Source organism: Duganella sp. GW821-FHT01E12, assembly GCF_059422325.1.
Genome location: NZ_JBWKWR010000008.1, coordinates 57,672 through 112,635, shown reverse-complemented (window position 1 = coordinate 112,635; position 54,964 = coordinate 57,672). Strand labels below are relative to the sequence as shown.

59 protein-coding genes (2 of these 59 only partly in view) are annotated in these 54,964 nt (G+C 64.8%); 36 read left to right on the top strand and 23 right to left on the bottom strand.

Features of this window, described 5'->3' with window-relative positions; translation table 11 throughout:
• The 6 genes in view from hyfB to AC07WS_RS21470 are tightly spaced (at most 3 nt apart) and all read left to right on the top strand, a layout consistent with a single transcriptional unit that may run on beyond the window.
• A protein-coding gene (hyfB, locus tag AC07WS_RS21495; RefSeq protein ID WP_494731050.1) for a hydrogenase 4 subunit B crosses the window boundary here: on the top strand, positions 1–513 show its final stretch. It extends 1,497 nt beyond the left edge of the window; 513 of the gene's 2,010 nt are visible here — the last part of the coding sequence; the start codon falls outside the window, past its left edge; it ends in the stop codon at positions 511–513.
• Positions 513–1,463, top strand: a complete 951-nt coding sequence (locus tag AC07WS_RS21490) for a respiratory chain complex I subunit 1 family protein (RefSeq protein WP_494731049.1) — start codon at positions 513–515, stop codon at positions 1,461–1,463. Before hyfB ends, AC07WS_RS21490 begins: the two co-directional genes overlap by 1 nt.
• A gap of 1 nt (position 1,464) precedes the next feature.
• Complete coding sequence (locus tag AC07WS_RS21485; protein WP_494731048.1) at positions 1,465–2,124, top strand: formate hydrogenlyase; 660 nt, start codon at positions 1,465–1,467, stop codon at positions 2,122–2,124.
• Position 2,125: 1 nt separating this feature from the next.
• Positions 2,126–3,580, top strand: coding sequence for a hydrogenase 4 subunit F (locus AC07WS_RS21480; RefSeq protein ID WP_494731047.1), 1,455 nt, complete (start codon positions 2,126–2,128; stop codon positions 3,578–3,580).
• 3 nt (positions 3,581–3,583) lie between these two features.
• Entirely contained in the window at positions 3,584–5,128 is a 1,545-nt protein-coding gene (locus tag AC07WS_RS21475; protein WP_494731046.1) for a hydrogenase large subunit, read from the top strand.
• The gene (locus AC07WS_RS21470) at positions 5,128–5,649 is read left to right on the top strand and encodes an NADH-quinone oxidoreductase subunit B family protein (protein WP_494731045.1); all 522 of its coding nucleotides are present in this window, start codon (positions 5,128–5,130) and stop codon (positions 5,647–5,649) included. Before AC07WS_RS21475 ends, AC07WS_RS21470 begins: the two co-directional genes overlap by 1 nt.
• Before the next feature lie 11 nt (positions 5,650–5,660).
• Here AC07WS_RS21470 and AC07WS_RS21465 read toward each other — a convergent pair whose 3' ends face one another.
• Complete coding sequence (locus tag AC07WS_RS21465; protein ID WP_494731044.1) at positions 5,661–6,560, bottom strand: fused MFS/spermidine synthase; 900 nt, start codon at positions 6,558–6,560, stop codon at positions 5,661–5,663.
• Between the two features lie 545 nt (positions 6,561–7,105).
• Between AC07WS_RS21465 and AC07WS_RS21460 the strand changes: the two genes are divergently transcribed.
• Both AC07WS_RS21460 and AC07WS_RS21455 read left to right on the top strand, forming a co-directional pair.
• Positions 7,106–8,008 (top strand): fused MFS/spermidine synthase, encoded by a 903-nt coding sequence (locus AC07WS_RS21460; protein WP_494731196.1) that lies wholly within the window; start codon positions 7,106–7,108, stop codon positions 8,006–8,008.
• The gene (locus AC07WS_RS21455) at positions 8,005–8,787 is read left to right on the top strand and encodes a fused MFS/spermidine synthase (RefSeq protein ID WP_494731043.1); all 783 of its coding nucleotides are present in this window, start codon (positions 8,005–8,007) and stop codon (positions 8,785–8,787) included. Before AC07WS_RS21460 ends, AC07WS_RS21455 begins: the two co-directional genes overlap by 4 nt.
• Before the next feature lie 5 nt (positions 8,788–8,792).
• On the opposite strand, the gene AC07WS_RS21450 is transcribed toward AC07WS_RS21455, so the two are convergent.
• A complete protein-coding gene (locus tag AC07WS_RS21450; protein WP_494731042.1) occupies positions 8,793–9,554 on the bottom strand; it encodes a DUF1223 domain-containing protein in 762 nt (253 codons plus the stop codon).
• A gap of 119 nt (positions 9,555–9,673) precedes the next feature.
• Between AC07WS_RS21450 and AC07WS_RS21445 the strand changes: the two genes are divergently transcribed.
• On the top strand, positions 9,674–10,327 hold the full coding sequence (locus AC07WS_RS21445; protein WP_494731041.1) for a hypothetical protein: 654 nt from the start codon (positions 9,674–9,676) through the stop codon (positions 10,325–10,327).
• Here the strand turns inward: AC07WS_RS21445 and AC07WS_RS21440 are convergent, their stop codons facing one another.
• Positions 10,328–11,578: an MFS transporter gene (locus AC07WS_RS21440; protein WP_494731040.1), complete on the bottom strand. Its 1,251-nt coding sequence runs from the start codon at positions 11,576–11,578 to the stop codon at positions 10,328–10,330. It lies immediately after the preceding gene.
• Positions 11,579–11,676: 98 nt separating this feature from the next.
• Between AC07WS_RS21440 and AC07WS_RS21435 the strand changes: the two genes are divergently transcribed.
• Positions 11,677–12,570 carry a LysR family transcriptional regulator gene (locus AC07WS_RS21435; protein ID WP_494731039.1) on the top strand — a complete coding sequence of 298 codons (894 nt, stop codon included), beginning with the start codon at positions 11,677–11,679 and terminating at the stop codon, positions 12,568–12,570.
• On the opposite strand, the gene AC07WS_RS21430 is transcribed toward AC07WS_RS21435, so the two are convergent.
• From AC07WS_RS21430 to AC07WS_RS21415, 4 genes are read right to left on the bottom strand one after another with little or no spacing between them, the layout of a single operon-like run.
• A complete protein-coding gene (locus AC07WS_RS21430; RefSeq protein ID WP_494731038.1) occupies positions 12,567–13,439 on the bottom strand; it encodes a hypothetical protein in 873 nt (290 codons plus the stop codon). The genes AC07WS_RS21435 and AC07WS_RS21430 overlap by 4 nt on opposite strands.
• Before the next feature lie 14 nt (positions 13,440–13,453).
• Positions 13,454–14,230 (bottom strand): hypothetical protein, encoded by a 777-nt coding sequence (locus AC07WS_RS21425; protein WP_494731037.1) that lies wholly within the window; start codon positions 14,228–14,230, stop codon positions 13,454–13,456.
• A 2-nt stretch (positions 14,231–14,232) separates the two neighbouring features.
• Complete coding sequence (locus tag AC07WS_RS21420; protein ID WP_117015447.1) at positions 14,233–14,736, bottom strand: hypothetical protein; 504 nt, start codon at positions 14,734–14,736, stop codon at positions 14,233–14,235.
• Positions 14,737–14,768: 32 nt separating this feature from the next.
• Entirely contained in the window at positions 14,769–15,062 is a 294-nt protein-coding gene (locus AC07WS_RS21415; RefSeq protein WP_494731036.1) for a DnaJ domain-containing protein, read from the bottom strand.
• A gap of 167 nt (positions 15,063–15,229) precedes the next feature.
• Between AC07WS_RS21415 and AC07WS_RS21410 the strand changes: the two genes are divergently transcribed.
• From AC07WS_RS21410 to AC07WS_RS21395, 4 genes are all read left to right on the top strand, one after another.
• Positions 15,230–16,996: a glutamine--tRNA ligase/YqeY domain fusion protein gene (locus tag AC07WS_RS21410; RefSeq protein WP_494731035.1), complete on the top strand. Its 1,767-nt coding sequence runs from the start codon at positions 15,230–15,232 to the stop codon at positions 16,994–16,996.
• 193 nt (positions 16,997–17,189) lie between these two features.
• Positions 17,190–19,025, top strand: coding sequence for a CHASE domain-containing protein (locus tag AC07WS_RS21405; RefSeq protein ID WP_494731034.1), 1,836 nt, complete (start codon positions 17,190–17,192; stop codon positions 19,023–19,025).
• A 136-nt stretch (positions 19,026–19,161) separates the two neighbouring features.
• Positions 19,162–20,019: a glycine-rich domain-containing protein gene (locus AC07WS_RS21400; protein WP_494731033.1), complete on the top strand. Its 858-nt coding sequence runs from the start codon at positions 19,162–19,164 to the stop codon at positions 20,017–20,019.
• A 96-nt stretch (positions 20,020–20,115) separates the two neighbouring features.
• Positions 20,116–20,307 carry a hypothetical protein gene (locus AC07WS_RS21395; protein WP_217940862.1) on the top strand — a complete coding sequence of 64 codons (192 nt, stop codon included), beginning with the start codon at positions 20,116–20,118 and terminating at the stop codon, positions 20,305–20,307.
• Positions 20,308–20,379: 72 nt separating this feature from the next.
• On the opposite strand, the gene AC07WS_RS21390 is transcribed toward AC07WS_RS21395, so the two are convergent.
• Complete coding sequence (locus AC07WS_RS21390; protein ID WP_008445950.1) at positions 20,380–20,619, bottom strand: hypothetical protein; 240 nt, start codon at positions 20,617–20,619, stop codon at positions 20,380–20,382.
• Positions 20,620–20,877: 258 nt separating this feature from the next.
• A complete protein-coding gene (locus AC07WS_RS21385) occupies positions 20,878–21,123 on the bottom strand; it encodes a hypothetical protein (RefSeq protein ID WP_494731032.1) in 246 nt (81 codons plus the stop codon).
• Positions 21,124–21,284: 161 nt separating this feature from the next.
• On the opposite strand from AC07WS_RS21385, the gene AC07WS_RS21380 reads away from it, so the two are divergent.
• Positions 21,285–21,548 (top strand): hypothetical protein, encoded by a 264-nt coding sequence (locus AC07WS_RS21380; RefSeq protein WP_161092006.1) that lies wholly within the window; start codon positions 21,285–21,287, stop codon positions 21,546–21,548.
• Here AC07WS_RS21380 and AC07WS_RS21375 read toward each other — a convergent pair whose 3' ends face one another.
• On the bottom strand, positions 21,549–22,427 hold the full coding sequence (locus tag AC07WS_RS21375; RefSeq protein ID WP_494731031.1) for an SDR family oxidoreductase: 879 nt from the start codon (positions 22,425–22,427) through the stop codon (positions 21,549–21,551).
• Between the two features lie 12 nt (positions 22,428–22,439).
• Between AC07WS_RS21375 and AC07WS_RS21370 the strand changes: the two genes are divergently transcribed.
• The 4 genes from AC07WS_RS21370 to AC07WS_RS21355 all read left to right on the top strand — a co-directional run bounded on the left by AC07WS_RS21370 (position 22,440) and on the right by AC07WS_RS21355 (position 25,879).
• A complete protein-coding gene (locus tag AC07WS_RS21370; RefSeq protein WP_494731030.1) occupies positions 22,440–23,468 on the top strand; it encodes a CDP-6-deoxy-delta-3,4-glucoseen reductase in 1,029 nt (342 codons plus the stop codon).
• A 63-nt stretch (positions 23,469–23,531) separates the two neighbouring features.
• Positions 23,532–24,776, top strand: a complete 1,245-nt coding sequence (locus tag AC07WS_RS21365) for an MFS transporter (RefSeq protein WP_494731029.1) — start codon at positions 23,532–23,534, stop codon at positions 24,774–24,776.
• The gene (locus AC07WS_RS21360) at positions 24,773–25,438 is read left to right on the top strand and encodes a DUF1345 domain-containing protein (RefSeq protein ID WP_494731028.1); all 666 of its coding nucleotides are present in this window, start codon (positions 24,773–24,775) and stop codon (positions 25,436–25,438) included. The genes AC07WS_RS21365 and AC07WS_RS21360 overlap by 4 nt, the downstream gene beginning before the upstream one ends.
• A gap of 69 nt (positions 25,439–25,507) precedes the next feature.
• Positions 25,508–25,879 (top strand): HPF/RaiA family ribosome-associated protein, encoded by a 372-nt coding sequence (locus AC07WS_RS21355; protein WP_494731027.1) that lies wholly within the window; start codon positions 25,508–25,510, stop codon positions 25,877–25,879.
• An 18-nt stretch (positions 25,880–25,897) separates the two neighbouring features.
• Here the strand turns inward: AC07WS_RS21355 and AC07WS_RS21350 are convergent, their stop codons facing one another.
• Positions 25,898–26,677 carry a helical backbone metal receptor gene (locus AC07WS_RS21350; protein WP_494731026.1) on the bottom strand — a complete coding sequence of 260 codons (780 nt, stop codon included), beginning with the start codon at positions 26,675–26,677 and terminating at the stop codon, positions 25,898–25,900.
• 142 nt (positions 26,678–26,819) lie between these two features.
• Between AC07WS_RS21350 and AC07WS_RS21345 the strand changes: the two genes are divergently transcribed.
• Positions 26,820–27,803: a GGDEF domain-containing protein gene (locus AC07WS_RS21345; RefSeq protein WP_494731025.1), complete on the top strand. Its 984-nt coding sequence runs from the start codon at positions 26,820–26,822 to the stop codon at positions 27,801–27,803.
• Here AC07WS_RS21345 and AC07WS_RS21340 read toward each other — a convergent pair.
• Positions 27,800–28,372, bottom strand: coding sequence for a DUF5610 domain-containing protein (locus AC07WS_RS21340; RefSeq protein ID WP_494731024.1), 573 nt, complete (start codon positions 28,370–28,372; stop codon positions 27,800–27,802). The two genes, AC07WS_RS21345 and AC07WS_RS21340, sit on opposite strands and share 4 nt — an antisense overlap.
• A 67-nt stretch (positions 28,373–28,439) precedes the next feature.
• Between AC07WS_RS21340 and sbcB the strand changes: the two genes are divergently transcribed.
• Positions 28,440–29,882, top strand: coding sequence for an exodeoxyribonuclease I (gene sbcB / locus AC07WS_RS21335; protein WP_494731023.1), 1,443 nt, complete (start codon positions 28,440–28,442; stop codon positions 29,880–29,882).
• 6 nt (positions 29,883–29,888) lie between these two features.
• Here the strand turns inward: sbcB and pyrF are convergent, their stop codons facing one another.
• Positions 29,889–30,710 carry an orotidine-5'-phosphate decarboxylase gene (pyrF, locus tag AC07WS_RS21330; protein ID WP_494731022.1) on the bottom strand — a complete coding sequence of 274 codons (822 nt, stop codon included), beginning with the start codon at positions 30,708–30,710 and terminating at the stop codon, positions 29,889–29,891.
• 95 nt (positions 30,711–30,805) lie between these two features.
• Here pyrF and AC07WS_RS21325 point away from each other — a divergent pair, with 95 nt between their 5' ends.
• The 3 genes from AC07WS_RS21325 (at position 30,806) to AC07WS_RS21315 (ending at position 33,101) form a co-directional block, all read left to right on the top strand.
• Complete coding sequence (locus tag AC07WS_RS21325; RefSeq protein ID WP_494731021.1) at positions 30,806–31,567, top strand: SDR family NAD(P)-dependent oxidoreductase; 762 nt, start codon at positions 30,806–30,808, stop codon at positions 31,565–31,567.
• 288 nt (positions 31,568–31,855) lie between these two features.
• Entirely contained in the window at positions 31,856–32,248 is a 393-nt protein-coding gene (locus AC07WS_RS21320) for a VanZ family protein (protein WP_494731020.1), read from the top strand.
• 361 nt (positions 32,249–32,609) lie between these two features.
• Positions 32,610–33,101, top strand: coding sequence for a hypothetical protein (locus AC07WS_RS21315; protein ID WP_494731019.1), 492 nt, complete (start codon positions 32,610–32,612; stop codon positions 33,099–33,101).
• Here AC07WS_RS21315 and AC07WS_RS21310 read toward each other — a convergent pair.
• Entirely contained in the window at positions 33,098–34,009 is a 912-nt protein-coding gene (locus AC07WS_RS21310; protein ID WP_494731018.1) for a TraB/GumN family protein, read from the bottom strand. The two genes, AC07WS_RS21315 and AC07WS_RS21310, sit on opposite strands and share 4 nt — an antisense overlap.
• Before the next feature lie 376 nt (positions 34,010–34,385).
• On the opposite strand from AC07WS_RS21310, the gene AC07WS_RS21305 reads away from it, so the two are divergent.
• Complete coding sequence (locus AC07WS_RS21305; protein ID WP_494731017.1) at positions 34,386–35,384, top strand: LLM class flavin-dependent oxidoreductase; 999 nt, start codon at positions 34,386–34,388, stop codon at positions 35,382–35,384.
• 112 nt (positions 35,385–35,496) lie between these two features.
• Entirely contained in the window at positions 35,497–36,636 is a 1,140-nt protein-coding gene (locus AC07WS_RS21300) for an MFS transporter (RefSeq protein ID WP_494731195.1), read from the top strand.
• Between the two features lie 93 nt (positions 36,637–36,729).
• Here AC07WS_RS21300 and AC07WS_RS21295 read toward each other — a convergent pair whose 3' ends face one another.
• The 5 genes from AC07WS_RS21295 to AC07WS_RS21275 all read right to left on the bottom strand — a co-directional run bounded on the left by AC07WS_RS21295 (position 36,730) and on the right by AC07WS_RS21275 (position 40,071).
• The gene (locus AC07WS_RS21295; protein WP_494731016.1) at positions 36,730–37,194 is read right to left on the bottom strand and encodes a DUF6160 family protein; all 465 of its coding nucleotides are present in this window, start codon (positions 37,192–37,194) and stop codon (positions 36,730–36,732) included.
• Positions 37,194–38,057 (bottom strand): DUF6160 family protein, encoded by an 864-nt coding sequence (locus tag AC07WS_RS21290; protein ID WP_494731015.1) that lies wholly within the window; start codon positions 38,055–38,057, stop codon positions 37,194–37,196. The genes AC07WS_RS21295 and AC07WS_RS21290 overlap by 1 nt, the downstream gene beginning before the upstream one ends.
• Positions 38,057–38,851 carry a hypothetical protein gene (locus tag AC07WS_RS21285; protein ID WP_494731014.1) on the bottom strand — a complete coding sequence of 265 codons (795 nt, stop codon included), beginning with the start codon at positions 38,849–38,851 and terminating at the stop codon, positions 38,057–38,059. Before AC07WS_RS21285 ends, AC07WS_RS21290 begins: the two co-directional genes overlap by 1 nt.
• Before the next feature lie 46 nt (positions 38,852–38,897).
• A complete protein-coding gene (locus tag AC07WS_RS21280; protein ID WP_117015911.1) occupies positions 38,898–39,407 on the bottom strand; it encodes a DUF6160 family protein in 510 nt (169 codons plus the stop codon).
• Positions 39,408–39,561: 154 nt separating this feature from the next.
• Positions 39,562–40,071 carry a DUF6160 family protein gene (locus tag AC07WS_RS21275; protein WP_494731013.1) on the bottom strand — a complete coding sequence of 170 codons (510 nt, stop codon included), beginning with the start codon at positions 40,069–40,071 and terminating at the stop codon, positions 39,562–39,564.
• A gap of 559 nt (positions 40,072–40,630) precedes the next feature.
• Here AC07WS_RS21275 and AC07WS_RS21270 point away from each other — a divergent pair.
• The 7 genes from AC07WS_RS21270 to AC07WS_RS21240 all read left to right on the top strand — a co-directional run bounded on the left by AC07WS_RS21270 (position 40,631) and on the right by AC07WS_RS21240 (position 47,566).
• Positions 40,631–41,398 carry a C39 family peptidase gene (locus tag AC07WS_RS21270; protein WP_494731012.1) on the top strand — a complete coding sequence of 256 codons (768 nt, stop codon included), beginning with the start codon at positions 40,631–40,633 and terminating at the stop codon, positions 41,396–41,398.
• 38 nt (positions 41,399–41,436) lie between these two features.
• A complete protein-coding gene (locus AC07WS_RS21265) occupies positions 41,437–42,453 on the top strand; it encodes a transporter (protein WP_494731011.1) in 1,017 nt (338 codons plus the stop codon).
• A 15-nt stretch (positions 42,454–42,468) separates the two neighbouring features.
• Positions 42,469–44,100, top strand: coding sequence for an OmpP1/FadL family transporter (locus AC07WS_RS21260; RefSeq protein ID WP_494731010.1), 1,632 nt, complete (start codon positions 42,469–42,471; stop codon positions 44,098–44,100).
• Positions 44,101–44,118: 18 nt separating this feature from the next.
• Positions 44,119–44,670 (top strand): DUF2059 domain-containing protein, encoded by a 552-nt coding sequence (locus AC07WS_RS21255; RefSeq protein WP_494731009.1) that lies wholly within the window; start codon positions 44,119–44,121, stop codon positions 44,668–44,670.
• A complete protein-coding gene (locus AC07WS_RS21250) occupies positions 44,667–45,668 on the top strand; it encodes an AraC family transcriptional regulator (RefSeq protein ID WP_494731008.1) in 1,002 nt (333 codons plus the stop codon). The genes AC07WS_RS21255 and AC07WS_RS21250 overlap by 4 nt, the downstream gene beginning before the upstream one ends.
• A gap of 18 nt (positions 45,669–45,686) precedes the next feature.
• Positions 45,687–46,400 (top strand): cyclic di-GMP-binding domain-containing protein, MshE-related, encoded by a 714-nt coding sequence (locus AC07WS_RS21245; protein ID WP_494731007.1) that lies wholly within the window; start codon positions 45,687–45,689, stop codon positions 46,398–46,400.
• A 170-nt stretch (positions 46,401–46,570) separates the two neighbouring features.
• A complete protein-coding gene (locus AC07WS_RS21240) occupies positions 46,571–47,566 on the top strand; it encodes a hypothetical protein (RefSeq protein ID WP_494731006.1) in 996 nt (331 codons plus the stop codon).
• Positions 47,567–47,634: 68 nt separating this feature from the next.
• Here AC07WS_RS21240 and AC07WS_RS21235 read toward each other — a convergent pair whose 3' ends face one another.
• Positions 47,635–49,278, bottom strand: coding sequence for a M28 family peptidase (locus tag AC07WS_RS21235; protein WP_494731005.1), 1,644 nt, complete (start codon positions 49,276–49,278; stop codon positions 47,635–47,637).
• A gap of 280 nt (positions 49,279–49,558) precedes the next feature.
• Here AC07WS_RS21235 and AC07WS_RS21230 point away from each other — a divergent pair, with 280 nt between their 5' ends.
• The 3 genes from AC07WS_RS21230 (at position 49,559) to AC07WS_RS21220 (ending at position 53,753) form a co-directional block, all read left to right on the top strand.
• Positions 49,559–51,214, top strand: coding sequence for an NBR1-Ig-like domain-containing protein (locus AC07WS_RS21230; RefSeq protein WP_494731004.1), 1,656 nt, complete (start codon positions 49,559–49,561; stop codon positions 51,212–51,214).
• Positions 51,215–51,282: 68 nt separating this feature from the next.
• Positions 51,283–52,194, top strand: a complete 912-nt coding sequence (gene gluQRS / locus AC07WS_RS21225; RefSeq protein ID WP_494731003.1) for a tRNA glutamyl-Q(34) synthetase GluQRS — start codon at positions 51,283–51,285, stop codon at positions 52,192–52,194.
• Positions 52,195–52,262: 68 nt separating this feature from the next.
• Positions 52,263–53,753 carry a CYTH and CHAD domain-containing protein gene (locus AC07WS_RS21220; protein ID WP_494731002.1) on the top strand — a complete coding sequence of 497 codons (1,491 nt, stop codon included), beginning with the start codon at positions 52,263–52,265 and terminating at the stop codon, positions 53,751–53,753.
• A 9-nt stretch (positions 53,754–53,762) separates the two neighbouring features.
• On the opposite strand, the gene AC07WS_RS21215 is transcribed toward AC07WS_RS21220, so the two are convergent.
• The 3 genes from AC07WS_RS21215 to AC07WS_RS21205 form a co-directional block, all read right to left on the bottom strand.
• Complete coding sequence (locus tag AC07WS_RS21215) at positions 53,763–54,152, bottom strand: hypothetical protein (RefSeq protein WP_494731001.1); 390 nt, start codon at positions 54,150–54,152, stop codon at positions 53,763–53,765.
• Positions 54,153–54,179: 27 nt separating this feature from the next.
• Positions 54,180–54,779 (bottom strand): LysE family translocator, encoded by a 600-nt coding sequence (locus tag AC07WS_RS21210; protein ID WP_494731000.1) that lies wholly within the window; start codon positions 54,777–54,779, stop codon positions 54,180–54,182.
• 131 nt (positions 54,780–54,910) lie between these two features.
• Positions 54,911–54,964 carry the 3' end of a hypothetical protein gene (locus AC07WS_RS21205; RefSeq protein WP_494730999.1) on the bottom strand. The gene runs 591 nt beyond the window's last position, so 54 of the gene's 645 nt are visible here — the last part of the coding sequence; its start codon lies off the right edge, out of view — the gene reads right to left on this strand; its stop codon occupies positions 54,911–54,913.

Genomic DNA, 54,964 nt, shown 5'->3' with positions numbered 1-54,964 from the left:
ATCGAGCGCGTCACGCAAGCGTTGTTGGGCCGGGACGGGGCCGGCTCGCTGGCCGGCCACGGCGCGCTGCTGCTGGCGCCGTCGTCGATGGAGCGCGCCAGTTATGCGCCGCTGGTGTTTGTCGCGGTGTTGCTGACCTGTCTGCTGCTTGCCTATCTGCTGGTGCGGCGCCTTTACCACGGCCGCATCCGGCGCGCGCCGGCATGGGGCTGCGGCTACCCGTTCCAGTCCGCGCGGATGCAAGACACGGCCGAAGGCTTTGGTCAGCCCATCCGGGAAATATTTGGCGCCTTTTTCCGGATAACACGTGAACTGCCGTCCGCCTTCGACCCGGCGCCGCGCTACAAGGTCACGGTGGAAGACCCATTCTGGGATCGGCTCTACCGCCCGATCGCCGCGCTCTCGGATCGCATGGCCAGCCTGGCGGGCTTGCTGCAGCAAGGCCGCATCGCCATCTATCTGCTCTACAGTTTTTGCACCTTGCTGTTCCTGTTGCTGCTGGTGGTGATCTGATGACCCACTTCACCGGATGGTTGGCGCAGTTGTTGGAGATGCTGGTCGCGCTGGCGGCGGCGCCGCTGCTGGGCGGCTGGGTCGGGCAATGCCGGGCATGGCTGCAGAACAAATCGGCGCCCAGCTTGTGGCAGCCATACCGCATGCTGCACAAGCTGTTTCACAAAGACTGCGTGCTGGCCCCGCAGGCGAGTCCTCTGTTGCGGGCCGCCCCCTACATCGTGTTCAGCTGCGTGGCGCTGGCCTGCGGCATCATCCCCACCCTGTCGATCGACCTGCCGCTGGCGCCGGCGGCGGACGCGATCGCGCTGGTCGGCCTGTTCGCGTTGGCGCGCGTCTTCATCTCCCTGGCGGCGATGGATGTGGGCACGGCGTTCGGCAGCATGGGCGCGCGCCGCGAAATGCTGGTCGGTTTTCTGGCCGAGCCGGCATTGCTGATGGTGCTGTTCTGCGCCTCGCTGATCACCGATTCCACCCTGCTCGCCAGCATGGTCGGCAAGCTGGTGCACCGGGAGCTGGCCATCTATCCCAGCCTGGCCTTTGCCGGCGTGGCGTTCGTCATGGTCTCGCTGGCCGAAAACGCCCGCATTCCGGTGGACAATCCTGCCACCCACCTTGAACTGACGATGATACACGAGGCGCTGCTGCTGGAATATTCCGGCCGGCATCTGGCCTTGATGGAATGGGCGGCCGCCCTCAAGCTGTACGCCTACTCGTGCATCGGCATCGCCCTGTTCTTCCCGTGGGGAATCGACGAGGCGGGCACGGCGGCGGGACTGCTGATGGCCGCGCCCATCCTGATGATCAAGCTGCTCATCGGCGGGGCCCTGCTGGCCCTGATCGAAACGTGCAGCGCAAAAATGCGCATTTTCCGGGTTCCGGAATTCCTGATGACGGCCTTCCTGCTGGCGGTCATCGGCATGCTGGTCCACTTTCTACTGGGGACCTGAGATGACCGCGTTCGCCATGCAGCTCCTTAATTTTCTCGCCGCGATGTTGCTGCTGCTAAGCTTTGCCATGCTCGGCCAGCGGCGCATCCTCACGCTGATACACCTGTTCACCCTGCACGGCGCGACGCTGGTCGCTGCCGCCCTGGTCGTCGCTTACGTGACGCATGACGAGCATCTGTATTTTTCCGCCGCCCTGACCTTCGTCCTGAAGGTGGTGCTGATTCCATGGATACTGCACAAGCTGATTCTTCGCCTCAATGTCAAATGGGACGTGGAGCCATTGGTCAACGTACCCACCACCATGCTGATCGGCATCGGCCTGGTCATCATCGCCTTCAATCTTGCCCTGCCCATCGCCCGGCTTTCGGCCGCGGTCGCCCACGGCACGCTGGGCATCGCGCTGGCTGTCATCCTGTTGTCCCTGATGATGATGATCACCCGCTCCAAGGCGGTCCCCCAGGTGATCGGTTTTTTATCGATGGAAAACGGACTGTTTTTCGCGGCAACCGCGGCGACCAGCGGCATGCCCATGATCGTCGAGTTGGGCGTCGCCCTCGCCGTGCTGGGGGGCATTCTGATACTGGGGGTATTCCTGTTCCAGATCCGCGAACAGTTTGAAAACATGGACATCCACAATCTGGAAAATCTGAAAGAGGACTGATGTGACTCCCGCACTGGCCGTGTTGCTCTTCCCCCTGACAGGCAGTGTCACGCTGAGCCTGGTCGGGCAGCGCGCCACGGCGCCGCAGATCAACGCCGGCTTCAGTCTCGCCACGTTCGTGGCCGCCGCGCTGCTGACCGCCCAGACCATGGCCGACGGCCCAAGCTATGCGATGGGCCGATGGTTGTTCGTGGATCCGCTGAATGTCTTCCTGGTGGCCCTGACGGCCTTTGTCGGCCTGACGACCGCGCTCTTCTCCGATCCGTATATGCGCACCGAGTGCGAGCACGGCAAGATGACACCCAACCGCATGCGCTTGTTTCACGCCATGTTCCAACTTTTCCAGTTCGGTATGCTGTTGGCGCTGCTGACCAATAACCTGGGGATCTTGTGGGTCGCCCTGGAAGGGGCGACGCTGTCGACCGTCGTGCTGGTCAGCGTGTACCGGACAGCGAGCAGCCTGGAAGCGGCCTGGAAATATTTTATCCTGTGCGGAGTCGGCATCGCGCTGGCGCTGTTCGGCACCATACTGCTGTACCTGGCCGCCAATCGCCAGCTGGGCGCGCAGGCCGAAGCCCTGCTGTGGACCAATCTCAACGCTGTCAAGACCAGCCTGGAACCCCGCATCATGGCGTTGGCGCTGGTCTTCCTGCTGGTCGGCTACGGCACGAAGATGGGGCTGGCGCCGCTGCACAACTGGTTGCCGGACGCGCATGCGGAAGGGCCGACGCCGATTTCCGCAGTACTGTCGGGTCTGCTGCTCAACGTTGCCCTATACGCCGTGCTGCGGGTAAAGGTACTGGCGGACGGCGCCCTGCACAACGGTCTGCCGGGCCGCTTGTTGATCGGCTTCGGCCTGGTATCGGTGCTGGTGGCGACGTTTTCCCTTTCCCGGCAAAAAGACGTCAAGCGCATGTTTTCATATTCCTCGATCGAACATATCGGCTTGGCGACCTTCGCATTCGGCATCGGCGGCCCGATCGCCACCTATGCCGGCCTGTTGCATATGACGGTCCATTCCCTGGTGAAGTCGGCGATATTCTTTGCGGTGGGCCACGCCTGCCAGAAGGCGGGCACCCAGGTCATGGCCGACATCCGAGGCTTGATCACCGTCAGTCCGACGGTCGGTTGCGGCCTGCTGATCGGCACCCTGGCGATACTTGGCATGCCGCCCTTCGCGGTATTCGCCAGCGAATTCCTGATTGTGACCACGGCCATGCGCGAACTGCCCTGGGCCGCCCCCATCCTGTTGTTGGCCCTGGCGGTGGCCTTCGCGTCCATCTTTGCGCGTGTGCAATCGATGGTGTTCGGCGACCCCACCGCAAGGCCCCTGACGCACCCGCCCGCCCTGACGCCGGTATTTCTGCATCTGGGCCTGGCCCTGCTGCTGGGCCTGTATATTCCGACCTACCTGGACCTGTGGTTTCGCCAGGCCGTGCATATGATATTGGGATAAGCGATGGATATAGCGCAGCTGTGCGAACGATATGGCGTCCCGCTCGCCCGCCTGGACGGCGCGGCGCCGCTGTGCGTGGCCGAGGTCGACGCGGCGGACTGGTCGCGGGTCGCGCAGCTGGTGCGCGCCGAGGGCGGCCGCTTCGTCGCGCTGTGGGGGACCCCGACGCCGGCGCGGGACATCGTGTCGGCCGTCTATAGCGCGCCCGGCGGCCTGCTGTGGCTGCGCCTGCCCATCGAACCAGCGGCCGCCTATCCCGCCCTGTCCGCGCTGTTTCCGGCGGCCGATAGAATGCAACGGGCCTTGTTCGAGTTGCTGGGCGCGCGCGCCGATGGCGCCGGCGATACGCGCCCGTGGTTGAACCATGGCCTGTGGCCGCGCGACTATTTCCCCTTGCGCGGGGCCGGCGCCGGCCGGCAGCCGGTGGCGACCGAACCGTTGCCCTACCCGTTTGTAGAAGTCGGGGGCGATGGCGTGCATGAGATAGCGGTGGGGCCCATCCACGCCGGCATCATCGAACCCGGCCATTTCCGTTTCTCCGTCGTGGGCGAAAAAGTACTGCGCCTGGAGCAACGACTGGGCTATGCCCACAAGGGCGTGGAGCAGCTGATGGCTGGACGCACGCTGGCCGAGGGCGCCCGATTGGCCGGGCGCGTCAGCGGCGATACGACAGTCGCGTTTGCCTGGGCCTTTTGCATGGCCGCCGAGGCGGCCTGCGCCTGGCCGGTCGCCGAACGCGCCAACTGGCTGCGGGTGTTGTTACTGGAGAGGGAAAGAATCGCCAACCATTTGGGCGATCTGGGCGCCCTGGGCAACGACGCCGGCCTGGCCGTCGGCCTCAGCCAGTTCAGCCGCTTAAAGGAGGATTGGGTACGCTTGAACGCCCGCCTCTTCGGACATCGGTTCATGATGGATTGCGTGGTTCCCGGCGGCGTGACGATCGACCTCCCGCCGCCGTCGCAACGTGACTTGCTCGCCCAATGCGATAGCGTCGCGCGGGAAGTGGCGGCGTTGCGCGCGCTCTACGACGGACATTCCGGCCTGCAGGACCGCTTCCTCTCCACTGGCCGGGTCGCCCCCAAACTGGCCGCGGAGCTCGGCCTGTGCGGCCTGGCCGGCCGCGCCAGCGCGCAATCCTGGGATGCCAGGGCCGACCAGGCGATCGGCCCATACGCGCAGCTGGGCGTGCGCATGGCCACCCAGCGCAACGGCGACGTGGCGGCGCGCGTACAAGTCCGCTTCGACGAGATTTTCGAATCGTTACGGCTGTTGCGGGAAACCGTGCGCCAGCTGCCGCCCGCGGCCGCGGCGGCGGCGGCGCCACCGCCGCGGGCGGGACTGGGGGGAGGATGGATTGAAGGGTGGCGCGGCGCAGTCTTCGTCGGACTGGAAACGAATGCCGATGGCACGATTCTACGCTGCCATTGCCACGATCCGTCCTGGCAGAACTGGCCCGTTCTTCAGCACGCAATAATGGGCAATATCGTTCCAGACTTCCCTCTCATTAATAAATCGTTCAATCTGAGTTATTCGGGGCACGATCTGTGATGTATCACCTGCTCAAACAAATTGTCCGCAATGGCTTGATGACGGAGCCCGCGCCCGTGCCGGACGCCACATGGCGCACCGAACGGGAGCAGATTTCCGCCGAGCTGCTGGCCATCCTCGGGCGCGCCCTGTGCATCCGGCAGGTCGATGCGGGCTCCTGCAACGCTTGCGAACTCGAAATCCAAGCCCTGAACAATCCTTATTACAATATCGAAGCGCTGGGGATCAAATTCGTCGCCAGCCCACGCCATGCCGACCTGCTCCTGGTGACCGGGCCGGTCAGCAAGAACATGGCGGACGCGCTCAGGCTGGCCTATGAGGCCATGCCGGACCCGAAACTGGTGGTCGCCACCGGCGCATGTGCCTGCGACGGCGGGCTGTTTTCCGGCAGCTATGCCTGCTGCGGCCGGGTGGCCAATATTATCCCGGTCGATGTGGAAATACCAGGCTGTCCGCCGCCGCCCGTCGATATCCTGCGCGGGCTGCTGCTGGCGGTAACAGAAGGCATCAAACGGCGATAAAACGCTGCCGGTCAATAGGGCATGAAGGCAGCTGCCGGGTCATAGTTCGCGATCGCCTCGTATTCCATGCGGCTCTTGCCGTGCGCGGTTTTGAGACGGTCGACAAATTCACCCAGCGCCAGCCCATGACACAGGTCAAGTTGCGTGGCACGTTGCTCCAGCAGCGCGCGCGGCGCCATCAGTCCGGCCTCCTTGGTTGCCAGCACGATGCGGTTAATGCAGCCGGCCGGATCGCCCCACCACAAGCCCGAACCAAACACCTCGCGCAATCGCGTCATCACCGGCAATAGATCATCCGCTGTGCCAAAGACGTTCGACACCAGAACGCCATCCGGGTCCAGCACCTCGCTGCAACGCCGATAGAACGATACGGTACACAATTCGGGCGCCAGGCCGTCGGCCACGAAACCATCATGCAAGATGACGTCGACGGTGTGCCGCATGGCGGTCAGATACTCCACGGCATCGGCATGAATAATCTGGAAACGCGCGTCGTCGTCGGGCAGCACGAATTCTCGCCTGAGCGCAATCACGTCGCGATCCAACTCCAGCACGGTGATACGGCTGGCCGGCAAATAGCGGTAGCAGTATTTGGCCAATGACCCTCCGCCCAACCCTATCATCAGGATATGCCGAGGCGACGACTTGGCCAGCAGAAAAGCCATCATGGCCCTGGTATAGCTAAGCAGCAATTCATCGGGCGCGGCAATGCGCATGGCGCTTTGAATATAGCGCCCGTCGAAGTGCAAGGTTCGCATGCCCCCATGATCAAACGTGAAGGGCTTGCCCTTGCTACAAGCCAGCCTTTCCGCAAAGCGATTGGAATGCATGGCGTAGTCTTCATTTAAATTCAACATTTTGTTTCCAAAGAACACTAAAAATCCCCGGCGGCCCACCCGGGCTAACTTCATTGCAATATCGCCTGCGCGCGGCGAAAGCATCATACCGCACGACTTACATGATATCCGCATTATCATTTCATGGTAATGTATACGAACTCAACGCTCTCACCTGAGCATCGCGACACGGGCACACCATGGTAATTTTGACATTGATTCAGCATAGTAATTTGAGGTGGAAATGAGCCGTATCGAGCAGACATCGCCGGCGTCGGCCCGCCCAACCGCCTGTCCACGGCATGCGGAACCGGAATCCATCTGGCAAATCCGGCCCATGACCGTCAAGGATTATGGCAAGCGGATGCTCAGGACGACCTGTGAATATGTATGCACCGAGCGCCGGTGCAACGCCGGCAATTTAGCGGACTGAGATACGGCGAGCTTGCCGCAGCGCCCACGTCTGGCTCGGCCCTCTCCCGCCGTGAGCGGGATATCGCCAACGCCACCGCACATCTTCTCATCGGCCACATTTCCCACATACCAACAAGCCATGTCAAATGCTATACCGACACACACGAAAATCCTGCCCGCCGCCATTTTTTGAGTTGCGGGTGAAAATGATTATCGAGGGATTTTCCGCCCGGTCCAGGCTGGCTTGCCCCTCGCCGCACTTGATGCGGCGTTTGCGGTTCCATATTGAATCCATGCTGCTTTCCGACCGCCTGCCGCCCTGCCCGGATTGCATCACCATGTTCCTGGAGAGGATTTCAAATTTATTCGCGCTGGCGCATACCGGCAAGCCGCTGCTTTACAAAAAACAGACGTCGCTCTCGCTGATGTTCAACATTTTTTCGCTGCAGAGCGAAATGAATCTGGCTGCCCCCGATGATCTCGTACTGGCCTATACCCAGTCCATGATGGGTTTTTTACTGTTCAAACTCCATCCAAAGAAGATCGGCATGATAGGGCTGGGTGGCGGTTCGCTGGCAAAATTCTGCCATCGCCATCTGCCCGAATCCGTGATCCAAATCGCTGAAATCGATCAACAAATCATCGATTTGCGCGACCAATTCTTTATCCCGCCGGATGACGAACGATTTCAGGTGGAATGCATCGATGGCGCGGAATTCGTGCGGCGCGCGCGCGCCGAATTCGACGTACTGCTCGTCGACGGATTTGACGAAACAGGACAGCCGCCGCAGTTATGCAGTTCGCGCTTTTATCAGGACTGCCACCAGGCTTTAAGCGCTGACGGCCTGATGGTGGTTAATTTGCTTGGCGATGATTTGCAGCAAACTGACATCTATATCAATCGCATGCAAAGCTGCTTTGAAGGCTCGGTCATTTCCATCTACGCGCCGGACTCCTTGAACAGGATCGCCTTCGCATTCAAAGGGAAGGCGATGCAGCCCACCCCGGAGCTGGTACAAAAGCGCATGCTGCAGCTGAACATATCGCATCCGGCAAAACTGCGCGCTACCGCGCAACGCATCCTGGCGGAGCTGCAGTCCAAGCCATGAAGCGCGATAGAACTATGCAAATCCCGGCACCGGAAACAGCGATCCAATATGACGCGCCCATCGTTTATACCGACGGCGACATACGCCAGTTAATGTTTGCGGACGGGGCAGTTCAGAGCGAAATGATGTTATCGAAGCCGGACCATCTGGTATTAGCCTATACCCGGGCGATGATGGCTTTCACTTTGTTTCAGCCCTCGCCGCGCAGCATGGTGATGCTGGGGCTGGGAGGCGGATCGTTGGCAAAATTCTGCCACCGATGCTTTCCCGATACCCAGATTACCGTGGTTGAACTGAACCCCGAGGTGATCGGTCTGCGCGAACACTTCAAAATACCCGCCGACGGCCCCAATTTCCGTGTCATTTGCGGCGACGCCATCGACTATATCGCGACCCTTACCGCTTCGGTCGATGTGATCCTGGTTGACGGTTTTACGCGCAACGGCATGCCGTCGGCATTCGGCTCGTCGAAGTTCTATCAGGACTGCCGTCGCGCGTTACGCGACAACGGGGTACTGGTCGCGAATCTGCACAGCAACGAGAGCGATTATCGGCAGACCAAGCGCCGTCTGGCGATGGCATTCGACCAAGAGATTTGCCGCCTTCAAGCCGTTGCAGGGAGTAATCACATTTACTTCGCGGTCAATTCACAAGCGCGCGGGCGCGGCCGGCTACCGAGCCGCGCGCGATTGGTGCAATGGCTGATTGCGCGCCATAACGGAATGGGCGGCCTTCTGAACAGGCTGTTGGTGCGATGGATTTTCCGAACGCTTTCTTAGATTATTCAACCGCCGCCGCACACCGGCAGCGCCAGCGCCTGCAACACCTCGCCCTGTTCGGTCTGCACGAAGGCGCTGATGGCCAGCTTGCTGGCCGCCGCGCCCGCCGGCAGCGCCAGCGTCCTGCTGACCACCGCGCCACCCGACAGCAGCGGCACCGGCGCCAGCCACTCGCGCACCACGAAGTCATGCCGCAGCAGGCGCCCGCCGTTCTCGCCCGCCTTCACGTGGCTGGCCACACCGCTCTCGACCAGCGCGACGAACAGCTTGCCTTCACGCGCCGACCGGGCCGTCACGCTGACGGCCAGCCCGCCAGCGCCGGCCGCATCGAGCGCGATGCCGATTTCGGCCTGCGCCGCCAGGCCATTGGTGCGCTTGACCGTGTCGGCCACGCCGCGCGGCCAGCCGCGCTGCTCCTTGCCGCCGACAAAAATCTCCGGCGTGTAGATCGTGCGCGAACCGGCCAGGCCGCTCAGCCAGCGCTGGCGGTCGGTGAAGGTCTTGCTGGAAAACGGGTCCTTCCAGCCGATGTAATTCCAGTAATCGACATGCTCGGACAGCAGCACCGCCTGCTGCGCCGTCACGCCCTCCGCGCGCAAGCCGCTGACGTACCGATCGGCAGGAGGACAGCTGCTGCATCCCTCCGAGGTGTACAACTCCAGCAAGGCTATGCGATAGGCCGGACTCTGCGCGCTGCAGCCAGCAGCCAGGGCCGGCGGAATATTCAGCGCAGCCGCAGCGGCCAGACTCAGGATTAAATGCTTCACGATGACTCCAGGGCGATGAATGATCTCCCTTGGTCGCGCCAGCGCCGGCAAACTTACAGGCTTTGTAAGGACTTGTGACAAAACCAACACATATCCAAATTGCAAGTTATCCTCCCGGCATGATCAGACATCGACCACGCCACCTGCCGGGAATGCTCGTCACCGGGCTGCTGCACGTGGCGATCATCTACGCCTTCATGCAGCGCCAGCATCCGGCCGACCCGCCGCGTGCACCGCGCGCGGCAATGCAGTGGCTGCTGCCGTTGACGCAGCCAGGCGCCAGGCGCCCGCCCAAGCCGCTGCCCCAACCCGCGCCGCAGCCTGTCGCGGCGGCGGCGCCGAAAACCATCGCGCCGCCCAAGGCCGCCGACACGCCGGCCGCGCCCGCGGCGACGCCTGCGCCTGCCGAAGCCGCCATCCCCGACGATCCCTTCGCCCAGGCGCCGGGCGCGCAGCGCGCGCCAAGCGCCAGCGACATCCTGAACCAGGCCAGGCTGGACGTGAGAAAAATAGACCGGGAATTGCGTGCAGCCTATCCGGAGCGCGCGCCGGTGCCGCCGCCGGACAGCCAGCAAGCGCGCCTGGAACGCGGCATCAACGCCGCGCACGACGCCGTGCCGCCGAAGTGGTACCAAGGCGCAAAAATGATCGAGCTGAGCACGCCCGACGGCGAGAACAAGACCCGCACCTACAAGATCGTCACCGCGCTGCTCACCTACTGCATCAACATCCACCCGGACGGCAGGAAGTCCTACACCAGCTGTCCGAAGTAATCAGCGCTCCGCCTGCCCCAACGGCGGCAGGCCGCGCAGGCGCAGCGCCACCAGCATCGCCAGCGTCAGCGCGCAGCCCAGCACCAGCACCACGCCGGGCCAGCCGCCGCGTCCCCACATGACGCCGGTGGCCGAGCCCACCACGCTGGAACCGAGATAGTAGAAGAACAGGTACAAGGCCGACGCCAAGGCCTTGTTGCTGGCGGCGCGCCGCCCCACCCAGCTGCTGGCGATCGAGTGCGAGGCGAAGAAGCCGTAGGTGAACAGCGCCATGCCCAGCACCAGCAGCGGCAGCCAGTCGGACAAGGTCAGCAGCAAGCCCGCGATCATGATCGTCATCACCGCCCACAGCACGCGGCGGCGGCCGTAGCGGTCGGCCAAACGCCCGGCCCACACCGAGCCGTATATCCCCAGCAGATACATGAAGGACACCGCCCCCACCAGGCTCTGGCTCAGATTGAACGGCGCGGCCAGCAGGCGGTAGGCGATGTAGTTGTACAGGCTGATGAAACTGCCCATCAGCAGGAAGGACAGCGAGAACAGCCACGGCAAGCCGGCGTCGGACAGATGCAGTTTAAAGCCGGACGGGAAACTACGCCAGGCGCTGGGCACCGGCACGAAATGCCGCGACGCCGGCAGCGAGCGCCAGAATTCCCACGCCGCCAGCAGCCCGGCCACACCCACCGCCGCCAGCGCCAGCCGCCACGAGAAGTGGTCGCTCAGCACCGAGGCGATCACCCGCCCCGACATGCCGCCGAAGGCGCTGCCGCTGATGTACAGCCCCATCGACACGCCCAGCGAGGTCGGCTCCATCTCCTCGCCCAGGTAGGCCATGGCGATGGCCGGCATGCCGCCCAGCGCCACGCCCAGCGCGGCGCGCATCAGCAGCAGCTGCGGGTAGTTGTGGGCGAACGCGCACAGGATGGTCAGCAGCGCCGAGAGCACCATTGCCGCCACCATCAGCGGCTTGCGCCCGATCCGCTCCGACACCGCGCTCGACGCCATCAGCGACACCGCCAGCGCGCCGGTCGACACCGACAGCACCATGCTGCTCTGCGCCGCGCTCAGCGCGAACTCCCGCGACAGCACCGGCATCAGCGGCTGCACGCTGTACAGCAAGGCAAACGCGGAGAAGCCGCCGAAGAACAGCGCCCGGCTGCTGCGTTTGAATTCGGGGCTGCCGACCGCGATGTGCGGCACGGGACGGCAAGGCGCGGGGGTGGCGGGTAGTGCGGCGGCGCTCAACGACATGATGACTATCTCTTGGGAGGTACGATGTCCCATCTTAGGATTGCGCCGAATCACTGTCCAATATATATTTAAGCCGTTACTCATACTTAAAAAAGATAATGGAACTCCGCCACCTGCGCTATTTCGTCGCCGTCGCCGAGGAGCTCAGCTTCACGCGCGCGGCCGAACGCCTGCACATCGGCCAGCCGCCGCTGAGCCATCAGATCCAGATGCTGGAGGCCGAAGTGGGGGCGCTGCTGCTGGAACGCAGCAAGCGCTGGGTGCGCCTGACGGAGGCGGGCAAGCTGTTCCTGGACGACGCCCGCCGCGTGCTGGCGCTGTCCGAACAGGCGGTGCAGACCGCGCGCCGGGCCGAGCGCGGCGAGGCCGGCGAGCTGCGCGTGGGCTTCACCTTCTCCACGCCGTTGACGCCGCTGTTCGCGACCGTGGTCAACCGCTACCGCCAGCGCTATCCGGGCGTGACGCTGACCTTGCGCGAGATGTCGACGGTGCCGCAGATCGACGCCATCGCCAACCGGGAACTGGATCTGGGACTGGTGCGCCCGCCGGAAGTGGCGGTGACCGACGCGGTCAGGATGACGGCGCTGCGGCACGACCCGCTGACGCTGGTGCTGCCGCTGGCCCATCCGCTGGCCAAGAAAAAGGCGGTCGCCATCGGCGACCTGCGGGGGCTGCCGTTCGTGATGTATCCGAAGACGGCAGGCACCGGCATCTACCATCAGATTTTCCGGCTGTGCCGGGCGGCCGGCTTCATGCCGACCATCGCGATGGAAGCGAACGAAGCGTCGACCATCATCGGCCTGGTGGCGGCCGGCTGCGGCATCTCGGTGCTGCCGGCCTCGTTCGGCATCATCCACATGGGCGGCGTGTGCTACCGCCCGCTGGCCGATCCGGAAGCCACCACCACCCTGCTGCTGGCGCAGCGCAAGGACGAGACCTCGCCGCTGGTGGCGGCCTTCCTCGCGGTGGCGACCGAGGCCGCATCAGCTTAGTTGTAGTCGGCGTCCAGCTCGGAGCCGGCGTAGTTTTCCAGCTCCGCGAACAGCGTCTTCATCGCCGTGCGGCCCTTGATGTTCTGGATCACCGTGCAGCTGTTGCGGTAGCTGGCGATGCGCTCCAGCAGCACCGGATGATGCTGCACCGGCACCTTGGCCACCAGCGCGGCCCAGCCCTCCTCGTAGTCCGGCTTGGCCTTGCGCACCGCCTTGACGAAGCGCTCGAACTCCTTCTGTCCGGTGCGCGCCACCACGCGGCCGCCGCCTTCGATGGCGAAGATGACGGCCAGCGCGATCACGCCCTCGGCGTTGAGGTCGGTATCGCTGACCGGGCCTTCGCTGTGGTGGCGGCGCAGCCAGCCGGCCAGGCGCACCACGGCCTGGACTTCCTTGCGCTGCTTGAGCATGACCTCGTAGCGCTCCAGGCCGTTCCAGTTTTCATTCGGATCGGTCTGGCACAGGTCGATGAACAGGTCGCGCAGTCGCCGCGCCGAATACACCGGATCGGTATCGTACTCGCCGACCAGCGCGTCCTCCGGCAGCGCCGACAACTCCTTGATCAGCCGGAAGCCGATCTGGAACGCGTGCTCGGCGCCGTGCTCGATCAGGAAGTCCAGCGCCGCGAGGTCGCCCTCGTGCATCAGCGCGTGGTCCAGCCCCAGCGACACCCCGCCCACCGTCAGCTGCATGGCTTTCTGGATGCCGTCCGCGGTGCGGTCGTTGGTGAACTTCTCGGCCACCATGGCGGTGATACCGGTCAGCTCATCGGCCAGCGCGTAGGCGGCGTCATCGTCGGGATGGGCCGCCAGTTGCTGGATGGCGCGGGTCAGGCGCGGTAAATTTTCTACGACAATTGCTGGCAGCATGTATCAGACACCCATCACGAGAAAATGCCGGTGCCCAGGCTGCGGCGCGAACCGGGCTTGGCGGCGCTGCGCGTGGACGGCACCTGCTTGCGCAAGCGGTACAGCAGTTCCTTGGTCGAACGTTGCAGGAAGGTCGGCTCGTCGTCCGGGTCGTCGCTGAATTCGGCGTCGGCCAGGTCGGCGCTGTGGCGGAACTCCGGGAACAGCTCGAACAGCGCGCGGTCCCAGCCGTCCTCCGAGGCCTGCGCCAGCGCGATCGCCAGCGGAACCACGTCGTTGTCGGACGAGGTCTGGCCGGTCAGATAAGGGCCCTTGGAGATGATCTCGCCGGCCACCTCCAGGATTTCCTTGGGCGCCATCGAAAACAGGATGGCGAACGCGGTCGCGCCGTGGTCGGTGGCCGAGGCCGCCTGCAGCAGCTCGACGCGGCGTTCCTCGTCGTCGGTGGAAAACACCACGCCGTGGATGTGCGCGAACAGCGATTCGGCGATGCGCTCCGGGTCGTCCTCGATCAGGTCGTCCGGCCAGGTCGCGGCGAAGAAGGCCAGGCTGTCGGCCCAGGCCTTGGGCGGCACCAGCAGGGTCGCCAGCGACATCTTGCCGCCGTCGAAGCCGGCCATGTGCAGCGCCGTCACCTGCGGCGGGATGTTGCCCAGCACTTCCACCACCGCCAGGTCGCCGAACTGGTCGGCAGCCTCGGCGAAGGCTTGCTCGGCGTGGCTCAGCGAGCCCGCCAGCACCAGCTCGGTCACTTGCTTGCTCAGCGCCGGCAGATTACTTTTCTCGGTCATGGTTACTCTCCATCCTGGTCGAACATTTGGGCGAAGTCGTCGGTGGCCTGGTCTTCGTCCTCGACATCGTCGCCGTCGTCGTTGGCCGACAGCTGGTCCAGCGACTGGTCGTCGTCGTCCCACTTGCGCGGGTTCTTGTACAGGAAGGCGGTGATGATGGCCTGGCGCGCCAGGTCCGGCAGGTTCTCTTCCAGCGCCGCGTACATGCGCGCCGCCTCCTCGCCCTTGCACGAGGCCATGGCGAACACGCGGCCGGCGTCGCCGAACTCGTAGTCCTCGGCCTCGGCCAGCAAGCCCTTCGGATTGTTGAACTCCAGGTGGTCGACCAGCGCGAAGGCCAGCATGTTGACGTCCTCGATGCCGCCGCCGCTGGCGTACTCGGAGACCAGCGCGTCTATCATGCGCTGGTAGTTCTTGCGGTCTGGAGGGTCGCCCAGGATGCCCTCGATCTGGCCTTCGAGCTCGCGCGATTGATAGGCGAACTCAGGGTGTACTTTTCTAGACATTGCTTGCTTTCTTTTTCTGGTGTGTGTCCGGCTCAGGCCGGTGGCAGCACGGTGCCATGCAGGTTGAACACCGAACGCCACAACTGGTACGCTTCCGCTTCCGGGTCGATGATGATGCGGTGGTTCACGCTCTGGTTGTATTCCTCGCGCTTGACCGGATCGGACAGGATTTCATAGGCCTTGGTGATGGCCTTGAAGCGCGCCTCCGCGCCGGGCGCCTGGTTGCGGTCCGGGTGGAAACGCATCGCCAGCGAGCGGTACACCTTCTTGATCTCGTCGTCGGTGGCGTTAGGCGCGACACCCAGCGTGTTGTAGTAATTTTCCATTTTGGAAACTCCGGGCCGTGATGCCGAAACAATTAAAGATGAATTATACCCGTGCGGCAGCCCCCTAATCCGCCTCAGGCCGCCGCAACGCAGCATTTCCGCCGCTGTCATAGAGGGGATACGGTAAAATGCCCTTCACTCGAACTTTTGCAAAGCCAACTTTTCAGATGAGCAACGACAAAAACAGCCCAGCGCCCGTCCTGACCTCCAATTTCCTGCGCGCCATCGTCGAATCCGACCTGGCGGCCGGCACCCACGTCCGCCCTGGAATGCCGAGCGTGATCACCCGCTTCCCGCCCGAGCCGAACGGCTACCTGCACATCGGCCACGCCAAATCGATCTGCCTGAACTTCGGCCTGGCGCGCGACTACCAGGGCCGCTGCAACCTGCGCTTCGACGACACCAACCCGGCCAAGGAAGAGCAGGAATACGTCGACACCATCATCGACAGCGTCAAATGGCTGGGCTTTGACTACGACTACCCGGCCGCCAACGGCGGCGTCGAGCACCACCTGCACTACGCGTCCGACTACTTCGAGCAGCTGTACGCGATGGCCGAATACCTGATCGAACAAGGCTACGCCTACGTCGACAGCCAGTCGGCCGACGATATGGCGGCCAACCGCGGCAATTTCAACACGCCGGGCAAGAACTCGCCGTTCCGCGACCGTCCGGCCGCCGAATCGCTGCAGATCTTCCGCGACATGAAGGCCGGCAAGTACGCCGACGGCGAGCACATCCTGCGCGCCAAGACCAGCGAGGACGCGATGTCGTCGCCCAACATGAACCTGCGCGACCCGGCCATCTACCGCATCCGCCACGCCCACCACGTGCGCACCGGCGACGCCTGGTGCATCTACCCGATGTACGACTACACGCACCCGATCTCGGACGCGCTGGAGAACATCACCCATTCGATCTGCACGCTGGAGTTCCAGGACCACCGCCCATTCTACGACTGGCTGCTGGCCACCTTGTCCGAAGGCGGCTTCTTCAAGCTGCCGGTGCCGCGCCAGTACGAGTTCTCGCGCCTGAACCTGACCTACGTGGTCACCAGCAAGCGCAAGCTGCGCCAGCTGGTGGAAGAGAAGATCGTCGACGGCTGGGACGACCCACGCATGCCGACCATCGTCGGCCTGCGCCGGCGCGGCTACACGCCCGAGGCGATCAAGCTGTTCTGCGAACGCATCGGCGTGACCAAGGCCGACGGCTGGATCGACATGAGCACGCTCGAAGGCTGCATCCGCGAAGACCTGGACCCGAAGGCGCCGCGCGCCACCGCCGTGCTGCGTCCGCTGAAGCTGATCATCGACAACTACCCTGAAGGCCTGACCGAGGAATGCAGCTCGCCGGTCCACCCGCACCACCCGGAAATGGGCGTGCGCACCTTCCCGATCACGCGCGAGCTGTGGATCGAGGAGGAGGACTTCATGGAAGTGCCGAGCAAGGGTTACTTCCGCTACTACCCGCCGGTCGACGACAAGCCGGGCAGCCGCGTGCGCCTGCGCCACGGCTACGTGACCGAATGCACCGGCTTTGACAAGGACGAGAACGGCAAAGTGGTGGCGGTCCACGTCAACTACTTCCCGGATTCGAAATCGGGCACGCCGGGTTCGGACAACTACAAGGTCAAGGGCAACATCCACTGGGTCTCCGCCGCCACCGCGCTGGAAGCCGAAGTGCGCCTGTACGACCGCCTGTTCACCGACGCCAACCCGGACGCCGGCGGCAAGGACTTCATCTCGCTGCTGAACCCGAACGCCAAGGAAGTCATCACCGCCTGGCTGGAGCCGGGCATGAGCGCGGCTCAGCCGGACCAGCGCTTCCAGTTCGAGCGGCACGGCTACTTCGTGGCCGACCGCGTCGATTCCACGCCGGGCAAGCCGGTGTTCAACCGCATCGTCACGCTGAAGGACAGCTGGGTCGCCAAGTAGGCGCTTCGCTCACGACGAGTTACACGCGGCAAGGCCGGCGCCCTCCCCCGGGAGGCGCCGGCCTTTTGCTTTGACGAGCAAGGCCGGCATGTCTAGGACAAATAGCAAATTTGCAAATTTACTTGACTAGCATCGCCAATGTTTCCTATATTCAGCCTATACCCGGCACCAGGAGTTGCGTCAAGCAATCGATATGGCAGCGTTTCTAGCGCAAAAACAATTGTTCTCGCCGACCAAGCCGGTCTGGTGGGCCGGCGTCCTGCTGTCGCTCGGGATCAGTGTGCTGTTCTACGTGCTGGTCTACAAGACCATCGAACACGACGCCAACGGACGCTTCACGCAGCAGGCCCGCAACGCCCAGTACAACATCACGTCGCGCATCAACGCCTACACCGACGTGCTGCGCGGCACCGCCAGTTTCTTCGACGCCAGCGACCGCGTGACCCGCGCCAGCTTCCACCGCTACGTCAACGGCCTGGACCTGGAGCGGCAATTCCCCGCGCTCGACAACGTCAACTTCACGCAATATGTGACCGCCGCCCAGCGCCCCGCCTTCGAGCGCGAGGCGGCCCGCAGCGGCGACGGCCGGCCGGACGGCTACCCTAACTTCTCCATCACGCCCAAGGGCCAGCGCGAGGAATACTCGGTGCTGACCATGATCGAACCGGTCGCGCCGTTCCGCCACCGGCTCGGGGTCGACATCAGCGCCAGGGAACAGGCGGCGCGCGCGATCACGGTGGCGCGCGACACCGGCAAGCTGATCACCTCCGGCATGCCGATCGAAAACACCCGCGACGCCCAGGGCTGGGCGCTGGCGATGCGCCTGCCGCTGTACCGCAAGGACTTGCCGCTGAACGATGTGGCGCAGCGCCGGGCGGCCTACATCGGCTCGGTGGGCATAGGCTTCAGCGTGCCGCGGCTGGTGCGCGCGGCCATGGATCAAATGCAGGTGCGCGAGGTGCACCTGATGCTGTACGACGGCGGCCAGAACGCCGACGGCAGCACCTCGCCGCAAACCCTGCTCTACGATAACCGCAGCAACGCCCAGCGCGCGCCGCGCTCGGCCGAGCGCTTCACCATCGTGCTGCCGCTGGACTTCAACGGCCGCCAGTGGTCGGCCCATTTCAGCGCGCCCAAGTCGGTGTGGTACAGCCGCTTCGACGCCTTCCTGCCGTGGCTGGCGATGGCCTGCGGCTTCGTCGGCTCGCTGCTGTTCTACCTGCTGTTCCACACGCTGTCGTCGTCGCGCCTGCGCGCCATCAAGATGGCCAAGGCCATGACCAAGGAATTGCGCGACAGCCAGGCCAAGCTGCAGCAGTCGCACCACAAGCTGCGCCAGCTGGCGGCCCACGCCGACCAGATCAAGGAACAGGAACGCAAGCGCATCGCGCGCGAGATCCACGACGACCTGGGCCAGAACCTGCTGGTGCTGCGGATCGAGGCCGACCTGCTGGCCTCGCGCACCCGGCAAAACCACCCGCGCCTGCACGCGCGCGCGTGCAGCACGCTGACCCAGATCGACAGCACCATCAAGAGCGTGCGCCACATCATCAACGACCTGCGGCCGACCGTGCTGGACCTGGGCTTGAACGCGGCGGTGGAATGGCAGATCGCGCAGTTCCGCCAGCGTTCCGGCATGGTCTGCGAACTGATCGAACACCAGAGCGACATCCGCATCGACGACCGCTGCGCCACCGCCTTCTTCCGCGTGCTGCAGGAATCGCTGAGCAACATCGTGCAGCACGCGCGCGCCAGCCTGGTGCGGGTGGAGCTGCGCCAGGCTGGCGGCATGCTCAGCATGACCATCAGCGACAACGGCGTCGGCCTGCGCGAGAGCAGCCGCAACAAGGTCGGCTCGTTCGGCCTGGTCGGCATCGAGGAGCGCATCAGCCTGCTCGGCGGCCATTGCGCCATCACGGGCGGCCACAACGCCGGCACCACGGTGTCGATCTCGGTGCCGGTCGACTACATACCGCCCGCCACCGACGAACTCAATGCCAGCCCGCGCCTGGCCGACGCCGCCGCCTGAATGTCAGCGTTTTCCCAATACAGTAGGATTTTCCTGACGAAAGCTTGATAAAAATCAAAGGGACTGCATTCGTGCCGGGCAAAAATTGCAATTGTTCCACTTTTTTAACCCGCTTCATCAACGCAAAGGAAACGCCATGAATGTCATCAATGCACTGGACCTGGAACCGATCAAAGTCAAGCTGATGCACAAAGAATCCGGCGAAGGCTGGTCGCTGGAACGCGCCAACGCCATCGAAATCGAGTACCGCCGCTTCCTGTTCTTGATGAAGCAGTTCCCCAACGAGCAGACCGCGCCGCTGGTCGACGTGGATACCTTCTGGCACTACCACATCCTGGACACGATGAAATACGCGGTCGACTGCGACGCCGTGTTCGGCCATTTCCTGCACCATTTCCCGTACATCGGCCTGCGCGGCGAGGATGACCTGGTGGCGCACGAACGCCTGGGCCATCGCATGCAGGAATTGTATGAAGAGACTTTCGGCGAATCCTACCTGCGCGGTGCCATGCATCAGGACGTGGCCTACTCGGCCGCGCCTGGCGCGACGGCCTACTCGGCTGCGCCGGGCGTAGCGGCCAACACCGCGTACTCGGCCGCTCCAGGCGTCGCCGCCAACACCGCCTATTCGGCAGCGCCTGGCGTTGCAGCAAAAACCGCCTACTCGGCCGCCCCTGGCGTTGCCGCCAAGACCGCGTACTCGGCAGCTCCTGGCGTCGCCGCCAAGACCGCCTATTCGGCAGCTCCTGGCGTTGCCGCCAACACCGCGTACTCGGCAGCCCCTGGCGCCGTCGCCAAGACCGCCTACTCGGCCGCTCCGGGTGCCAGCGCCAAGACCGCCTATTCGGCAGCACCAGGCCTGACCGCATACTCGGCCGCACCAGGCAAGGTGGCGGAAGGCCTGCAAACGGCGGCGGACGCCGGCGCGATCATCGAGCAAGCCCGCGTCGCCAGCTTCTACAGCGACCGTCCACGCCTGAGCCCTTCGGCCTGAGCGCTGGCGTTTGCGCCACACGCGGCAAAGCGAACAGGCGGACTGCTCAAATAAGTGGCATACTCTGGGGATATTTATGGATGATGGGAGTTCATCATGGCTGTCAATACCGTAGCTTCCAGTACTGCCGCCGTACAAGCAACGCCGCCCCGCCAGCCTGAGCCGGTGAAAGCGGCGGACAAACCCGCCGAACGCGTTACGCCGCCGGCGCCGCCGCAAGTGGCTGCCGCGCCGACCGTCAACACCAGCGGCCAGCGCATCGGCACCACCATCAGCACCTCGGCCTGATCTACAGCCGAGTCCAGCCGCATAAGACAACGGCGCGTGACCGAGAGGTCCGCGCCGTTTTCTTCGTGGCTATCAGGCAGCCATCAATTCGCGCAGTTCGCGAATGCTGAAGTCGCTGATCTCGTGCATGCGGATCAGGATGGTCGCGCCGATAGGCAGCGTGTTGTGACGGATCTTGCTGATGACCGGTGGCGCTACTTCCAGCGCGCGCGACAGGGCCGCATCGTTTTTCAGTTGCAACTTTTCGATGATGGCGTCCAGCACGCGATTCGGATTGTAGGTCGGCGATGCGGTGATTTCTTTGATAGACATAATGTTTTTCAGTAGGTTCTGGCCGTCTTTGGCAAAAAACGACACATGGGTAAAAAAAATTTTAAGCTCTATTACCAATGAAGCACTACAAAACACAGACATTTATGCCGGTTTTTAGTGCTTAGCCGAGATAATACACGTTTACGTTAACGAACGGCTAACTCATCAGACATTTCTGTGAGATTTAGAGAGATTCTACCCCTATTTCTTGTGCTAGGAAGATATTTGTTGCGAGAAAAGGTATAAATATTGGTAAAGTCAGTTGGAGCGGCTGATGCCGGCGGCGCGGAAACACCATTCAACGGCCATCAAGGCGGCCAGTTGGGCGATCGTGCCAGGGAGGAGGATGGAGGAAGATGCGGGAAAACCGAGGTCGTACGAATTATAGTGCCAGCCTAACTGGCGGCGGATCTCGTCGGGGGTGGGCGGAGGGCGGCGGTCGCATTCGCGCTGGTGCATGTAGGCACGGACCTGCTCCTTGCTAGGATGGGAAGTGGCTGTCATGCGCATGGCTCCTTCGTGAGATAGCTAACAATATCGTATCATGTGCAGACTTGATTGATATAGCTCATACAAATTGCGTTGCCATTTTGGCACAAACAACCCGGAAGTGACTTGCATAACTGCAAGTTTCACGCCGTCTTTACCTGCTTTTACATACTCCCATGACCTACGAAGAATTCCTCGACGAAGTAACCACCCTGCTGCACGAAATCTATGACCTCGACGACGCCGCCGCCATCAAGCTGGTGGTCGACGCCCAGGACGCCGAATATTTCGTCACCCACGACGACGTGCCGGAAATGCGCACGCCGGAGCAGGCCCGCAAGGACGCCGTCGCCCTGTACGAAGCCAAGCAGAACAAAGTGCAGACCCAGAAGAAGCAACAGCAGCGCGTCCAGCAGAAGAAGCGCCCGCCGCGCGCCTGATCACCCCTCCAGCAGCTGCGCCACCGTGGCGTAGCGCAAGCGCACGCCCAGCTCGCGCTTGATGCGCCCGTTGCTCAGGCGCCGCGATTCCGACATAAACGACAACAAGGCCGGCGTCACCGCCTGCCGCAGTTCCGCGCGCGCCAGGCGCGGCGGGCGCGGCAGCTGGTGGGCGTCCGCCACCGCGTCGAAATACGCCGCCATCTTCATGTCGCTGTCGTCCACCGCGTGGTACACGCGGTTGGGGCGGCCGCGGAACAGCGCGCGGACGATGATGGCGGCCAGGTCGTCCGCGTGGATGTGGTTGGTGTACACGTCGTCTTCCTCGATCAGCGCCGGCGTGCCGGCCTGCAGGCGCTTGAGCGGCAGGCGCCCGGCGGCGTAGATGCCGGGCACGCGCAGGATGGACAGATGTGCTCCGGCGCGGTTCGCCCAGCAGCGCAGCACCTGCTCGGCGTCCACCCGGCGCAGGGCGCGCGGGTTGCGCGGCGCCACCGGACGGCTCTCATCGAACAACACGCCGCCGCAATCGCCGTAGACGCCGGTGGTGCTGACATAAACCAGACGGGCATGCTCAGGTAAAATGGCGGTCAGATTGCGCGTGCGGCGGTCCAGCGCGCCCTCGGCGGGCGGCGGCGCCAGGTGCACGACGTGGCTGGCCAGGCCGGCCAGGCGCCGCAACGTGGCGGGCCGGTCCAGGTCGGCCACCAGCGGCACCGCGCCCAGCGCGCGCAATTCGGCGCAGCGCGACGGCTGGCTGGTGGTGGCGAACACGCGGAAATACGGGCGCAGCAGCGGCAACAGCCGCATGCCGACATCGCCGCAGCCCACGATCAACAGGCGCGGCAGTTTGAATTTTTGACTAGTGAGTTTTTTCATCTGAAGGATTGTATGACGTTTCAAATTACTGTACAGCCTAGCGGCCATCAATTCAGCTGCGAGGAAGACGAAACCGTGCTGGCCGCGGCCATGCGCGCCGGCGTCGGCCTGCCCTACGGCTGCAAGAATGGCGCCTGCAGTTCCTGCAAGGGCAAAGTGCTGTCCGGCTCGGTCACGCACAAGGCGCACCAGGAACGCGCGCTGACCAAGGACGAGGAAGCGGCCGGCTACTCGCTGTTCTGCTGCGCCACCGCGCAGCAAGACCTGGTGATCGAGGTGCGCGAAGTGGCCGGCAGCGACGACTATCCGATCCGCAAGATGCCGTCGCGCGTGGCGACGCTGGAAAAACTGGCGAGTGACGTGATCGTGATGACGCTGCAGCTGCCGGCCAACGAGACGCTCAAGTTCCGCGCCGGCCAGTATATCGAATTCATGCTGCGCGACGGCAAGCGCCGCAGCTACAGCCTGGCTTCGCCGCCGGACCAGGATCAGCCGCTGAGCCTGCACATCCGCCACATGCCGGGCGGCCTGTTCACCGACCAGGTGTTCAGCACCATGAAGGAACGCGACATCCTGCGCTTCGAAGGCCCGATGGGCACCTTCTTCGTGCGCGAGGACAGCGACAAGCCGATGGTGCTGCTGGCCTCCGGCACCGGCTTCGCGCCGATCAAGGCCATCATCGAGCACCTGCGCGCGCAGGGTTCGGCCCGTCCGATGACCTTGTACTGGGGCGGCCGCCGCCCGCAGGACCTGTACATGGACGCGCTGTGCCGCCAGTGGGAGGCGATCCTGCCGAACTTCAAGTATGTGCCGGTGATCTCGGCCGCGCAGCCGGAAGACCACTGGAGCGGCCGCACCGGCTTCGTGCACGCCGCCGTCATGGCCGACCTGCCCGACCTGTCCGGCCATCAGGTGTATGCCTGCGGCGCGCCGGTCATGGTCGAGTCGGCCAAGCGCGATTTCGTCGCCCAGTGCCAGCTGCCGGAGGACGAATTCTACGCCGACGCCTTCACCACCGAAGCCGACATCCACAAGCCCTGAGCATCCACCCCACCGGGAGCAGACAGGGATGCAGAGTCCCGGCTCTGCTCCCTGAAAGCGCCAATGTCCGACAGCACCGCACCTTCCTCCAACGGCTTCGGCGTCCTGCGCCACCGTAACTTCTCGCTCTACCTCACCGCCCGCACCCTGGCCACCCTGGCCGTCCAGATGCAGAACGTCGCCATCGGCTGGCAGGTGTACGCGCTGACCCACAATCTGTTCGACCTCGGCCTGATCGGCCTGGCGCAGTTCGCGCCCTTCCTGCTGCTGATCCTGATCGCCGGCCACGCCGCCGACCGCTACAACCGCCGCCTGCTGATCGCGCTGGCGATGGGCGCGCAACTGCTGTGCGGCCTGGCGCTGCTGGCCTTCACCGTCGCCGGCCTGAGCGCGGTGTGGCCGGTGTTCGCCGTGCTGGTGCTGTTCGGCAGCGCGCGCGCCTTCATGGGGCCGGCCACGCAGGCGATGCTGGTCAACCTGGTGCCGCCCGAGCGCTTCAGCCAGGCCGTGGCGCTGAGTTCGTCGAGCTTCCACGTCGCCGTCATCCTCGGCCCCACGCTGGGCGGCCTGTTCTACCTGGCCGGGCCGAAAACGGTTTATATGATTTCCTCGGCGCTGCTGCTGGCGGCGGTGGTGCTGATGTGCCTGGTCAAATCGGTCAAGCAGCCCAGCAACCGCGAGCCGGCCACCTGGCACACGGTGCTCGAAGGCCTGCGTTTCGTCTGGTCCAAGCCGGTGGTGCTGGGGGCGATTTCGCTCGACCTGTTCGCCGTGCTGTTCGGCGGCGCCACCGCGCTGCTGCCGGCGCTGGCGCACGACGTGCTGCACATCGGCCCGACCGGCCTGGGCCTGCTGCGCACCGCGCCCGGCGCCGGCGCCGCCGTGTGCTCCATCGCGCTGGCCTTCTTCCCGATCACGCGCCGGGTCGGCGCCTGGATGCTGGGCGGCGTGGCCGTGTTCGGCGCCGGCACGCTGGTGCTGGGCGCCACCGCCACCTTCCTGGTCGCGCTGAGCGCCCTGTTCGTCATGGGCGCCGGCGACATGATCAGCGTCTACGTGCGCCACCTGCTGGTACAGTACGAAACGCCGGACGCGATACGCGGGCGCGTCAGCGCGGTCAACTCGGTGTTCATCGGCGCCTCCAACGAGCTGGGCGAATTTGAATCGGGCCTGACCGCCGGCTGGATGGGCCTGACCCGCGCCGTGCTGTTCGGCGGCGCCGCCACGCTGGCCGTGACCGGCATCTGGACGGTGCTGTTCCCGGTGCTGTCGCGCATGGACCGCTTCCCCCACGAGGACAAACAATGAGCTTACGCATACGCCTGCCGGGCATCATCCACAGCCGTCCCCACCTGAGCCTGGCGGTCGCGCTGGGCGCCATCACCGCCCCGCTGCTGCCGCACGCCTGGCCGCTGCTGGCGCGCCTGCTGACGGCGTGGAACGTCACCGTCTGGTCCTACCTGCTGTCGATGGCGTGGATGATGGTGCGCGCCGACCAGCACGACATCCACCGCGCCGCCTGCCGCCAGGATGAAAAGGGGCCGGTGATCCTGTCCACGCTGTCGCTGGTGATCCTGATCAGCCTGGTGGCCATCGTCTCGCAGCTGTCGACGCTGAAGAACCTGGAGCCGGCCGACATGGCCTACCACTATGGCTTCGTGGTGCTGACGCTGACCGGCTCGTGGTTCATGATAGGCACCATGTTCTGCTCGCATTACGCCCATCTGTACTACATCAAGAACGACGGCGAGAAGCCGCTGCAATTTCCCGACCGGGAATTGACGCCGAACTACTGGGACTTCCTGTATTTTTCGTTCACCATTTCGGTGGCGGCGCAGACCTCGGATGTGACCGTGCGCGGCCGCGCCATGCGCCAGGTGGTGCTGGGGCAATCGGTGCTGTGCTTCTTCTACAACCTGGCCATCCTCGGGCTGTCGATCAATATTGCCGCTTCGCTCATCAATGCCTGACGTCTTAAAGGGAACCTAAGACGAAAAGGAGTAATATTGAGTTGCAGTTCAACAAACAGGAGCAAGCGTATGCAAATCAATATCAATGCCGACAAAACCATCGACCGCCATGCCGGTCTGGATGAACATGTACAAACGGTCGTGAGCAATGCCCTCCACCGCTTCGGCGAACAGATCACCCGCGTCGAAGTGCACCTGAGCGACAACCTGGTGCAGAAATCGGCCGACGGCGACAACCGCTGCCTGATGGAAGCCCGCGTCACCGGGTATCAACCGATCGCCGTCAGCGATCACGCCGCCACGCTGCATCAGGCGATAGGCGGTTCGGCGGAAAAACTCAAGCGCGCCATCGACAGCGCCCTGGGCCGCCTGCATGACAAGGACAAGCGTCACGCGAACGGCGCCGTGCCGGCCGCAGCCGATGCGGAAGACACCGAATAATTCACATGGGGGCGGGAGCTAGCGCTGTGCCAGCTCCCGCAAATACCTCAGTCCCTGCAGCGCCCGGCTGCCATACCACGACATCATCTCCCCATCGACCAGCAACACCGGCTTGCCGATTTGTTTTTCCAGCGCGTCCGCATGGGCTTCCGTGAAGCGATACGGCTCGCTCGACAGCAGCACCCCATCCACCTGCGCCAGCAATTCCGGCGACCACTCGAAGCGCGGATAACGCACCTCGCCCAGGTCCGGCACGCTCCAGCCGATTTCCTCCAGCATGCGCGCGATGTAGGTGTCCTGCGCAACCGTCATCCACGGGTCTTGCCAGATGCAGTACAACATGGTCTGCGGGCGGCCCGGCGGCATGGCGCGCAGCAAGGCGTATTCCGCCTCGAACGCGGCGCACCAGTCGGCGGCGGCCTGCTCGCGGCAGAACACCCCGCCCATCAGGCGCGCCAGCGCCAGGTTGTCGCGCGGGCGCAGCGGATGGGTGACGACGATGTTGGGAATGAACTCGGCCAGCAGCTCGACGGTCGGCTTTTCGTTCTCGTCGATGTTGACCACCAGATGGGTGGGCGCCAGCTTGCGGATCTTGTCGATATTCACATCCTTGGTGCCGCCGATCTTGGGGATGTTCCGCACCACATCAGCCGGATGGATGCAGAAGCCGGTGCGCCCGACCAGCTGCGCCGCCAGGCCCAAGTCGCACAGCAGTTCGGTGATCGACGGCACCAGCGAGACGATGCGCGCGTTCGGATCGGCCTGATGCGCGGTGCCGAGCGCGTCGGTATATTCCATGTTGTCATCTCAATGTGGGCAATGCGACATTGAAGCATCTGCGGATACATCGTGCAACAACTGAGGGTGGAAAATTACACAGGGTGCAGGTCAGTTCAGCTATGATTACCGTGCTTGCCCATCAGCATCCTGAAAGACCATTTTGAAACAAATCAGCACATTCGGCGCCTCCCGCTACCAGATCGGCGACCTGCAGCTGCTGCGCAACGCCGATGACGACACCGCCATCGCCAAGCTGCTGGCGCCCTGCCCCATCATGCAACTGGAAGCCGACCAGGCGGTCACCGAGTCCAGCCGCGCCCGCCTGTACATCGTGTTGCGCGGCGCCCTGTCGGTGGCCACCGACACCCGCACCGGCATGGCCGACGGCACCGTCAGCAAGATACTGCCGGGCGAAAGCGTCGGCGAACAATCGGTATTGGACGAGGAAGCCAACCTGTCGAGCATCACCGCGCTGGAGCAGAGCGAGGTGCTGGTGATCGAGGCCGACATCGTCTGGAAGCTGATCGACGAATCGAATGTGCTGGCGCGTAACCTGCTGCGGCTGCTGTCCTTCCGCATCCGCGCCGCCAACGCGCAGCTGCGCCGGCGCCAGAAGCTGGGCGAGTTCTACCGCCAGCTGTCGATGATCGACGGCCTGACCGGGCTGTACAACCGCGCCTGGCTCAACGACCTGCTGCCGACCATGGTGGCCACCGCGCAGGGCTCGCACGCGCCGCTGGCGCTGATCATGATCGACCTCGACCACTTCAAGAAGTTCAACGACAGCCACGGCCACCTGGCCGGCGACCAGGCCTTGCGCGCCGCCGCGCACGTGCTCAGCAGCGCGCTGCGGCCCACCGATTTCGCGGTGCGCTACGGCGGCGAGGAAATGATGGTGCTGCTGCCGGACACCAGCGACAAGGTCGCGGTGGCGGTGGCCGAGCGCCTGTGCGAACGGATGCAGCAGGCGGTGGTGTTTGCCGACATGCGCGTGCCGCTGCCGCAGATCACCGCGTCGTTCGGCGTGGCGACGCTGCAGGCCGGGCAGGACGAGCAGGCGCTGATCGCGGCGGCCGACGGCGCGCTATACCGCGCCAAGCACCAGGGCCGCAACCGCGTGGCCCATCACGAGGCGGCGGTTTAAGCGGCGCCCTTGGTGTCGGAAGCGGCCGGCTGCGCCTTGTGCGCGGCGGCGAAGTCGGCGTAGCCTTTCTGCACCAGCTCGTAAGTCTTGTCGATATTGCTGGCGACGTCGCCATTGAGCACCTTCAGCCCGTCCAGCACGCCGCGCGCTTCCTTGAAGCCCTGGTCCACGCCTTTTTTCAGCGTCTCCATGAACTTGTTGAGCACCGCATCGCCGTCCTCGCCGGGGTGCTGCTGCTTGAACGCTTCGTAAAACGCGGTCGACAGCGATACAATGCGGCTCGCAGTGCCTTCCGGCGTATTATCCTGCGACACGGCGTTCTGGATGGCGTTGTCGCCGAAATCGCCCTTGAGCGCCTCGTTGATGCCGGTCAGCGCTGTTTTCAGCAAGACCGACAGCGGTTCGTTGGAAGAATTCAGCGATACCGTCAAAGAAGCTTGTACGATAGACACATTGAGCTGCGCCTTGGCCTTGGCCGCGACCGACATATTGCCGTCGTCCTTGGCCGCGGCCGGAACGCCGGAGCTGGCAGCCGTGCCGCCGGGAGTTGCCGATACTGGAGTCGCCATGATCTAGCTCCTGTTGAGGGATATCCAGTAATTAACGGCAGAATAACGAATAACTTGACCGCACCCTATGACCACACAGACCTTTCTCTGGCACGACTACGAAACCTTTGGCGCCCAGGCGCGCCGCGACCGTCCGGCGCAGTTCGCCGCGATCCGCACCGACGCCGACCTGAACGAGATCGGCGACCCGATCATGTTGTACTGCAAGCCGGCCAATGATTTCCTGCCGGACCCGCAATCGTGCCTGATCACCGGCATCACGCCGCAGCAATGCCTGGAATGGGGCGTGCCCGAGCACAAGTTCGCCGCCACCATCGAGCAGGCGTTCTCCAAGCCGGGCACCATCGGCGTGGGCTACAACACCATCCGCTTCGACGACGAGATCACCCGCTTCATGTTCTGGCGCAACCTGATCGACCCGTACGCGCGCGAGTGGCAGAACCAGTGCGGCCGCTGGGACTTGCTGGACGTGGTGCGCATGACCTACGCGCTGCGCCCGGAAGGCATCGAGTGGCCGCTGCGCGAGGACGGCAAGCCCAGCTTCAAGCTGGAGCACCTGGCCAAGGCCAACGGCCTGCTGCACGAGGCGGCGCACGATGCGCTGTCGGACGTGCGCGCCACCATCGCGCTGGCGCGGCTGATCAAGCAGAAGCAGCCCAAGCTGTTCGACTTCTGCCTGGCGCTGCACAAGAAGGACCGCGTGGCCGACGAGATCGGCATGCACCTGGCGCCGCAGCTGCGCGCGCCCTTCCTGCATGTGTCGGGCATGTTCCCGGCCGAGCGCGGCTGCATCGCGCTGGTGTGGCCGCTGGCCACGCATCCGACCAACAAGAACGAGGTGATCGTCTGGGATTGCAACTACGATCCGAGCGAGCTGTTCACGCTGGACGCGGACACCATCCGCACCCGCCTCTTCAGCCGCGCCGACGCGCTGCCGGAAGGCGTGACGCGCTTGCCGGTCAAGAGCATCCACCTGAACAAATCGCCGATGCTGGTGTCCAACCTGAAGACGCTGTCGCCGGCGATGGCGGCCAAGTGGGGCATCGACCTGGAGCAGGGCAAGGCCTACGCCGCGCTGGCCGCGGCCGGGCGCAACATGGATGCGGTGTGGGAGCAGGTGTTTTACCGTCCCGCCGGCGACGAGCTGGACGTGGACGAGGATCTGTACAACGGCTTCGTCGGCAAGGAGGACCGCCGCACGCTCGACACGCTGCGCAAGGAAACGCCGGCCAGGCTGGCCACGGCGTCGCCGTCGTTCAGCGATCCGCGCCTGCTGGAGCTGCTGTTCCGCTACCGCGCGCGCAACTTCCCCGAGACCCTGTCCGAGGGCGAGATGGAGCATTGGGAACAGCACCGCGCGGCGCGCTTCTACGAGGGCGCCGGCGGTGCGCGCAGCATCGACCAGTTCTTCGGCGAGATCGACCATCTGCAACAGGATGCCGATGAGCGCGCCGAACAGATCCTGGCCGAGCTGTACGAGTACGTGGAGCTGATCGCTCCAGCGCACTAAGCCCGCTTAGGCGCGGTGCTGGTTGATGGCGTCGCGCGTTTCCAGCGCCACGCGGCGCGCGGCGGCGGCGAAGTCTTCAGCGGCTTGCGGCGCCGCGTACAGGATGGCGCGCGACGAGTTGATCATCATGCCGGTGCCGTTGTAGGTGCGGCCCGACTTGACGGTCGCTTCGATATCGCCGCCCTGCGCGCCGATGCCCGGCACCAGCAGCGGCATGTCGCCGACGATCGCCCTGACCTGCGCCAGTTCCTCCGGGAAGGTGGCGCCCACCACCAGCGCGCACTGGCCGTTGGCGTTCCACTTGTCCGCCACCAGGCGCGCCACGTGCTGGTACAGCGGCTTGCCGTCGACGTTGAGGAACTGCAGGTCCGAACCGCCCGGGTTCGAGGTGCGGCACAGGATGATCACGCCGCGCTCGCTCCACTCCATGTACGGCTCCACCGAATCCGAACCCATGTAGGGGTTGACGGTCACCGCGTCGGCGCCGTAGCGGTCGTAGGCTTCGCGCGCGTACTGGCGCGCGGTGGCGCCGATGTCGCCGCGCTTGGCGTCCAGGATCAGCGGCATGTGCGGGTAGTTGTCGCGCACGTAGTGGCAGATCTTCTCCAGCTGGTCTTCCGCGCTGAGCGCCGCGAAGTAGGCGATCTGCGGCTTGAACGAGCACGCCAGGTCGGCGGTCGCGTCGATGATCTCGCGGCAGAAGTGGTAGATGCCTTGCGGGTCGTTCTGGAACTGGGCCGGCAGCTTGGCCAGGTCCGGGTCCAGGCCCACGCACAGCAGGGAGTCGTTGGCCGCCCAGGCGGCAGATAATTTGTTGATGAAAGTCACGACGCACCCCTCGAATTTATTGCAAACCCTCTATTGTAACGCGCCCGCACCGGGCTGTTAAAATTTGGTCCTCACTCCTTAGAAAGCAAAAACCTATGAAACTCTCCAACAAAGTCGCGATCGTGACCGGCGCCACCCAAGGCATAGGCTTGGCTTGCGCGCAGCGCCTGGTGGCCGAAGGCGCCAAGGTCATGCTGGTGGACATCAAGCCGGAAGGCGCCGCGGCCGCCGCCACGCTGGGCGAGCAGGCGCGCTTCTTCGCCGCCGACGTCAGCCAGAAATGCGACGTCGACGCGCTGGTGGCCGCCACCCTGGCCGCATTCGGCCGCATCGACATCCTGATCAACAACGCCGGCGTCACCCACGCCGCCGATTTCCTCGACCTGACCGAGGACGATTTCGACCGCGTGCTGCGCATCAACCTCAAGTCCATGTTCCTGTGCGGCCAGGCGGTGGCGCGCGAGATGGTCAAGCAGCGCAGCGGCTGCATCATCAACATGTCCAGCGTGAACGCCGAGCTGGCGATTCCGAACCAGGTGCCGTATGTGGTGTCCAAGGGCGCGATCAACCAGCTGACCAAGGTGATGTCGCTCAACCTGGTCACGCACGGCATCCGCGTCAACGGCATCGGCCCCGGCACCATTCTGACCGAACTGGCCAAGCAGGCCGTGATGGCCAGCCCGGAGGCGCGCCACACCATCCTGTCGCGCACGCCGATGGGCCGCTGCGGCGAACCGGAGGAAGTGGCCTCCATCGCCGCCTTCCTGGCCAGCGACGACGCCAGCTACATGACCGGCCAGACCCTGTATGTGGACGGCGGCCGGCTGGCCTTGAACTACACGGTGCCGGTGAACTAGGGAGTTATGCGAAATATTGATGTCTGGTATCTGAAACGACAATTAGACACATATCTTGCCCGCCCCCATAATTACACCTGTCTCCACTATTCTCCTCCAAGAAAATAGTTTTAAGCCCGCTTTAACCAGCGGGCTTTTTTTTGTCCGCTGTCATTACGACGTCATATTCGCTCCCTATACTGGTCACATCTTCAGTACATGCAACCGATAGGCATGACGGAAGAAAGGTGCACCGGGCTCCCGGTGCACCACTCCCCCTTTTTTGCGCCGCATGGTATTGTCCGGGGCATGATCAAGCTACTTCTTCTGACCAATTCCTACGCCCGGCTTCGCTACTGGACCGCCATCGTCCTGTACCTGCTGATACTGGTGCTTGGCTCGCTGCCCGGCGCCCGCCAGGACATCGGCCAAGTCGCCTCGGGCCTGATACTGCACTCCATCGCCTACGCCGGCCTGACCTTCCTGATCTTCACCGGCGGGACAGGCAACGCCCGGTTGCGCGCCGGCAAGGCCGTATTGACCATCGCCCTGATGGGCGCGCTCGACGAGTACGTGCAAAGCTTCTTCCCGTACCGCCATGGCGCCGTTTCCGACTGGCTGGTCGACTGCAATGCCGCCGTGCTCACCGCGCTGTTGATGTGGGCCCTGTGGACCCGCTACCGCATCCAGCCGTCAAACTGATATCGCCGGCGCGTTCTCCAGGCGCGCCGATCGCCAGTTCGACATCCATCCGCATCTGCTGCAATTGCTCCAACTTGGCCACGCGTACCAATTCGTGCAAAGAATGCGTCATCAAATGCCGGCTGCGTGGGTCCGGCGCGTCTCCACAAGTTGAATTGATTAAATCTTCGATAATAGTGTCTGTCACGCGTGTCAACATATCGATGTCCTTTAAAGTGATACCGAACAATTATTGCGTGCGAGTAGCAAGCTTCAATTGATGTATATCAACCGCACTGGGATGTCGGGGAACAAAACCGCAATGCCAGCCTCTTAATCAAATGGCTAGTCATTTTGTTGTGTGACCATCGAGGAGAATGATATGAATATGACCAGAAACAGCACCATCGCGCTGCTTATCCTGGCGCTGGCCGGTTGCGCCTCGGAGCGCAGCGGCGAACCCAGCGGTAGTAGCAGCACCGGCAGCAATCCCCCCAGCGGCACGTCCAGCTACACGCCCAGCAGTAGCAGCCCCAGCGGCCAAAGTAATCAGAGCAGCACCACCGGCACCATGACCAGCAGCGGCAGCAGCGGCATGACCGGCGGCGGCTCCACGGCCGGCAGCGGCCAGAGTACGCAAACGTCCTACGGCGTGGTGCAGGCAATCGACCAGATGCAACGGCAGGATGTGGGCGTGGGCGCGGTGGGCGCGGCGGCGGCGGGCGGCAGCGTCGGCATGCCGACCGACAAGGTCTATCGCGTCACCGTGCGCATGGACGACGGCAGCAGTCAGCTGGTGGTGGTCGATTCCATGCCCAGCTACAAGATCGGCGACCGCGTGCGCTACAGCAACGGCACCCTGAGCAGCTACTAGTACAGCTGCTCGACCTGGTAGCCGCGCCGCTTGAGCAATTGCGGTACGCCTTCGTCGCCCACCAGATGCAGCAGGCCGACGCCGACAAAGGCGACTTGATCCTGCTGCATGATGCGCTCGATATTGCTGGCCATTTCGGGATTGCGCTTGCCTAGCAGCACGCGATTCATGAAGCCGGCGGAGATCGTATCGCCGCTGATGGCGGTCTGCCACACGGCGTGGATGCCGGGCGCGTCGGCGGTGTTCCAGGCGTCGATCAGGGCGGTGGATTTCTTCAGCGAGGCGCCGTCGGCCAGGTCGGCCAGATTTTCCAGCAGATACTGCTCTTGCTGGCGCTCGTCCAGCGTGTCGAACAGGCTGAGCTGATATTCCGCGCTTTCCAGCTCGCGCACGGTCTTGTCCTGGCTCTTGGCCGCCGCCAACAGCGCGTATTCGACCGCCTGGCTGCGCTGGTAGCCGTGCACTTCCATCTCGGCGCCGATCAGCAGGTTGGCGATCAGCCAGGGCTTGTACTGCTGCACCGATTGCAGCGACATGCCGGCCCGTGACAGCGCCTGCACGGTCAGGCGCAGCGTGGCCGGCGACAGGTGATGCTGGACCGTATCGCCGTCCGGGTAGCGGCCGTGGCGCGCCAGCGCCAGCTGGAACGGCGCGTCCTGACGGATATCGAGCTCGATCACCAGCGCCTTGGAGTCGAGCAGCGCGCGCGACACCACCGGGTCCAGCGGATAACTGCCATCCTTGCCGACGTGGATGGTGCCGAACAAATAACCGGTCTTGCCGTCATGCGTGATCCGGTACAGCTGGCCGCGATGCGCGGCCGAGGCCGGCTCGCCGAGGCCGGCGGCAAACAGCGCCTGGCAGCAAGCGATCAGCAGCGTCAATAGAATGGCAATTTTCTTCGGCATGAGTTTCCCCGCGATAGCAGGGCGTGCCATCGAACGAATATAACGGAATATGGGAGGTGTAAGGCGAGGCGCGTTACTGTTTCCAATGGTAAATCAAGTAAATGCGCGGGAAAATATTTTTTTAAATTCGGAGGCTGAACTTCAGCGAAATAAACACACTAAATAGCAGGTAAATAATAAAAACAATGCCTATATGCTCAGTGATTAGTGATTTATTACGCCTTATTTAGCGTGCGACGCCGGAGATAACGCAATCCGGGGCGTCGCCAGCGCGTCCGGTCCAATCTGTGTATGCTTGTTGATCCATATGAAAAGGTTATACCCACACCCTTTTCATGGGCATTATTGATTAACGTTTAGCGGCCGACCGACACCCATGATTCCATTTTCCATCCTCGACCTCTCCCCGATCGCCGAAGGCAGCACGCCTTCCGCATCGTTCCGCAACACGCTGGACCTGGCGCAGCACGCCGAACGCTGGGGCTACCAGCGCTACTGGCTGGCCGAACACCACGGCATGCCGGGCATCGCCAGCGCCGCCACCGCCGTCGTCATGGCCCACGTGGCCGGCGGCACCTCGACCATCCGGGTCGGCGCCGGCGGCATCATGCTGCCCAACCACGCGCCGCTGGTGATCGCCGAGCAGTTCGGCACGCTCGAAGCGCTGTTCCCCGGCCGGATCGACCTCGGCCTGGGCCGCGCGCCCGGCTCCGACCAGACCACCGCGCGCGCCCTGCGCCGCAACCTCGACAGCGACGCCGACGCCTTCCCGCAGGACGTGCTGGAGCTGCAGGATTATCTGTCCGACACGCCGCGCCAGCGCGTGCTGGCCGTGCCCGGCAAAGGCGCCAAGGTGCCGCTGTGGATCTTGGGGTCGAGCACCTTCGGCGCGCAGCTGGCCGCGCACATGGGCCTGCCGTTCGCCTTCGCCTCGCACTTCGCGCCGCAGATGATGATGCAGGCCATCGACCTGTATCGCGGCAACTTCCAGCCGTCGGCCCAGCTGGCCAAGCCGCACGTCATGCTCGGCTTCAACGTGTTCGCCGCCGACAGCGACGAGGAAGCGCACTACCGCGCCACGTCGATGCAGCAAGCCTTCGTCAACCTGCGCAGCGGCCGTCCCGCCCGCCTGCCGCCGCCGCAAGCGGGCTATCTGCAATCGCTGGGGCCGCAGGAACGGGCGCTGATCGATTCCGTGCTGTCGTGCTCGGCCATCGGCGCGGCGCCCACCGTGCAGCGCCAGCTGCAGGCCTTCATCGCCCGCACCGGCGCGGACGAGCTGATGATCACCTCGCAGATCTTCGACCACGCGCAGCGGCTGCGCTCCTACGAAATCACCGCCGAGGTGCGGCAGGCGCTGGCGGCGGGGCGGTAGGAAAACGGGGCGCGCTCAGCAGCGATTTGCGTTCGCCGGTAGAATTGCCGGCTGCAAATTGAAGGAGCGCCCCGTGAGCCAGTCCCACGCCCAGCACGACATATCCCCAGGCATGGTCTGGCTGTTCGCCATCGCGACCGGACTCATCGTCGCCAACCTGTACTACGCGCAAACGCTGATCGGCCCGATCAGCCGGGCCACCGGCCTCGATCCAGGCGCCGCCGGCCTGATCGTCACGCTGACGCAGATCGGCTACTGCCTCGGCCTGCTGTTCATCGTCCCACTGGGCGACCTGCTGGAAAACCGGCGCCTGATCTTCATCGCCCTGCTGACCACGGCGGCCGCGCTGCTGGCGGCCTCGTTCACGCGCAGCGCGTCCTTGTTCCTGCTGGCCTCGTTCAGCATCGGGCTGGGCTCGGTGGCGGCGCAGATCGTGGTACCGTTCGCGGCCCACATGTCGCGGCCGGAGACGCGCGGCCAGACCGTGGGCAAGGTGATGAGCGGCCTGCTGATGGGCATCATGCTGGCCCGTCCGGTGGCCAGCCTGGTGGCCGACGCGCTGAGCTGGCATGCGATCTTCGTCATCTCCGCGCTCGGCACTGCCGCGCTGGCCTTCCTGCTGCGCGCGCGGCTGCCGCAGCGCCATCCCGGATCGGGCCTGCACTATTTTGAATTGCTGGGTTCGATGTGGCACTTGCTCAAGACCACGCCCATCCTGCGCCGGCGGGCCGCCTACCAGGCCTGCATGTTCGGCGCCTTCAGCCTGTTCTGGACCTGCGTGTCGCTGGAGCTGACCGGCCCGCGTTTCGGGCTGAGCCAGACCGGCGTCGCCATCTTCGCGCTGGTGGGGGTGGCCGGCGCCATCGCCTCGCCGATCGCCGGCCGCCGGGCCGACCAGGGCAAGAGCCGCTCCAACACCGCCGTCGCGCTGACGCTGGGCGCGTTGGCATTCGCGCTGCCGCTGCTGATCCACGGCGGCCGCCTGGTCGAGCTCGGCGTACTGGTCGTGACCTCGATCGTGCTCGACATGGGTGTCTCGGCCAATCTGGTGACGGGGCAGCGGGCCATCTTCGCGCTGCCGGCCGAAATCCGCAGCCGCCTGAACGGCCTCTACATGGCCTTGTTCTTCATGGGCGGCGCCTTGGGTTCCTCGCTGGGCGGCTGGATGTTCGCCGCGCACGGCTGGACCGGCGTCCTCTGGGCCGGCCTCGCCTTCCCCCTGACCGCCCTATGCGTCTTCGCCACCGAATAAAAATGGGGTCAAGTCTGACATTCGGACACGAGCTCTGCCGTAGCGGCCTCGCTACGGCAGAGCTCGTGTCCGAATGTCAGACTTGACCCCAATTTAATGCGACCAGAGGCGGACCTGGCCTTGCAGCGATACGACGCCGTTGATGTTGAGGCTGCCCAGGTTGCCGGTGACGGGGGCGTTCGGATCGGTCTGCACACTCAGCGATTCGAAGCCGAAGTTGGTGTAGCGTACGTAGCCCGGCAGGCCGATGGCGATGTAGTCGCCGCCACCATCCGGCCGGGTCTGCACGCCCAGGCTGACGGCGAACATGTCCACCATGCCGCGCACGTTCTTGAACACGATGTAGCGGTTCTGCCCGTCCCCGTTGAAGCCCAGCGACAGCCGGCTGTCGCTGACCGCCCCCACCAGCGTCGGATCGTTCAGCGACACGTGCGCCGCGAAGCTGATGCCGTCCTGCCCGCTCACCTGCGACAACTCCTTGTCGTCGAGCGCCTGCAGGCTCCCGCCCCGGGCCGCGCCCGCCGCCAGCATCATCGCCAGGAACAGTGCGCGCGCCATCAGTGCTTGAACTTGATGTCGAGGTACTGGATCTGCACCGAGCCGATGCGCGACGAACCCAGGTCCACCGTCGGCTGCCCGGCGCTGACGAACGAAATATTGTCGACCACGATGCCGCCCGCCGGCGCCACGCCGCTGCCGTAGCGCGCATCCGGCCAGTCGATGCCGATGTGCAGCCGCGGCCCCGTCTCGTCGGTCAGCGCGTTGATCACCGCCGGCTGCGACGCCACATTGGCCAGCATCCATGGCGTGTTGTTGAACACGCCGTTGCCGTCGACGCCGCCGATGTGCACGCCGCTCAGTACCATCGCCTCGCTGGCGTCGTTGCGCCCGCGCGGCTGGAACGACAGCTTGCCGATGTCCATGCGCAATGCGGCGCCGAAGGCCACGCCGTCGTTGACCTGCGGCGTGGAGAACTGCAGCCCGCCGCCGGTGAACACCAGATCCTTGATCACCACGCTGCCCTGCTCGCGCGTGACGCCGTCCGCCGTCACGCCCCAATCGTAGGCGGCCTGCCAGCGCTGGTCGGCATTGGTGTTCAGGGGGAAGGCGATGTTGATGACGTCGGCCAGGCCGGGCGCGCCGGCCACGATGTCGAGCTTGTAGGGATCGGAGAACGGCAGCGGATTGTCGCTGCGCGAGGCGCTGAATTTTTCCACGTACAGGCTGGAGCCGATCGGCGTGGTGTAGCTGACGCGCGCGTCGCCGCTCATGGCGAAGCCGTTCAGGTCGAAGCTGACGCCGTCGCGCCCGCGCACCGACGACAGCGCCGCGTCGTTCAACGGTTCCATCGCCGGCGCCGGCGCGCACACGGCGGCCAATATCGCCGATACGGCCAGCACGGCAGCGCGCACGGCCGTCATCAGCGGCCCTTCGGCAGGTTGGGCGGCACCAGGCCGGAGGTGTTGAGCGCCTGCAGCTTGTCGCGCCAGTTCAGCCAGATGCCGGCCTGCGCCGCGTCCGACGCCGGCACGCCGGCCGCGCTGGGGAACTGCACGCCGGTCTTCAACACGGAGATCCAGAAATCGCGGCTGGGCCCGGCGGCGTCGCCGGCCGTCACGCCGCCCAGCTGCGCCAGCGACAGGCAGGGCGCGGTGCAGGCGCCGTCCCAGCGCTTGCCGCCCAGGCTGTCGGTATGCGAATCGAGCAGCACGGCGCTGCCGTCGGCCGCCGTGCCCGTCACGCGCATCGAGCCCGACAGGCTGTTGACCTTCAGGCCGACGTCGCCGCTGATGCCCTCGAAGCCGAAGCGCATGCCGACCGCCTCGCGCGAGGCGCCGTCGGCCGCGTTCTTGTACACGAATTCGAAATATGGATTGCTGATGTGGACCAGGCGCTGGGCGTCGGTGCCGTCGCTGCGGCCGAACTGCAGCAGGCCGATGTCGACGTCGGCGCCGGTGCCGTTGCGCAGTCCGTAGCTGTATTCGCCCAGGCGCATATTGCGCAGGTTGGCGCTCAGCGAGATGTCCGCGTCCAGCGCGATCTTGCTGAAATCGTAGCCGCCCAGGCTGGTGTTGGTGAGCGCGACCAGACCCTGTCCGCGCGTGTTGGACAGCTCTTCTTCGCTCAGCGGCTGCATTTGCGCCGACGCCGTCAGCGTGCAGCAGGCCAGGGCCGCGCACAGCCACAGCGAACGCAGGGAATAGAGGGAGTTCATGGTGTGGGAACGACAGCCGCCGGGGCGGCTGCCGTAGCTCAGCTGATTAGTGAGCGAAGATCCAGACGGTGGTGCCGCGCATGTCGATCTGGTTCATCGCGACCGAACCGAACGAGGCTGCGCTGTTGCCCATCTTGATCGCGTCGACCGACACGTTCAGGTAGTGGCCGTCGGCGACCACGCTCTGCGGGATGGCGATCTGCACCACGTCGCCGCCGGTGGCTGGGTTGTAGAAGGTGCCTGGGTTGGTCACGCCAGCGGCGCCGGCAGCGGCCAGGAAGGAGTTCTTCGACAGGATGTCGATGTTAGCGGCGATCAGGCCGTTCACCTTGATGCCGTTGAAGCTGACCGAACCGCCACCCATGCCGTTCGCGTCCAGCGCGTCGGTGTCGGTGTAGGTGAACGATGCGATTTTGATGTTCAGGTTGGCAGCGATCGATACGCCGTCCTGGCCGCTGACGGTGCTCAGTTCCGCGTCCTGGATCGGGGTCATGGCCGATGCCGAGAAGGCCAGGGTTGCCAGGGCTGCTGCTGCTGCGGTTTTGATGAATTGCATGTGGTCGTCTCCGTGAGGTTTTGGTCTAGGTATTTGTGTTTTTTTCAATGCTGCGTAACCATCTTAGGGCTACGCCGTTGCTAGCGTCCAGCGTGCCGCGCTGACTTTTCAGGCCAAGCTACAGGCCCTGCGAGCCAGCGCGGACAAGCCCGGATTAGTGCGCGAAGATCCAGACGGTGGTGCCGCGCATGTCGATCTGGTTCATCGCTACCGAACCGAACGAGGCTGCGCTGTTGCCCATCTTGATCGCGTCGACCGACACGTTCAGGTAGTGGCCGTCGGCGACCACGCTCTGCGGGATGGCGATCTGCACCACGTCGCCGCCGGTGGCTGGGTTGTAGAAGGTGCCTGGGTTGGTCACGCCAGCGGCGCCGGCAGCGGCCAGGAAGGAGTTCTTCGACAGGATGTCGATGTTGGCGGCGATCAGGCCGTTCACCTTGATGCCGTTGAAGCTGATCGAACCGCCACCCATGCCGTTCGCGTCCAGCGCGTCGGTGTCGGTGTAGACGAACGAGTCAATCTTGATGTTCAGGTTGGCTGCGATCGATACGCCGTCCTGGCCGCTGACGGTGCTCAGTTCGGCATCCTGGATCGGGGTCATGGCCGATGCCGAGAAGGCCAGGGTTGCCAGGGCTGCTGCGATTGCGGTTTTAACGATTTGCATTTTTTATCTCCGAGTTGTGTATGAATTTTTTTGTCCGGGCCCACGGTCCGTCAGTCTGGTCCTTGGCTCCGGGTAGGAGCCGCGGCGTACTGTCCGGTGCCGTGAAAATCTTAATATTTGACTATTAAGTGAAGCCATCATAGAAGTCGCCGCCGACGCCGGTCCAGCGCGGCGCGCTGACTTGCAAAGCCAACCACGTGGCCTTGGGAGCCATACAGAGTGACGCCGAGTGTGGTCGTTGTTGCACATCTGTTGTCGCCTGTAACACAAGTTCGATTGAAATTTTCTAGAGTCACATCTCTAAAAAAACAGATGCTCGGTTTTACCAAATCGTGCGTTAATTAATTACAAGAAAAGAAAGACGAGTTGTCGCCTTAATAAAGCACGACCGTTCTAATTAAGAATACTGGAGACAAGATGAACCCAACAACGGGGCGCCCGACGCCTCTGGGCGCAGCCTACGCCCGCAGTTTTTCCGGCCCGTGCCGGCGGCATTTTTGTCGCGCGCGCCTGGGCACGCTCCCGCGCGTAGCGCGGCCCGCGCGCGAGGGCTGAGGCCATGCTGATGATACTGTTGACCGTGATCGCCGCCGCCATCGGCGGCGCCGGACTGATGTCCCGCCACGAACCGCAAGACCGGCCCAAGGGCCAGTACGAGATGCCGCAGACCATGCTCGGCGGCGGCGCCTATGTGCAGTCGGTGGCGATGGAGCCGTTCTCCGAACTGAAGTACAAGCACATCGTCCGCCAGGCCTTCGACTTCAGTTGCGGCTCGGCCGCGCTGGTCACCATCCTCAACTACCACCTGGGCGTGATGGTCAACGAGCAGCAAGCCATGGAGGGCATGCTGGACAAGGGCGAGAAGGAAAAGATCATCGAGCGGCGCGGCTTTTCGCTGCTCGACATGAAGCGCTATGTCGGCTCGCTGGGCCTGTCCGGCGCCGGCTTCAAGGCCGAGATCAAGGACCTGATGACGCTGGAGGAACCGGCCATCGTGCCGATCGACTACGCCGGCTCCAAGCACTTCGTGGTGTTGCGCGGCATCCGCGGCGGCGTGGTCTACATCGCCGATCCATCGGCCGGCAACATCGTGTTCTCGGTCGAGGAGTTCGCGCGCTGGTGGGACAAGAACACCCTGTTCATCATCTCCCCGGCCAAGGATCAGAAACCGGTGGCGCAGCTGGCGCTGACCGATCAGGAACTGGGCGTGGCCGACATGGACCGCGTCACAGGCAAGGGCCGGCAGGACGGCCTGTCCAACTCGGCCCAGCTGTTGCTGCGCGCCGTCAATTCGGGCGCCGCCGGCACCTGGATGCATCGCAATTAACCCCAAGCAGCGCCTACTCTCTCTCAAGGATGACCACGATGATTTTCCGTACCCTGCCTATCGCCGCAGCCGTTGCCGCCACCCTGCTGGCGCTGCCCGCCGCCGCGCAACAGACCACGCAGAGCGCGCCCGCCAGCGCCGACGCCGCCCGCGACGCGCTGGCCAAGAAGGAAGGCGAAGGCGACCAGAGCGCGCTGCTCAAGCAGACCCTGACCGCCGTCGACAAGCAATACTCGCTGATCCGCCGCAACCAGATGGCCATCACCTACGACCTGACCTATTCCTACGTCGGCGAGGAGCGCATCGTCACCGACCTGGCCAACGGCAGCACCACCCTGTTCAACATCGAGAACACCAGCTCGCACAGCATCACCAACACCTTCTCGGCCGACTACGGCGTGCTCGACAACCTGACCGGCAACGTCACCCTGCCGCTGATCTCGCGCTACTCGGACAACAACCTGTCCAACGGCGTCTCCAACTCGCTGGGCGACCTGTCGTTCGGCGCGCGCTGGCAGCCGTTCGAGGCGCACCGCGACACGCCCAACCTGACCGTCACCAGCAACGTGCGCCTGCCGACCGGCCGCAGCCCGTTCAAGATCATCGCCGGCAGCGGCGAGGCCACCGGCAGCGGCGTGGGCGCCTTCTCGGCCGGCCTGAACGTCAACAAGATCGTCGACCCGGTCGCGCTGTTCGGCTCGCTCAACTTCACCGCCAGCCTGCCGGCCAAGAACCTGTGGCAGGTCAACGGCACGCGCGTGCTGACCCGCGTCCAACCCGGCAACACCATAGGCTTCGGCATGGGCTTCGCGTACGCGCTGTCGTACGGCATCTCCACCACGATCTCCTTCCAGGAGGCGATCTCGGCCGGCTCCAAGCTGCGCTTCGCCGACGGCCTGGAGGCCAAGACCCATATGCAGACCTCCAGCATCCTCAACATGGGCCTGGGCTACCGCATCTCGCCCAAGACCACGGTCAACCTGTCGGTCGGCATCGGCCTGACGCCGGACTCGCCGAACATGACGGTCGGCATGAACATCCCGCTCAACTTCTGACCGGCCCGATAGTTCATGAACCCGTCCAGTCCAGCCTTCGCGCAGAGGCGCTTGCTGGCGGCCGCCGTGGCGTCCGCCTGCACCGCGCTGTGCCCGCTGCCGGCGCACGCCGCGCTGACCGAGAACCTGACCACCAGCGTGGTCGCCATGGCGCTCGGCAACGCCGTCACCGCCGATCCGCCCGGCGTCGCCTCGATCCACTTCAACCCGGCCGGCCTGGCGCGGCTGACCGGCGACGGCGAGAGCATCCACAACTTCGTGGCCTCGATCCGCACCGCGGCCAGCTTCACGCCGGGCCCGAACTTCGACATCGGCGGCTGGAAGGACGACCCGATCTCCAACACCCGCACCGGGCCGGTGCGCCAGGTGATGTACGTGCCCGGCTACGGCATGCCCGGCTGGCGCCTGCCGGCGGTGGCCGTGCCCGGCATCGGCATGTACTGGAACAAGGCCGGCTCGCCGTGGACCTTCGCCACCGACAGCTATATGGCGCAGGCGATGAGCCTGGACCGCACCACCGATCCCAACGACCCCGGCCAGTACCAGGGCCGGCAGGAGCAGATCCAGCGCCTGGTCTACCTGGCGCCGTCGGTCGGCTACAAGTATTCGGACACGCTGCGCTTCGGCGTGGCCGTGCCGATCGCCCACGCCGCCTTCGTGGTCGACACCAATATGCGCTTCCCCAACGAGCTGCTGGGCGTGTTCGGCCAGCTGCAGAAGGGCTGGTGCCCTGAGGACGGCGGCAACATCATCGACGTGCTGGGCTTCGGCGTATGCGGCGGCGGCAAGGACGGCATGGTCAGCCCGTTCAAGAAGGCCGCCAATATGCGGCTGGAGCTGACGGCGCCGTTCGACCCCACGATCAACCTGGGCGTGCTGTGGGAACCGCGGCCGTGGCTGGCGCTGGGCGCGGTCTACCAGGGCGGCTCCAAGACCCACTACACCGGCAACTACCGCTTCGACACCGAGCCGATGCTGCGCAACTTCGTGCGCGGCATGAACGCCTCGCTGCTGGGTCCGATCGCCGGCGCCGTGCTGGGCTTCCCGACCTCGATCCCGGCCACGCAGAAGGGCAATATGAGCGCCATCATCCCCTTCCCCTCGCACCTGCAGGTGGGGATCAAGCTCAAGCCGATCCGTTACGCCCAGCTCAACGTCGACGCCAGCTACGCCCGCTGGAGCGAGTGGGACGCGCTGCGCTTCCAGTTCGACCAGAGCGTCAAGCTGCTGGAGGTGGCGCGGCTGTACGGCATTCCGGACTCGGGCAAGCTGGTGATCCCGCGCGGCTACAAGAGCGTGGTCAACCTGGCCTACGGCCTGCAACTGTTCCCGATGGAGCGGCTGGCGCTGCGCTTCGGCTTCGAGCCGCGCAAGACCTCCATCCCCAACAACAAGATCGACCTGCTGGCGCCGCTGCCCAACACCAAGCTGCTGAGCGCGGGCCTGAGCTTCAAGCTCAGCAAGAACACCGAGGTCAGCGTGACCGGCTCCTACATGAGCGGCAAGTACGAGGTGCCGGCCAACACCGACTGCAATCTGAACTGCAGCAACTTCCTGAACATCATCTACAACCCGTATGCCGGCCAGAACGTCAAGGGCGACATCCACGTGCGCTATTTTGGTTTCGAGATCAACAAGCGTTTCTGATTTTTTGAGGAGCACACCATGAAGACACCCATCACCCTCCATTGCAAGCGCGGCCTGCTGCTGCTGGCGCTCATCTCCGCCGGCGCCTGCGCCGCGCCGGTGCCGCCGGCCAAGCAGGCGCTGGTCGACAAGGTGCTGAAGCTGTGGAACCCGGACAACATCGGCCAGCAGATGCTGCAGGCGCCGGTGGCCGACGCGGTGCAGCAGGCGCGCGCCATGCTGCAGGGCCGCGCCGCGCCCGACAAGCGCGACGCCGCCATGAACGACATCGTCGGCGAGGCCAAGCAGTTCATGGCCGACGCCACGCCCATCACCAAGGGCAGCGCCGACAAGCTGATCCCGGCCACCATCGCCCCGCTGCTGGCCGAGCGCTACACCGAGGAAGAACTGAAGCAACTGATCGCCATCCTGGAGTCGCCGGTCAAGAAGAAGTTCGAGGCCATGCTGCCGGAAATGCAGAAGACGCTGGGCGAAGGCGTGGCGGCCGACACCCGCGCCGTGATCGATCCGAAACTGCAGGGCCTGAAGGAAAAAATCGGCCTGCGCCTGCGCGCTGCGGTCACGCCATGACCTACTCCTCCGCCCTGCATCTGGTGCGCGGCGTCAAATCGCGCCTGCACCACTCCGGCGTGGAAGCGGAAGCGCTGTTCGCGCAGGCCGGACTGGACGAAGGCGACGGCCTGGCCTGCGACGCCCTCACGCTGTCCGACAAGCTGAGCCACCTGTGGGAACTGGTGGTGGAAAAATCCGGCGATCCGCTGATCGGCCTGAAGATCTCCTCGCCGCACCGGCTCGGCTGGCTGGGCGTGATGGGCCACATCATGCTGGTGTCGCCGACGGTGCAAAGCTCGATCGAGCGCTGCCACGGCCACACCCGGGTCGGCCTGCTGCTGCCGGGCGCGCAGCGCGAGGTGCCGCAGCAGCGCTACGACTTCGTCTGGTGCGTGCTGCTGCGTTCGCTGCGCTGCGCGGCCGGGCGCGACGACATCGCGCCGGTGGTGGTGGAATACACCTTCGCCGAGCCGGCCAACGCCCATGTGTACGCGGAGACCTTCGGCTGTCCGGTCAAGTTCTCGATGCCGCACAACGTGATGGAGTTTTCCGACACCGACCTGGTGATGGCGCTGCCGGCCAACCCGCCGCTGGTGCCGGGCAGCGGCGAGCGGGTGCTGGCCTCGCTGGCGCGCGCCGAGCCGCCGACCTTCAGCGCCAAGGTGCAGGGCCTGCTGGCGAGCCTGCTGCCCAAGGGGCCGCCGCACCGCGACGACGTCGCCGCCCAGCTGATGATGAGCGAGCGCACCCTGCAGCGGCGGCTGGCCGAGGAAGGCACCAGCTTCACCAACCTGGTCGACGACACCCGGCGCGAGCTGGCGCGGCAGTCGCTCAGCTGCGGCGAGCTGTCGCTCAAGATGCTGAGCTTCCAGCTGGGCTTCTCGGAGCCGAGCGCGTTCTACCGGGCCTGCAAGCGCTGGTTCGGCATGGCGCCGTCGGACATCGTGCACATGGCGCATCAATCGGGTCCCGAGCCCGAGGCCATGCACGCCACCACGCCGCGCAAAACGGCATAACAACAAGGAGACGGGGCGATGGGATGGTTGTCGAGTAATCAAAGCAAGTCGATGCTGGGTCAGCTGCTGGTCAAGCAGAAGCTGATCACCGAGGAACAACTGGCGGCCGCGATCGCGCTGCAACGCACGACCGGGCAGCGGCTGGGCGACATCTTCGCCGAGCTGAACCTGATCACGCAGCAGCACATCGAGGAGGCGCTGCGCAAGCAGCGCCGTCTGCGGATGGCGGCGGCCATCGCCACCTCGCTGCTGGCGCCGCTGGAGACCTACGCCGCGCAGGCGCTGCCGTCGCTGGCGGTGGGCACGCCGGTGGTGCTGAGCAAGGACCAGCGCGGGCTGCAGATCAAGGAGCGGCCGGGCCTGCAGGCCCTGAGCGAAGAGGAACTGGGCGACACCTCGGCCCAGGGCCTCAGCGACGAGGTGCTGCAAGTGGTCAAGCAGGCCAAGCACAATGGCTTGGAAGTGGTGGGCGACATGGCCAAGCTGCTCAATCCGGTGCTGGGTTTCCTGGAGGCGGACACCAGCATGAAGAACGTGGTCTACGATCCGAACAAAGCCACCGCGACGATCAACAAGGACGGCTCGTTGACGTTGAACCTGCCGTCGTCGATCGGCGAGATCAATTTCAACAACATCCGCGTCAAGGGCACGGAGGGGGCCAGCTTCGGCAGCATCTCGATCAAGGGCATCGACCTGACCGGCACCTCGATCACGATGGCCTTCCACCACTGACACGGCGGGCCGCGGGCGCCGCCCGTCGGCGCTTCTTACAGCGGAGGTCGCGGGCGCCGGCGCAGCTTGCCAAGCGCTTGATTCGCAACGCAAAAAAAACTGGGCATGGATTTCGCTCGGGAGCGGTGGCAGCACTGTCGTCCACCATCCTATCCGAGAGGGAATCCGCCATGAAAACCATACGCTTGATGTCGTGCCGCTCGCTGCTCGCCGCAGCGCTGGGGATCGCCGCCGCCGGCCCTGTGCTGGCCTCGCCGATCGACGACCCGGCCGCCAGCTTCGACGTGACGAAAAAATTCAACTTCGCGCCGGCCGGCGGCGTCAATGCGGCCAGCTGGCAATACCTGGTCCATACCGTCGCCGCCGCGCCGCTGACCGTCTGCGGTCCCGCCGTCAACTCCGTTCCGCTGCCGCCCGCCGGGCTGGCCGTCTGCCACTCGCCCACCCCCAAGGAGGGCAACGCGGACGCGGCGGCGTCCGTCGCGACCACAGCGCTCACGCCGCGCAACGTGGCGGGCCAGATCCGCGCGTTTGGCGATGTCAGCGTGCCGCCCAAGAAGGGCTTCGCGCAATCGGAAGCGGCTTCCGGCGTCACGGTCAACGGCGACCGCTTGATGCTCGGCGGCCAACTCGTGCTGACACCGAAGTTCTTCGCCTTCGCCCTGGGCCTTGCCAGCACCGCGTTATTCGATCCTGTCACCTTCGACATTCTCGACAGCGACACGGGTTTGCACACGCTGGGCAGGCTGGAAAACATCGACGCCGAGCTCAACGGCACCGGTTCGTTTACGTGGGCCGACAATCTGTTCACCGTTGATGCGACGGACTTCGCGTTCAACCTGGATCTGGACAGCCCCTTCATTGCCGCCGGCGAGCGCGGCACGGTCGATTTCAGGATCAGTGGCGGCATCGTGACGACCTCGACGGCCACCGGCATCTTCGCCGGCTTGCTGCCGACGGTTGGCAGCGGCGGCACCTTCAGCACGCCGTTCAGCAACGAGTTGACCGTGGACTATGACTTCGGCAGCCTGGGGGGAGCGAACCCGCTGGTGAGCATCGGCATCGACGATGGCGGCAGCGCCAGGGCCGTGCCGGCGCCCGGTACGCTGCTGCTGGCCTGCACCGGCCTCGTGCTGCTGAGCCTGACCCGCAGGCGCCTCGGCTGACCTTCGATGGAATTCGATGGGAATTCGATGGGGCCGTGTCCGAATGTCAGACTTGACCCCGATTTGGATTACTTGGCGTTGCGCGGCTTGGCGAAGGCGTCGCCGGCCTTCCACTCCGGCAGCTTGGCGCCGTTGGCGATCAGGCGGCCCAGGTTGAGCGTGTATTGCGCCGTCTGCACCATGCCCGACAGATCCCAGCTCGCATCGTACTCGTCGCTCACCTGGTGGTAGCGCTTGCCGTAGGCGTCGGCCTTGGCTTTCGAGCCGGCCGGGTCCTTGATGTACTCGCGGCCCGATTCGATCGAGAACGCCGGCACGCCGTTCTTGGCGAAGTTGAAGTGGTCGCTGCGGAAGTAGCCGCCCGCCAGGTCGGGCTCGGCCTCGGCGATGTGCATGCCCATGGCCTTGGCCGCCGTCTCGGCCAGCTTGCCCAATTCGGTGCGCTCGCTGCCCTGCGTGCCGATGTCGCGCGTGGCGCCGACGAAGTTCAGGCTGTCCAGGTTGAGATTGGCGGCGGTCTTGGCCAGCGGCCACAACGGCGCCGACGCGTAGGCCGCGCTGCCCAGCAGGCCCTGCTCTTCGGCCGCCACCCACAGGAACATCTGGCTGCGCTTGGCCGGCGCGCGCACCGCCTCCTGCGCCATCGCCAGCAGGGCCGCCGAGCCGGAGGCGTTGTCCACCGCGCCGTTGAAGATGGTGTCGGCCTTGGCCTCGCCGGCATCCCCTTGTTTGCCCAGGTGGTCCCAGTGCGCGCTGTAGATCACCACTTCATCCTTGAGCTTGGGATCGGTGCCCGGCACCACGGCCGCCACGTTGAACTGCTCGACCTTGCGCACGGCGGCCTTCATCTCGCCGCTCAGCCTGGCGGCCAGCGGCACCGGCTTGAAGTCCTTGCTTTCTGCGGCGCTGCGCAGCGCGTCGAGGTCCTGGCCGGCCGCCTTGAACAGCGCGCGCGCCGTGTCGTCGGTCATCCAGCCCTGCAGCTGCGTGCCCAGCGTACCCGACGCCAGTTGGAAGCGCTCCACGCCCGACCAGCTGTTCTGGATCACGCTCCAGCCATACGACGCGCTCGGCGTGGTATGGATCAGCAGCACGCCGGCGGCGCCCTGGCGCTGGGCTTCCTCGAACTTGTAGGTCCAGCGGCCGTAGTAGGTCAGGCCCTTGCCGTTGAAGCGGTTCGGCTGCGCGGCGGTCGGCTGCGGATCGTTGACCATCATCACCAGGATCTTGCCCTTGAGGTCCATGCCCTTGTAGTCGTTCCACTGCTCGTCCGGCGCGGTGATGCCGTAGCCGACGAACACCAGGCCGGCGTCGAAGCTGTGCGCGGCGGTGGCGTCGCCGGGCGCGAACACCCAGTCCTTGCCGAAGCTGACCGGCAGCGCCTGGCCGCCGGCCTCCAGTTTCAGCGTGCTCTCGCCCGGCTGCGTCTTGACGCCGGCGATCTGCACCGCCTGGCGGTAGCTGGCGCCGTTGCCGGGCCTGAGGCCCAGCGCCAGCGCCTGCGTTTCAAGATAGGCGACGGTCAGGTCGGCGCCGCGCTGGCCGGTGCCGCGGCCTTCCAGCACATCGCTGGAGAGGAAGGCGAGGTGGGCGCGCAGCGGAGCTTCCTTCACGGCGGCGGCGTTCTTGGCGCTGTCGGCGTGGGCGGGGAATGCCAGCGCCAGGCTGATGGCCAAGGCGGAGGCAACATAGGAGGGGGTCATTTTTTGCATGATTTCCTGGTACGTAAAGGGTCTGTCGTCAGGGGGGCGGCTACCAGCCGCGCCAGCATTGTATGCGAAGTCCGGCGGCGCCGCGGCAGGCAGCTTTGCGTCTCGGCCGTGACATTCAGAGAGTTTGTATATCCCTCGGCTCATTTATAGTAACAATCGGCCAATTTGTACAAAAAAGCCACGTGCCGCTCCGGCCATCCCCCCCATGTTCCCCACCAAATAGGAAATTATGAAGCTATTTTTGACTCCGATTATTTTATGCACCAGCCTTGGCTTTGCAATGCAGGCACAGGCCGGGCACAACGCGCAATACGTCTCCCAATCGGTCATGGACAGCACGGCGGCCAGCGCCAACTACACGGTCTCGGTCACGTTCAAGAATACCGGCACGACCGTCTGGACCGCCGGCCTGTTCCGCCTGGGCGAGCCGGCCAATACCTGGAACTGGCACACCACCCGGGTCGACCTGGCCCCCGGCGAAACCGTGCCGCCCGGAGCAAGCAAGACCTTCACCTTTCCGGTCAACGGCCCCTACACTGCCGCCAGCAAACTGCAACCGTTTAATTTCCAATGGCAGATGTTGAAGGAAGGCGAAGCCTGGTTCGGCGACAAATCGCCGAACGTGGTGGTCTATTCCATAGCCACGCCCGAGATCCGCACCAACTTCCCGCCGGCCGTGCCGCCGGCACCAGTGACGGCCGCGGATTTCGACTTCGATCACTTCCGTGGCGCCAACGTGCTGGAAAGCGCGACAACCCGCCCGGATGGCGTGCTGGGCTGGATTCCGACCGAAGCCCAGATGACGACCATTGCCCAATCGGCTCAGATCATGAATTTGAACGTGCTGCGCATGGCGGTCGCGATCCCCCTTAACGGCAGCAACACGGACGCCTTGTACACGGCCGTGAAAAAGGACCTGGACATCGCCATGAGCTATGGCTTGCGCGTGATCCTCGCGCTGGGCGGCTACGACAAATACAATGGCGCCTGCAGCTGGGAACAGGCCTACATTCACCTGGACCAAAGCGCGGCCAGCTTCATCCGCACGATGTACTCCCATCCTGCCGTCATGGCCTGGGATTTGAACAACGAGCCGCTGTGGTTCGCATCGACGCAAGACTGCCTGCCCAATATTTCCGATTACCAGAACGTGGTCGATGGCGTGCACGCGATGTACAACCTGGTGCGCGCCAACGATCCCTCCAACAAGCCAACCACCGTGGGCGACTCGCCGCTGCCGTTCATGCACTACTGGACGGATATCGAATCCTTCGCCTCCCCGCATCTGTACCAGACCAACATGCCGCAAATGGCCTACACCACCGAAGGCACCATGCGCCTGGCAAAGGCCGAGAGCGCTTCCTTGCCGATGATCGTGGGCGAATTCGGCTACCACGTGCCGGACCACGTCCCCGACGAAGCCGCCCAGGCGTCGGCGTACCGCGCCTACTTCAACGAACTGCAACGACAAAACGTGGGCAGCGCGTTCTGGAGCCTGTCGTTGAGCGACGACCAGCATCCCATGTCGCTGATCAATTCGGACGGCAGCCTGCGGCCGGCCGCCTATGTGGTTAAGTCCTACCACGAGATCGCGCGCAATTCGCACTACGTCACCCAGAACGTTCCGACCGCCATGAAGGCGGGGCAATCGTACAACGTCAGCCTCACGTTCAACAATACCGGCACCAATAACTGGGCGCTGGCGAATTACAAGCTCGGCACGCTGAATCCGATCGACAGCCTGTGGGGACCAAGCCGGATCGCACTCAACAGCGCGCCGGCCGAACTGATCAAGCCTGGTCAACAGAAACAGTTCAATTTCACGGTCAAGGCGCCGGCCCAGCCCGGCGCTTATACCTTCCAATGGCAAATGCTGCAGGATGGCGTGGCCTGGTTCGGAGAACCAAGCCAGAAGTTGACGATCACGGTGCAATGAGGATAGGCGCGTAGCAACGAGCCGCCGCGCGGCAAAGGCGGCGGCTCGTTTCGTTTACAATTTCGCCGATGAACAACCCCGCCCCCTACATCGGCCGCTTCGCGCCCTCGCCCACCGGCCCCCTGCATATCGGCTCGCTGGTGGCCGCCATCGCCAGCTATCTGGACGCCAAGGTCCACCACGGACTATGGCTGGTGCGCATCGAGGATGTCGACGGCGACCGCAACGTGGCCGGCGCGGACCAGCACATCCTGGCCTCGCTGCGCCGCTGCGGCATGCTGTGGGACGGCGACGTCACCTGGCAAAGCCGGCGCACCGCGCTGTATCAGCAGGCCGTGCAACAGCTGGGCGAGCTGGTCTACCCCTGCGGCTGCTCGCGCAAGGAGATCGCCGATTCGCAGCTGAGCCTGACCGGCCGCCAGGCGCAGGCGCTGATCTACCCCGGCACCTGCCGCCACGGCCTGGCGCCCGGCAAGAGCGCCCGCGCGCTGCGGCTGAAGGTGCCGCAGTCGCCGCACTGCGTGCTGCAATTCGACGACCGCTGGGCCGGCCCCGTCAGCCAGGACCTGACCGACGAGGTGGGCGACTTCGTCATCAAGCGCGCCGACGGCTTCTGGGCCTACCAGCTGGCCGTGGTGGTGGACGACGGCGCCCAGGGCGTGACCGACATCGTGCGCGGCGCCGACCTGCTCGACTCCACGCCGCGCCAACTCTACCTGCAACAGGTGCTGGGCCTGCCGCGCCCGAGCTATCTGCACGTGCCGGTGGTGGTGAACGAGCTGGGCGAAAAACTGTCCAAGCAGACCGGCGCCACCGCCTTCGACAACGGCGCCGCGCCGCAACAGCTGTTGCAGGACGCCATGCTGCCGGCCGCCCGCTTCCTCGGCATGGAGTTGCGGGCCGACAGCATCGACGCCTTCTGGCGCGACGCCGTGCCCGCCTGGGCGCAAGTTCTGCGGAATCTGCCGAAACCGCGCTAACCGCGATATCGATCAACAACGGCACAGGCGCGCGCGGCGCGAGCCGGTTTTTCATCTACACTGCTGCCATGGAAGTCGAACTCAAACTACTGCTCTCGCCCGCCGACAACGACCAGCTGCGCCGGCATCCGCTGCTCGCCGCGCACGCGCGCGGGCCGGTGCGCACGCAGCAGCTGTCGGCCCGCTACTTCGATACGCCGGACCTGCACCTGCTGCGCCACGGCGCCGGCCTGCGGGTGCGCAAGGTCGACGGCACCTGGATGCAGACCATGAAGGCCGGCGGCAGCGTGCAAAGCGGCCTGCATCAGCGCAACGAGTGGGAAGGCCCGGTCGACCGCGCCTGGCCGCGCCTGGGCAAGCTGCGCAAGCTGATCGGCGACGATCCGCCATGGCAGGAAGTGCTGGCCGCCGACGACCTCAAGACCCGGCTGGAAGCGCTGTTCCTGGTGGCGGTGGAGCGCGACACCTGGGATCTGGAGTTCGACGGCAGCCGGATCGAACTGGTGCTGGACCACGGCCACATCGAGCGCCAGGGCCGGCAAGTGCCGGTCAACGAAATCGAACTGGAATTGAAGGATGGCGACCCGGCCAGCCTGTTCGCCTTCGCGCTGCGATTGCAGGAGCAAATCCCGCTGCGCCTGAGCAACACCAACAAGGCCGAGCGCGGCTACATGTTGTGCCGCGAGACCGGCACCGCCCCCGTCCGCGCGGCCGCCGTGCAACTGGCGCCGGACGCCACGGCCGCCGAGGCGCGGCTGGAAATCCTCAACAACTGTCTGCAACACATCCAGCGCAACGAGGCCGCCGTCATCGAGGGCGACGACCCCGAAACCCTGCACCAGATGCGCGTCGGCGCGCGCCGCCTGCGTTCGGCGCTGAAGCTGTTCGAGCCGCTGGCGCCCTGCCCGCCCGCCATCGACGCGGACATCCGCTGGCTGGGCAAGGCGCTGGGCGCCGCGCGCGACTGGGACGTGCTGCTGGCGTCTACGCTGGCGCGGATCCAGGCCAGCCCGGGCGGGCCGCACAGTCTGCTGGACCTGCAAGCGCTGGCGCTCCAGGCCGCGCAGGCCGAGCGGCGCGCCGCGGCGCAGGCGCTGCTGTCGCAACGCTACACGCGCCTGTTGCTGGCGATGGGCCTGTGGATGCAGCAGCCGGCGGACGGCGAGGACGAGCCGGCCGCCGATTTCGCCAAGCGCACCGTGCAGCGGCTGCACAGGAAGCTGCTGAAGCGGTCGCGGCATATGGACGGGAGCGAACCGGAAACCATCCACGGCACCCGCATCGCCACCAAGCGCGCCCGCTACGCGCTGGAGTTCTTCCAATCGCTCTGTCATGGCAAGCGGGCGCACAGCTATCTGAAGACCTTGTCCGCGATCCAGGAGGAACTGGGGCGGCACAACGACCTGGTCATCGCCGACCGGCTGCTGCGGGAACTGGCCCGGCAGGACGCCGCCGCCCCCATCCAGTTCGCGCGCGGCTACCTGCAGGCGCTGCAGGCCACGCAGCCACCCGACCTGGCTGCGCTCCAGGCCGGACTGCACGCCTTGCGGCTGCCCTAGCGGCCGGGCCTAGCGCGAAATCGGACGATGCAGGGATTCCACCGTCCAGGTCAGCGTGGCGGGGCAAGCCGCGTGCTGTATCGCCTCCAGCGCCGCGTCGGCGTCGGCATTGGCCTGCTCGTACTGCTTGACGCCGGCGATTTTGAAATGCAGCTGCGGCATGGCGGAACTGGCGGTCTTGGACAGGGTCGGGAGGAAACCGCGTTCGGCCAGTATTTTGCGGCACGGTTCGATGTCGTTCAAGCGCTCCGACTCCAGCGCGATCCTGAGCAGCCAGTTGACGGCATAGCCGCGCGCGGCCTCCTCCGGCACCGGGCGCATCAGGTCCGACGGCACGGTGGTGGCGGCCGCCGCCAGCGGAACGCTCAACAACAGGGTAGACGCAATTTGACGCAACATCGGCATTCCTCGGGAGACGTTAAAGCGTCATGTTAGCAGGATAGGATACAGGCTGCCGACCAGCAGCAAGGCCATCACCAGGTTGAAGATGCGCACCGAGCGCGCGTCCTGCAACACGCGCCGCATCGCCACGCCGAACAGCGCCCACGAGCCGACGCAGAAGATCCCGATCACGCCGAACACGCCGGCCAGCATGGCCACGTCCAGCGTCTTGAAGCCCGGCGGCAGGTAGGTGGTCAGCGCGCCGACCGCCATCACCCAGGCCTTGGGATTGATCCACTGGAAGGCCGCCGCGCCGAAAAAACTCATCGGCCGGGACAGGCCGGCCTGCTCGGCGCTCATCGGCGCGGCATGGGCCAGCTTCCACGCCAGCCACAGCAGGTACAGCGCGCCGGCGTACTTCAGGATCACCTGCAGCATCGGCGCCTGCTCGAACACCGCGTGCAGGCCCAGGCCGGTGGCAAAGATCATGAAGGCAAAGCCGCAGCAGATGCCGAACAGATGCGGCAGCGAGCGCGTGAAGCCGTAGTTCAGGCCCGAGGCCAGCATCATGGCGTTGTTCGGCCCGGGCGTGATGGTGCTGATGGTGGCGAAGGTACACAAGGGGAACAACAGATCGGGGGACATAGGCGAATCCGGTGGCGGGAAGGAGCAGCCATTGTATTGGACTCACACTCAACTGTACCAGTACACTTACGCAAGAACTGTGCGCAAGTGTATTGGCCGTTCGACCGATACGACTCGCCTTTGCCGCAAAGCTAATAGGCGACGTCTTCCAGCCGGTAACGAAATTTTCTGCGCTCCGGCAAGTC

Coding starts and splice junctions, on each gene's coding strand:
- AC07WS_RS21490 (WP_494731049.1), top strand. CDS start 513: ATGACCCACTTCACCGGATGGTTGGCGCAGTTGTTGGAGATGCTGGTC.
- AC07WS_RS21485 (WP_494731048.1), top strand. CDS start 1,465: ATGACCGCGTTCGCCATGCAGCTCCTTAATTTTCTCGCCGCGATGTTG.
- AC07WS_RS21475 (WP_494731046.1), top strand. CDS start 3,584: ATGGATATAGCGCAGCTGTGCGAACGATATGGCGTCCCGCTCGCCCGC.
- AC07WS_RS21470 (WP_494731045.1), top strand. CDS start 5,128: ATGTATCACCTGCTCAAACAAATTGTCCGCAATGGCTTGATGACGGAG.
- AC07WS_RS21465 (WP_494731044.1), bottom strand. CDS start 6,560: ATGAAGTTAGCCCGGGTGGGCCGCCGGGGATTTTTAGTGTTCTTTGGA.
- AC07WS_RS21460 (WP_494731196.1), top strand. CDS start 7,106: ATGATTATCGAGGGATTTTCCGCCCGGTCCAGGCTGGCTTGCCCCTCG.
- AC07WS_RS21455 (WP_494731043.1), top strand. CDS start 8,005: ATGAAGCGCGATAGAACTATGCAAATCCCGGCACCGGAAACAGCGATC.
- AC07WS_RS21445 (WP_494731041.1), top strand. CDS start 9,674: ATGATCAGACATCGACCACGCCACCTGCCGGGAATGCTCGTCACCGGG.
- AC07WS_RS21440 (WP_494731040.1), bottom strand. CDS start 11,578: ATGTCGTTGAGCGCCGCCGCACTACCCGCCACCCCCGCGCCTTGCCGT.
- AC07WS_RS21435 (WP_494731039.1), top strand. CDS start 11,677: ATGGAACTCCGCCACCTGCGCTATTTCGTCGCCGTCGCCGAGGAGCTC.
- AC07WS_RS21430 (WP_494731038.1), bottom strand. CDS start 13,439: ATGCTGCCAGCAATTGTCGTAGAAAATTTACCGCGCCTGACCCGCGCC.
- AC07WS_RS21425 (WP_494731037.1), bottom strand. CDS start 14,230: ATGACCGAGAAAAGTAATCTGCCGGCGCTGAGCAAGCAAGTGACCGAG.
- AC07WS_RS21420 (WP_117015447.1), bottom strand. CDS start 14,736: ATGTCTAGAAAAGTACACCCTGAGTTCGCCTATCAATCGCGCGAGCTC.
- AC07WS_RS21415 (WP_494731036.1), bottom strand. CDS start 15,062: ATGGAAAATTACTACAACACGCTGGGTGTCGCGCCTAACGCCACCGAC.
- AC07WS_RS21410 (WP_494731035.1), top strand. CDS start 15,230: ATGAGCAACGACAAAAACAGCCCAGCGCCCGTCCTGACCTCCAATTTC.
- AC07WS_RS21405 (WP_494731034.1), top strand. CDS start 17,190: ATGGCAGCGTTTCTAGCGCAAAAACAATTGTTCTCGCCGACCAAGCCG.
- AC07WS_RS21400 (WP_494731033.1), top strand. CDS start 19,162: ATGAATGTCATCAATGCACTGGACCTGGAACCGATCAAAGTCAAGCTG.
- AC07WS_RS21395 (WP_217940862.1), top strand. CDS start 20,116: ATGGCTGTCAATACCGTAGCTTCCAGTACTGCCGCCGTACAAGCAACG.
- AC07WS_RS21390 (WP_008445950.1), bottom strand. CDS start 20,619: ATGTCTATCAAAGAAATCACCGCATCGCCGACCTACAATCCGAATCGC.
- AC07WS_RS21385 (WP_494731032.1), bottom strand. CDS start 21,123: ATGACAGCCACTTCCCATCCTAGCAAGGAGCAGGTCCGTGCCTACATG.
- AC07WS_RS21380 (WP_161092006.1), top strand. CDS start 21,285: ATGACCTACGAAGAATTCCTCGACGAAGTAACCACCCTGCTGCACGAA.
- AC07WS_RS21375 (WP_494731031.1), bottom strand. CDS start 22,427: ATGAAAAAACTCACTAGTCAAAAATTCAAACTGCCGCGCCTGTTGATC.
- AC07WS_RS21370 (WP_494731030.1), top strand. CDS start 22,440: ATGACGTTTCAAATTACTGTACAGCCTAGCGGCCATCAATTCAGCTGC.
- AC07WS_RS21365 (WP_494731029.1), top strand. CDS start 23,532: ATGTCCGACAGCACCGCACCTTCCTCCAACGGCTTCGGCGTCCTGCGC.
- AC07WS_RS21360 (WP_494731028.1), top strand. CDS start 24,773: ATGAGCTTACGCATACGCCTGCCGGGCATCATCCACAGCCGTCCCCAC.
- AC07WS_RS21355 (WP_494731027.1), top strand. CDS start 25,508: ATGCAAATCAATATCAATGCCGACAAAACCATCGACCGCCATGCCGGT.
- AC07WS_RS21350 (WP_494731026.1), bottom strand. CDS start 26,677: ATGGAATATACCGACGCGCTCGGCACCGCGCATCAGGCCGATCCGAAC.
- AC07WS_RS21340 (WP_494731024.1), bottom strand. CDS start 28,372: ATGGCGACTCCAGTATCGGCAACTCCCGGCGGCACGGCTGCCAGCTCC.
- sbcB (WP_494731023.1), top strand. CDS start 28,440: ATGACCACACAGACCTTTCTCTGGCACGACTACGAAACCTTTGGCGCC.
- AC07WS_RS21325 (WP_494731021.1), top strand. CDS start 30,806: ATGAAACTCTCCAACAAAGTCGCGATCGTGACCGGCGCCACCCAAGGC.
- AC07WS_RS21320 (WP_494731020.1), top strand. CDS start 31,856: ATGATCAAGCTACTTCTTCTGACCAATTCCTACGCCCGGCTTCGCTAC.
- AC07WS_RS21315 (WP_494731019.1), top strand. CDS start 32,610: ATGAATATGACCAGAAACAGCACCATCGCGCTGCTTATCCTGGCGCTG.
- AC07WS_RS21310 (WP_494731018.1), bottom strand. CDS start 34,009: ATGCCGAAGAAAATTGCCATTCTATTGACGCTGCTGATCGCTTGCTGC.
- AC07WS_RS21305 (WP_494731017.1), top strand. CDS start 34,386: ATGATTCCATTTTCCATCCTCGACCTCTCCCCGATCGCCGAAGGCAGC.
- AC07WS_RS21300 (WP_494731195.1), top strand. CDS start 35,497: ATGGTCTGGCTGTTCGCCATCGCGACCGGACTCATCGTCGCCAACCTG.
- AC07WS_RS21295 (WP_494731016.1), bottom strand. CDS start 37,194: ATGGCGCGCGCACTGTTCCTGGCGATGATGCTGGCGGCGGGCGCGGCC.
- AC07WS_RS21290 (WP_494731015.1), bottom strand. CDS start 38,057: ATGACGGCCGTGCGCGCTGCCGTGCTGGCCGTATCGGCGATATTGGCC.
- AC07WS_RS21285 (WP_494731014.1), bottom strand. CDS start 38,851: ATGAACTCCCTCTATTCCCTGCGTTCGCTGTGGCTGTGCGCGGCCCTG.
- AC07WS_RS21280 (WP_117015911.1), bottom strand. CDS start 39,407: ATGCAATTCATCAAAACCGCAGCAGCAGCAGCCCTGGCAACCCTGGCC.
- AC07WS_RS21275 (WP_494731013.1), bottom strand. CDS start 40,071: ATGCAAATCGTTAAAACCGCAATCGCAGCAGCCCTGGCAACCCTGGCC.
- AC07WS_RS21270 (WP_494731012.1), top strand. CDS start 40,631: ATGCTGATGATACTGTTGACCGTGATCGCCGCCGCCATCGGCGGCGCC.
- AC07WS_RS21265 (WP_494731011.1), top strand. CDS start 41,437: ATGATTTTCCGTACCCTGCCTATCGCCGCAGCCGTTGCCGCCACCCTG.
- AC07WS_RS21260 (WP_494731010.1), top strand. CDS start 42,469: ATGAACCCGTCCAGTCCAGCCTTCGCGCAGAGGCGCTTGCTGGCGGCC.
- AC07WS_RS21255 (WP_494731009.1), top strand. CDS start 44,119: ATGAAGACACCCATCACCCTCCATTGCAAGCGCGGCCTGCTGCTGCTG.
- AC07WS_RS21250 (WP_494731008.1), top strand. CDS start 44,667: ATGACCTACTCCTCCGCCCTGCATCTGGTGCGCGGCGTCAAATCGCGC.
- AC07WS_RS21245 (WP_494731007.1), top strand. CDS start 45,687: ATGGGATGGTTGTCGAGTAATCAAAGCAAGTCGATGCTGGGTCAGCTG.
- AC07WS_RS21240 (WP_494731006.1), top strand. CDS start 46,571: ATGAAAACCATACGCTTGATGTCGTGCCGCTCGCTGCTCGCCGCAGCG.
- AC07WS_RS21235 (WP_494731005.1), bottom strand. CDS start 49,278: ATGCAAAAAATGACCCCCTCCTATGTTGCCTCCGCCTTGGCCATCAGC.
- AC07WS_RS21230 (WP_494731004.1), top strand. CDS start 49,559: ATGCAGGCACAGGCCGGGCACAACGCGCAATACGTCTCCCAATCGGTC.
- gluQRS (WP_494731003.1), top strand. CDS start 51,283: ATGAACAACCCCGCCCCCTACATCGGCCGCTTCGCGCCCTCGCCCACC.
- AC07WS_RS21220 (WP_494731002.1), top strand. CDS start 52,263: ATGGAAGTCGAACTCAAACTACTGCTCTCGCCCGCCGACAACGACCAG.
- AC07WS_RS21215 (WP_494731001.1), bottom strand. CDS start 54,152: ATGTTGCGTCAAATTGCGTCTACCCTGTTGTTGAGCGTTCCGCTGGCG.
- AC07WS_RS21210 (WP_494731000.1), bottom strand. CDS start 54,779: ATGTCCCCCGATCTGTTGTTCCCCTTGTGTACCTTCGCCACCATCAGC.